Raw genomic sequence first — 57671 nt, 5'->3', positions numbered from 1 at the left:
ATGTAGAGGATTTTCGTCGTATCTTCACCGCCAACCCAACCTCGCCGAACATGTCCTGTAGCGCATCAGGCCGCTCCTTGGCCGTTTCTAAAAAGAGATAATTTTCAGCGTCGATAGCAGAAACCCGATCCGCCTCCGTATCCACCATTGAAAGTTGGAAATTCAATGGGGGCCCAATAATGGCAAGAACATATCTGCATCTAGCTGGCTGCGCCGCGACCGTGATCGTCGCGATGAGTGCGCAGGCTGCTTCAGCAGCGGAACCGGTTGAATTCAAAATTCCCGCACAGTCGATGCAGACCGCACTGACCCTGTTCGCCAAGCAGTCCGGCATGCAGGTCCTCTTCCCCTATGATCAGGTCAATGGTCTTGCGGCAAGGACGGTCAACGGCAAGATGGCGCCTGACGCGGCCCTTGCGCGCCTGATTGCAGGCAGCGGCCTGAAGGTCACCTTGTCGAACGCCAATGTCGTCGCGCTATCCATGCCCGGACGCACAAGCCGCAGCCGTGCCGTGGAAGTTGCAAGTCTGGGTGTAACCGGCCTTCCCTTTGCCATGCAGTCGGCAGGCGCTATTCCTGCCGCTGGCGCGCTGCCGCAGGCCGCCGTAGAGGAAGCACCGGCGAATATCGTCGTCACCGGTTCGCGCGGTCTGGCTCGTACGGTGCAAGACAGCCCGACGCCGATCGACGTCATCAAGGCGGACGAACTGACCAAGACCGGCAAGCCTGGCATTCTCTCGGCGCTCAATACGCTGGTTCCTTCCTTCAATGTGCCCGCGCGCGCGGGCGGCGGCACATCGACCGTCATCTCGACCGGTGGTCTGCGCGGGCTCAACCCGGATCAGACGCTGATCCTGGTCAACGGCAAGCGTCGCCACAAGACCTCGCTCATCAATGCCGTGTCCTCGCTCTATAACGGCTCCGTGCCGGTCGATCTCGACATGATCCCGACGTCGGCCGTCGACCATATCGAAGTGCTGCGCGACGGTGCGGCGGCCCAATATGGCTCCGACGCGATCGCCGGCGTCATCAACATCATCCTGAAGGATGACAATCATGGCGGGTCGGCCAGCTTCTCGGCCGGCCAGAATATGGACCGTTCCGACGGTGAAATCTTCCAAGCCGACGCCAGCATCGGCACAAAGCTGGGCGAGAGCGGCTTTGCCGACTTCTTCATCAGCGCCAAGAAGCAGATGATGTCGAACCGCGCCCGTGCCATCGGTGACTGTACGGCGGTGGGCGACAGCGACTGCCTCTATCTGCCCGTCAATGGCGCGATCGATCCGCGCGAAGCGACCGCCGACCGCATGGTGACCAAGAATTACGGCAACTTCCCGGCCGAGGCGATTACGCTGGGCTATAATGCCGGTTATAATCTGGGCAGCATCGAACTCTATTCCTTCGGCACTTTCGGGCAGCGCGATTCGCAGCTCGACTATACCTTCCGTCGTCCCTCCGCTGCGGAATCGCTGCCGGAAGTCTATCCCAACGGCTTCCGTCCGCGCCGCAACATCAAGGAACAGGATTTCGAATTCGAAGTTGGCGTGAAGGGCGAAATGTCCGGGTGGGACTGGGATCTGAGCAGCGGCTATGGCAAGAACCGCTCGCGTCAGCTCAGCTCGCTGACGCTCAATTCCTCGCTTGGCCCGAGCAGCCCGACCGAATTCTATGTCGGTTCGCTGATTTCCTCGGAATGGAAGACGACGTTCGACATCACCCGTGGCTATGATGTGGGCAGCGGCAATCTTCAGGTGTCGGCCGGCCTTCAGCACCGCCGCGAAACCTATGAAGTGGTCGAGGGGGACGAGGCCAGCTCGGCATTGGGCACCTACAGCTATGTCAACGCTGCGGGTGTGACGGTGACGCCGGAAACGGGTGGTCAGGCGGCCAACGGCTTTACCGCCGAAGATGCCGGCAAGATGGCCCGCAACAACCTGGGCGCCTATGTCGATGTCGCCTATGACCCCAATGAGAAGATCACGATCGGTGGTGCGGTCCGCTTCGAACATTTCGATGATGACTCGGGCGACACGCTGATCGCGAAGCTGAATGGCCGCTATGCCGTGACGCCGTGGCTGTCGCTGCGTGGCGCGGTGAGCACCGGTTTCCGCGCGCCGGGTCTGGCCCAGCAAATCTATGCCACCACCACCGGCCAGTTCCGCATCATCGACGGCGAGCAGGTCCGCTTGCAGATCAAGACGCTGCCGGTCGGTTCGGCCGCTGCCATCGCTTTGGGTGCGCAGCCGTTGACACCGGAAAAGTCCACCAACTTGTCTGCCGGCTTCGTGCTGACCCCGTTCCAGAACTTCACCCTGTCGGTCGATGCCTATCAGATCAAGGTGAAGGATCGTATCGCCATCACCAGCACGCTGACCGGCGCGCCGGTGCGCGAGATTCTGGTCGCCAACGGCCTGTCGCCCTATATCAGCGCGCAATATTACACCAACGCGATCGACACCCGCACCCGCGGTATCGATGTGGTGGCGACCTACAATCACAACATTGGCAGCTTCGCCAAGATGAACTGGAACGTGGGTTACAACTATAACAAGAACATCATCACCCACATCGTCGACAACCCGTCGGAACTGGCGGCACTGGGGGCGGGCTATGTGCTGTTCGACCGCGTGTCGCAGGCGAACCTGACCGAAAATCTGCCGAAGACGAAATTCTATATCGGTAACGTCCTGACGGTCGGCGACTTCTCGCTCAACACCCGCCTCATCCGCTACGGCAAGGTCGCCTCGCTCCAAAACGCGAACACGACGACAGGTCTCTACGACCGCGACCGCTTCTTCGGCGCCAAATGGATGACCGATGCGGAACTGACGTGGAAGGTGAACGAGACGCTGGGCGTGTCAATCGGCGCGAACAACCTGTTCAATGTCTATCCCGACGCGAATGGCATCGCCAGCGCCGCCAACGGATCGGGCTTCTATCCCACGACGATCCCCTACGGCTTCACCGGCGGCTATTATTACGGCCGTCTGACGATTTCTTACTGAGGAAGTGAGCGGATCGTGCGTCAGAAAAACATGTGTGACAAAAGGGGTTCAAAGATGCGTTCGGTATCAGCGGGACTGACGCTGGCTCTGGCCACGCTGGCCGTGGGGGCTTCCGTCCCCATGGGCAGCGGGGTGCAGGCCCAATCGAAGAGCAGCTTCGGCGGCGGCGAGATATTGTGGGACAGCTTTGGCGTCCCTCATGTCTATGGCAAAACGGAAGCGGGCGCCTTCTATGGCTTTGGCTATGCGCAGGCGCATAATCATGGCGACATTCTGCTGCGCATGTACGGGGAATCCCGTGCGAAGGCGGCCGAATATTGGGGCGAAAAATTCGCCAAGCAGGATGAATGGCTGATCGGCAATGATGTGCCGGCACGCGGCCTTGCCTGGTACAAGCAGCAAACGCCGCAGATGCGCTCCAATCTGGACGCCTTCGCGGCGGGCGTGAACGCCTATGCCAAGGCGCATATCGACAAGATCGATCCGGAAGTCCGTCAGGTGCTTCCGCTGACCGGCGTCGACATCATGACCCACGCCCACAAGCTGATGAACTTCCAGTATATCGCGTCCGATCGGCGGGTGCTGGCCGATCCGGAAACTAACGAGGCCGGCGGTTCGAATGCCTGGGCGGTCGCGCCCTCGCGTACCAAAAGCGGCAATGCGATGCTGCTCGCCAACCCGCACCTTCCCTGGGAGCCGGGTCCGCTGACCTATATGGAGGCGCATATCAATGCGCCGGGCATGGCCATTTATGGCGCGACGCAGGTCGGCCTGCCGGTGATGCGCTTCGGCTTCAACAATGATCTGGGTTTCACCAATACGGTGAACACCATGCTGGGGTACAGCAGCTTTGCGCTGACGCTGGCCGATGGCGGCTACAGTTTCGACGGCAAGACGCTGCCGTTCAAGACCGCGCAGAAAAGCTACAAGGTCAAACAGGCCGACGGCTCGCTCAAGACCGTGACCTTCACCCAGCGCTATGCGGTGCAGGGGCCGGTATTCGACCTACCCGGCGGCAAGACGACGATCGCGGTCAAGGTCGCGGGGCTGGATCGCCCCGGCGTGCTCCAGCAATATCTGGACATGGGCAAGGCGCATGACTGGGCGGGCTTTGAAAAGGCGCTGCGCCAGATGCAGGTGCCGATGTTCAATATCGTCTATGCCGATCGCGGCGGCCATATCCTCTACCTCGACAACGGCATCCTGCCCAAACATGCCGAGGGCGACGTGAAGATGTGGTCGAAGCCGGTGGCGGGCGACACGTCGAAGACGCTGTGGACCGATGTGCACAGCTATGACGATATGCCCAAGGTGCTCGATCCGGTGTCTGGCTTCGTCCAGAACGCTAATGATCCGCCATGGCTGTCGACCTGGCCCCGCGTGCTCGATCCCAAGACATTCCCGGCCTATGTCGCCAATGTCGGCCCGGTCAGCCAGCGCGCGCAAATGTCGGTCAAGCTGCTGAGCGAAGGCCCCAAATTCAGCTTCGAGGACTTTGTCGCCAAGAAGCATGAAACGCGTTCGCTGATGGCCGACCGGATGATCCCGGAACTGGAGCGGGCGGCGCAGGGCAATAGCGATCCGGACGTCCGCAAGGCGATCGACCTGCTCAAGGCATGGGACCATCGCGATACGGCCGATGCGCGCGGCGCATTGCTGTTCGAAACCTGGGCATCGATCTTCTCCCCCAACAACTTCACCGACCAGCGCAACTATGCGGTGAAATGGACGATCGACGACCCGCTCCAGACGCCGCGCGGTCTGAAGGACCCGGCCGCCGCCGTCGCGATGCTGAAGCAGGCCGTCGCCAAGACAAAGGAACTTTATGGCGCGGTCGACCGCCCCTATGGCGAAGTGTCCCGCTTCCGCGTGGGGAACACCAGCGTTCCGGGCAATGGCGGCTTCGGCAATACCGGCATTTTCCGCACCATCACCTGGGAGCCGATGAAGAATGGCGAGCGCAAGCCGCGCGCGGGCGAAACCTGGGTCGCGATGATCGAGTTTTCGACCCCGCTCAAGGCGCAGGGCCTGATGAGCTATGGCAGTTCCAGCCAGCCCGGCTCAAAACATATGGGCGATCAGTTGCAACATCTGTCGGAAGGCAAGCTGCGCACCCTGTGGATCGACCGCAAGGATGTAGAAGCCCATGTCGAAGACAGGACGGCCTTCTGATGCGCGGCATGATCCTGACGGCCTGTGCCGCATTGCTGGCGGGCGCTGCTGCGCCCGCCTTCGCCGAACCCTATGACAATAGCGCGCTGACCGGCAGCTATCATTCGGTCCATGCCAAGAGCTTCTGGAGCAACGACCAGTTCCCGAAGAATTTCAGCCTGACGATCGACCTGACGTTCACGGCTTCGGGCATGGACTACAAGTCGGCCAACGACAGCAACAAGGGGCAGGTCCACGGCAACAGCTTTCATGTGGCGCTGGATGACAGCATCACGCCGCTGCCGGGGAAGCCGCGCTATAATCAGGTGCGGATGAAGCAGTTGGGACCGCGCCAGTTCCAGATGCTGGAAAACAAGGATGGCGATGTGATCGTCGGCCAATATTGGCAATTTTCCGAGGATGGGAAGACGCTGACGCGCTGGGGCGTGGGCAAGGCGCCCGATGGCGTGTCCAAGGCGTTTCTTGAAACCTTCGAACGGGTCGAGAAATGACATCCGCATCGGTGAAAGTCACGGTGGCCGTTCTTGCACTGATGGCGGCCGGCGCTGCCACGGCGGCTACGCCCGATGCCCGCAAGGCGCATGAGGGCATGATCGTGCTCGACACCCATTTCGATACGCCCGCCAATCTGGGGCGGCCGGAATGGAACATCATGGACCGCCATGTCGAGGCGATCGACGGCGATCAGGTCGACCTGCCCCGCATGGTCGATGGCGGCGTGGATGGCGGCTTCTTCGCCATCTTCACCGCGTCCGGCCCGCGCACGCCTGAAGGCGACCGCGCGGCGCGCGACTTCGCCATCCGGCGTGGCGTGCAGATCCGCGAGATGATCGCGAAACATGCCGACACATTCTCGCTCGCCATCACCGCCGATGACGCTGAAACGGCGGTGAAGCAGGGCAAGCGCTTCGTGTTCCTGAGCATGGAGAATGGCTATCCGTTCGAGCGTGACATCAGCTTGATGTCCGCCTTCCGCAGTCTGGGCGTCACGATGATGAGCCCGGTGCACACGAAGAATAATGATCTGGCCGACAGTTCGACGGATAAGCCGGAATGGAATGGCTTGTCCCCTGCCGGTAAGGCCTATGTGGCCGAAGCCAATCGGCTTGGCATCCTGATCGACCTGTCGCATGCGTCGGATGAAGTGGTGCGCCAGACGGTGGCCCTGTCGAAGGCGCCCATCATCCTGTCGCATTCGGGCATGCGCGGCGTGTTCGATCATCCGCGCAACATTCCCGATGCGGAAGCGAAGCTGATCGCGGACAAAGGTGGGGTCATCCAGATCAATGCCTTCAACGCCTATATGATCGCGACGCCCAAGATCCCCGAGCGGGAGGCGGCGCTCAAGGAATTGATGGCCGGCTTCATGTCGCGTGCGAACATGAGCGCGCAGGAACGGCGTGACCTGATCGCCAGGCGCAAGGAAATCGACGCCAAATGGCCGGTGCCGCAGGCGACCTTCGACGATCTGATGAAGCATATCCTGCATGCCATCAAGCTGGTGGGGATCGACCATATCGGCATCAGCGGCGACTTTGACGGCGGCGGCGGGATCGAAGGATTCCGCGACATTACCGACTTCCCCAAGGTCACGGCCGCGCTGCTCAAGGCAGGCTACAAGGCCGAGGATATTGCCGGCCTGTGGAGTGGCAACGCCCTGCGCGTGCTGCGCGCGGCGCAGGCGGCCGCGGAGCCCGGCACTGCACCCGCCATCCCCTTCACCAACTGACCCAATCCCGACGATAAAGAGGAACTGCCGTGAATAGCTCCAGCATGATGCGCGCGAAACTGGCCCTGCTGCTCCTGTCGGGCGCGGCGATCGCGGGTGCGCCCGCCATTGCGCAGGCCTCCGAAGCCGGTCAGCATTTCGAGGCGATCCAGCGCGACCTGTTCGATGAACCCGGCTCGCTCTCCAACGCCTGGGCCGATTTCGACAAGGATGGCGACCTCGACTTCGCGGTCACGATGAAGAGCGGCGCGATCCATCTCTATCGCAATGACAACGGGACGTTCGTGCGGGTTGGGGAAGCGATGGGCCTTCCGACCGCAGGCGGTGAGTTCCGCGCGATCAGCTGGGCCGATTATGACGGCGACGGTTGGCTGGACCTGTTCGCCGGCTCCTCGCTGCCCGACAAGCCGAGCGCGCTGTTCCGCAATATCGAGGGCAAAAGGTTCGAGAATGTGGCGGAAAAGGTCGGCCTGACCATGGTCAATCCGGGCCGCGCGTCGCGCCAGAATAACTGGATCGACGTCGATAATGACGGCGATCTCGACCTCTACGCCACCGACCGCATCGGCAAGAACCGTCTCTATCGCAATGATGGCGGCACCTTCAGCCAGATCATGGCCGACACTGACCCGACCGTATTTAAATCGACCGTCGGCGCCTGCTGGCTGGACTATGATCAGGACGGCAAGCTCGACCTGTTCCTGGCCAACCAGTCGGGCAAGACCGACTCGCTCTATCATAATGAGGGTGACCGCTTCGTCGATGTCGCGCCCAAGCTGGGCATGGACATGCCCGGTCGCGGGAAGGAAGATGGCGGCGTCGGCTGTGCCGTGGGCGATTTCGACAATGACGGCCTGCTCGACATCTTCGTGCCCAATTATGGCAAGAATGTCCTGTGGAAGAATGACGGCAAGGGCGGCTTCACCAATGTTGCCGCGCAGATGGGCGTCGATGTCGAAAATCATGCCGTGGGCGCCTCCTGGGGCGACTATGATAATGACGGCTTCCTCGACCTCTATATCACCTCCTACCATGGCAAGACGCCCAATCAGGTGCCGGCTGTCTCGCTCTTCCACAATGAAGGCGGCAAGCGCTTCGTCAATGTGATAGACCAATATCCGATCCTGAACGATGGCGACCATGGCGTGGAATGGGTGGATTATGACGGCGACGGCGCGATCGACCTGACCGTGACGCACGGTTACAGCGCGGTCGGCGGCCATTTCATCTTCCGCAATGTGATGCCCGCCGCGCAGGCCGCGCGCGCGATCAACATCATGCCGCTGGATGCAAAGGGGCTTCCCGCCAAGCCTGGCACCGAAGTCCGCCTGTACGACAGCAAGAAGCGCGTACTGGCAACCCGCATGGTTTCGACCGGCGGCGGTTATGGCGCACAGAGCGTGACGCCGCTGCACTTCGGCCTCAAATCCATGGATATGATCTCGGTCGCCGTTACCTACCTGACGGCCAAGGGGCGCCATGTTCAGTGGGTCAAAAATATTCGTCCTTCCGAATATCGGGGGAAGATCTTGAACGTAAAGTTCAATAACTGATGAAATTATAATATATTGTAATGAATTATTATTGGATCGTCTCTTGTGTTGCAGTCAAGAAATTTACTGACATTTTTGGAATTTTTGCACTGCGATCGCAACGATCGCGCGGCGCAAGTCAATCTCATGTCGCTCCAATATCCAGAATTCATGATAGCATAATCTGCATTTTCTGTATCGCCTGAGCCAAGTTGGTATGAAATGTATCGTCATCGTGGCGGGCAAATTATGTTCAAACGACTTGCAATAAAGAGTGACTGTCCCGGCTATCTGGCGAATATAAGCTGGGTCTATGAGTCTGTTTGGGAATGCGCCTTTGGCGCATCCGCACCGGCCCTCACCCCCACCCGACCGCCCAACAGGGTACCATATGTGGGCGGTCGGGTGGGGGTGAGGGCCGGTGCGGCTACAAAAATGCGCTCTTTCGCGCATTTTTCAAACGGTCTCTATGATCCCGCCTGTATCGCCAGATAGGTGGTGGAAAATTCGCATCGAAAAAGCCCATGGCGTTTGGATATCTTGCCCATATTGCCGTATCAGGCCGCACCGGGACCGCCTTCCCCAGTGACAGACCAGTCTTTCCAGCCATTCCACCGTGAAAAATGCGCACATGCGAGCAGAGCCATGGCCTGTTTGACTATATAGGCCTGCTTCAGGTGTGACGTTGAGTAGCGAGCGATAACCATGGGGGGGACAGACAAGACATCAATCCGGGCCGTCCATATCTGCGGATTGACCGACCCATGGAATTCCGCGCACATCTCCAATCACAGGTGAATTTCGGAGTGTAGTCTTGGATCGATGGCAAGCCATGAAGATATTCGTCCGAGTGGCGGAAAGCGGCGGTTTTGCCGAAGCTGCGCGGCAACTGCATATGAGTCCGCCAGCAGTCACGCGGGCGATCTCCTCGCTGGAGGAGGAGATCGGCGTGCGGCTGCTGACCCGGACGACCCGGTCGGTCAAACTGACCGAGGCGGGCCGTGGCTATCTGGACGATTGTCGCCGCATATTGGCTGATATGGCGGATGCGGACGCAGCAGCATCCGGCGCCCATGGCAATCCCACCGGCACATTGATCGTCACCGGATCGGTGATGTTCGGCCAGATGTATGTGCTGCCGATCCTGCTCGACTATCTGGATCGCTTTCCGGCTGTGACTGGTCGCAGCCTGTTTGTCGATCGGCTGGTGAACATCATCGAGGAAGGCATCGATGTCGCCATCCGCATCGGGCATTTGCCGGATTCAGGGCTGAGCGCCATTCGGGTCGGTTCGGTCCGGCGGGTCATATGCGCTGCGCCGGCTTATTTCGATAACCACGCCGTGCCGCAGACTCCGGCAGAGCTTGTCCATCATCGTATCATCGGCCCGACCGGCGCGTGGGTTTCACCCGAATGGCATTTCGGCCGGGACGGCAAGAGCAGCGTCACGGTCCACCCGCAACTCTTCTGCAACACCAATGAAGCGGCGATCGCCGCCGCCGAGCAGGGCTGGGGGCTGACCCGCGTACTATCCTATCAGGTCGAACCGGCGCTGGCGGCCGGGCGGTTGGTGAAGGTGTTGGACGACCATATGGAAAAGCCGCTGCCGATCCATGTCATCCATGCCGAAGGGCGGCGGGCGGCCGCAAAGGTGCGCAGCTTTGTCGATCTGGCGGTCGATCGGCTGCGGGCCAATCCGCTGTTCCAGCAGCTATGACCATTATTCCATAACAAGGAACAATGACTTCCAGTTTTATCGAATTATCAGGAATAAGGACAAGGATTATCTCTGTCTCCAGAAGCTGATGCGCTTGCTCAGCAGCCCAACAGGGTGGAGGACGTGATGAAGAAACTGGTTATTTCGATGCTGCTGGCGACTGCTGGCATTTCCGCCTCAACTGACGCGATCGCCGCGCCTGCCAGCACTGTCGCGACGCAGGCAGCGCCCGCCACGATCCATTACCGTTACGCCACGATCGACGGCATGAAGATGTTCTATCGCGAAGCCGGCCCCGCCGACGGCCCGGTGGTTTTGCTGCTCCACGGTTTCCCGACATCGTCGCACATGTTCCGCAATCTGATCCCGCTGCTGGCTGATCGCTATCATGTCATCGCGCCGGACTATCCGGGCTTTGGCCAGAGCGACGCCCCCGACCATCGCCAGTTCACCTACAGCTTCGGCCATTATGCCGACATGATCGACACGCTGATGGGCCAACTGGGTGCCAAACGCTATGCCATGTATGTCATGGATTATGGCGCACCCGTCGGCTACCGCCTCGCCCTCAAGCATCCTGAACGGGTCAGCGGCATCATCATCCAGAACGGCAATGCCTATGAAGAAGGACTCGGCGCTTTCTGGAATCCGATCAAGCTCTATTGGAAGAGTGGATCGACAAAGGACCGGGATGCACAGGGCTGGCTCGTCGGCCTTGATGCCACCAAATTCCAATATACCGATGGCGTGCGGGACGTGTCGCGCATCAGCCCCGACAATTGGGTTCAGGATCAGGCGCTGCTCGACCGGCCGGGCAACAAGGATATCCAACTCGACCTTTTCTACGACTACCGCACCAATGTCCCGCTCTACCCGGCGTTTCAGTCCTTCTTCCGCGAACGCAAGCCGCCGGCGCTGATCCTTTGGGGCAAGAATGACACCATCTTCCCCGAGCCCGGTGCGCATCCCTACAAGCGTGACCTGCCCGACGCGGAGATGCATATTCTCGACACTGGCCATTTCGCCCTGGAAGACAAGTTGGATGAAATGGCGCCGCTGATCCGCGGCTTTCTTGATCGCAAGGTGGCGGTGCGCTGAACCTCGACGCGGGGCCATGTCGAAGCATGGCCCCGTATCTGACGGATGACGGGAGACGGACCATGTCCTACGGTTTTCTCGATATCGCCACGACGCCCAGCGTGCGCGCGGCGCAGGCGGAAATGGGCGCGGACGCCCATTGGGCGGCCTTCAGCGGCAATCGCGCCTTTGACCGCTTCACCGACAATGAAGCCCATTTCCTGGCGGCACGCGACAGTTTCTATATGGCGACCGTGTCGGAGGATGGCTGGCCCTATGTCCAGCATCGCGGCGGCCCGGCGGGTTTCCTCAAGATGGTCGATGACCGCACGCTGGCCTTTGCCGATTATCGTGGCAATCGCCAATATATCAGCACTGGCAATCTGGCCGCGACCGACCGGGCCTGTCTGATCCTGATGGATTATCCCCGGCGGGCACGGCTGAAGATATATGCTCATGTCGAGAAGCTGGCGATCGATGCCGATCCGGCGCTCACCGATCTTGTCATGGACAAGGATTACAAGGCGCGGGCCGAACGCATTTTCCGGCTGCGGCTGGAAGCCTTCGACTGGAATTGCCCGCAACATATCACGCCGCGCTTCACGGAGCGCGAAATCGAACAGGCGGTCCGGCCGCTGCATGAACGGTTGGCGCAACTGGAAGCCGAGAACAGGGCGTTGCAGGATCGCCTCGCCAAATCGGGAGACGCATGATGGATAATATCAGACCACCCCTGCCGCCTTTCACTTTGGAGAGCGCGACCGAGAAGGTGCGCCTGGCCGAGGATGGCTGGAACAGCCGCGATCCGGCCAGGGTCGCCATGGCCTATACGCCGCTCAGCCAGTGGCGGAACCGGGCCGAGTTCATCAATGGCCGCTCCGCGATCATCGCCTTCCTCACCCGCAAATGGCAGCGCGAGCTGGATTATCGGCTGATCAAGGAATTATGGGCCTTTGCCGACAACCGCATCGCGGTGCGCTTCGCCTATGAATGGCACGACGACAGCGGCAACTGGTTCCGTTCCTATGGCAACGAGAATTGGGAGTTTGACGAAAGCGGCCTGATGCAGCGGCGGCTCGCCTGCATCAACGATGCGCCGATCAGTGTCGCAGAACGGAAATTCCACTGGACGCAGGGGCGCCGGCCCGATGATCATCCGAGGCTGAGTGCTCTCGGGCTATAGGCAGAATTTGCAGCGATGAAGACGGAAAAGATCGGACTTGCGCTGGCACGGCGCATTGCCTTGGCAGCCCAGGGTTTCGGCAAAAAGCGGCCGGATATGCCCGGCGTCAGTCATCTGCGTCGCACGATCGATCGGGTACAACTGCACCAGATCGATAGTGTGAATGTGCTGGCGCGCGCACATTATTTGCCGGCCTTCTCGCGATTGGGCGCTTATGATCGGGCCGATCTCGACAGGCTGGCATGGGGGGCGGGGCGAGAGCGAAAGTTCTTCGAATATTGGGCGCATGAAGCTTCGCTGTTGCCTTTCGAATTGCAGCCTCTGCTCCGCTGGCGAATGGCCGGCGCAGACCGCGGTGAAACGGGGTGGGCCGGGATGCGTTTGTTCGCCACTGAACGTCGTGCCGAAGCCATGGGCCTGCTGGCGCGTATTCGTGCCGAAGGGCCGATGGCAACATCGGATTTTGAATCGCACAAGGGGCGATCGGGATGGTGGGAATGGAGCGATACAAAGCGCGCATTGGAATGGCTTTTCTGGGCCGGCCATATCACGACGGCGACTCGGCGGCGCAGCTTTGATCGTGTCTATGATGTGCCTGATCGCGTCTTACCGCCCGATGTGCTGGCCATGTCTACGCCCGACGAGACAGAAGCGCATCGCACCCTGATCGAACGGGCTGCGCGCGCGCACGGGATAGCGACAGAGAAGGAATTGCGGGACTATTTCCGCCAGTCGCCTGCGCAGGCACGCGGGGCGATAGACGCGCTGGCGCAGGAGGGCATTCTGATCCCGGTCGCAGTGGAAGGGTTGCGGCACGCCTGGCTGCATCATGAGGCGAGGCAGCCGCGCCGCATCGATGCACGGGCGTTGCTTGCCCCGTTCGACCCGCTCGTCTGGGAGCGCGGCCGGACCGAGCGGCTGTTCGGATTTCGGTATCGCATTGAAATATACGTACCTGCCGAAAAACGGACCCACGGCTATTATGTATTGCCGTTTCTTCTCGGCGATCGCCTGGTCGCGCGTGTCGATCTGAAGGCGGATCGTGCTGCATCGGTCTTGCTGGCGCGTGCGGTGCATCTGGAGCCGGAGGCCCCCACAGACACCTATGATGCCTTGCTTGATGAACTGAATGATATGGCCCGCTGGCTGGGACTGTCTGCCATTCACGTCGGTGCAGCAAAGGGGGATTAGCTGTTATGCGAAGGCTAGTCCCAAAAACCTGCCAAACCCCCGCTGGACCTGCCGACAGAACAGCATCGACCAGATGCGCGTGCTGTGAATGGCGAAGATAGATGAGCGGCATCAATGTCGAATTTATTGCAACGATATTTTGAAATGACGTTGCAAAATATATTTCTAACGATATTGTGCGCCCTGTGAAGGGGCGGGACGCCCCTCGATTTTGGATCGAGGATGAACATGTCGAAACATGCTGCGCTGATTGTCGGTGGAGACATCGCGCCGAAGGCAAGCATCTTAGCGGGGGAGTGCGGATTGGCGCTTAGTTCCTGCAAAAGTTATCCTAGCGAGGATGAACTGATCGAGGCTGCCAACACTATCGGAGCGCAGGCATTGATCTTGCGCATGGGCACGGTCAGCCGTGGCGCGATCGAACGGATTCCAACGCTCAAGGTGATCGCCAAACATGGCGTCGGCTATGATACGATCGATATCGCCGCTGCCACCGATCATGGGGTGATCGTCCTTATCGCTGGTGGTGCCAATGCGCTGTCCGTGGCAGAGCAGGCATTGGCATTGCTGCTCAGCGTCGCGCGCTCCACTGCCTGGCTGGACGGTCGCCTGCGCGCGGGAGCATGGGACAAGTCGACCTATACTGGCGTGGAAATATCCGGCCGTTCCATTGGCCTGATCGGACTGGGTGTAATCGGCCGTACCTTTCTTAATCTTTTGGCGCCGTTCAACATGACGGTGCGCATCTACGATCCCTATCTGGCGGACGATCAGGTGCCGACTGGAGCGGAGCGGGTGGAAACGATCGAGGGGCTATTGGCAACCAGCGACGTGGTCAGCCTTCACTGTCCGTTGACCGATCACAATCGCAATCTGATAGACGCGACCGCGCTTGCCGCGATGAAGCCGGATGCGATCCTCATCAACACAGCGCGAGGTGGCCTAATCGATCAGGATGCGCTCTTTGTTGCGCTGCGTGACGGTGTGATCCGCGGTGCGGGGCTGGACACATTTGCGAAGGAGCCGATATCGGCGGATAGCCCCTTGTGGACGCTGCCCAATATCGTGGGGAGCCCTCATGTCGGGGCCAATACGCTGGAGGCGCGTGATCGCGTCGGCATGTCCTGCGTCGACCAGATCATGGCCTATCTGGATCATGGCGAAATCGACGTGCGCAATCATGTGAATCGTATCGTTAAGGCCGCGGCCTGACGGCGCCTGTGATTCGTGGGGGGCTTTGACACCGACCCGCGGCGAGAAAAGAAGAGGCGCAACCAAGCGCCCGCTCTTGAGTCTGAGGAGAGTGAAGCCATGAGTTCCGATCGCGCCCTTGAAGCGCAGACGATGCGTAAGGTGACCTGGCGCTTGTTGCCGTTTCTGATGCTCTGCTACCTTATGGCATTCATCGATCGTACCAATGTCGGCATGGCCTCGCTCCAGATGAACGCCGATGTGGGGCTGAGCAGCAAGGTGTTCGGCTTTGGCGCCAGCCTGTTCTTCATTGCCTATTTCCTGATGGAAGTACCCAGCAACCTGATGTTGCAGAAGGTCGGTGCCCGGTTCTGGATCGCGCGTATCATGATTACCTGGGGGCTGGTATCGATCACCATGTCGCTCGTCTGGAATGCCCCCTCTTTTTATGTGATGCGTTTCCTGCTGGGCGCAGCGGAGGCTGGCTTCTTCCCTGGCATTATCCTGTACCTGACCTACTGGCTGCCACCCCGATACCGAGGCCGCTTCCTTGCCTTGTTTGCCATCGCCATTCCGGTGTCGAGTTTCATCGGCTCGCCCTTGTCCGGCGTGCTCCTTGCCATGAATGGTCTTGGCGGGCTGCGTGGCTGGCAATGGCTCTTCATATTGGAAGGCGTGCCGACGGTTCTGCTGGGTATTGCTTGCCTGAAGGTGCTGACGGATCGCCCGGCACAGGCGACGTGGCTGAGCACGCAGGAGCGCGACTGGTTGCAGCGCGAACTGGCCGCGACTGCGCAGCAAAAGCCGATGGTCAGCGGTTCGGCCTGGCGCCTGGCCGTCACGCCAGCCTTCTGGGCGATGGTTATCGCCTGTTCGGGCGCGTCGGCAGCCGGCAGCGTGCTCAGCATCTGGCAGCCGCAATTGCTCAAATCCTTCGGCCTGACCGACCTGCAGACTGGCCTTATAAACTCCATCCCATACGGCGTGGCGTCAATCGCCATGGTTTTCTGGGGACGTCATTCGGATCGTACCAATGAACGGCGCTGGCACACCGCCCTGCCGCTCATCCTCATTGCGGTCGGTGCGGTCGGGACTTTTGTGCTGAGCGGGCTGGCGCCGACCGTCCTGCTGCTTACCTTCGTGCTGGTGGGCGCCTATTGTTTCAAGGGGCCGTTCTGGAGCATGGCCTCGACCTGGTTGTCGGGCAGCACTGCGGCTGCGGGCATTGCTGCGATTAATGCGACGTCCAACCTCATCGGCGGTGGCTTGATGATCAATGTCTATGGCTTCATCCATGACGCCACAGGCAGCTATGTTCTGGCGTTGCTGCCTTTGGCTATTCTGACATTGGCCAGTGCGACCGCAGTGGTGATCGTGGGCCGTGGGGTAAAGGCTGGACGGGCTGCAGAGGTGATCCGCGCCTGAGACAAAAAGGGGAGGGGCTTGAGGCTCCTCCCCTTGCCAACCATCGCGACCCCCGGCTCCTATGCGATTACGGTTTTGCCGGAGGCCGCGTGGGCAACATCGTCCCCGGCGCGGCCTTCGATACCGCTTCGTCAATGTCGGCGCTCAGGCACATCCGCCATTCGGCATCGTAACGGACGACACCTTCTCGGCCCACGACATAGGGATTGGGATCGCCGGCCTTACGATTGGCGAGGGCCGTTACCCGAGTCAGTCCGTCGTCGCCAACTGTATGATTGGACAGCACGACATCGGCCTGCATCAGGTCGGTATAATCGGCGAAATGATTGAGCGACCTGCGGAATTCCAGCAATGACGCCACGTCACGCGGGGAACCCTGCCCGCCGAACAGCGATGCCATATGCGGCATCCCTTTGTCGGTGACGGGAAAAAGCAACGATATTGTGCCTGGCGTATGGCCCGGCGTCATCAACACTGTCAGCGTCCGGTCGCCCAGTGTGACTTGTTGTCCGTCGGTGAGGAAGAAATCTTCCCCGGCCTTCACCGGCAACTTGCCCCATTTGGGGTCGCCCTCCCAATCTTCCCGGCTCATTCCAATCCGGGCGCCCGACAGGGCCTTGAGATAAGCGGCGCCGCCGAAATGATCGAGATGATTGTGAGTGATGAGGATGATCCGGATACGCCGGGGATCGAGCCCCAGAGCCCGCATGTTCGCGACGATCACATTTTTGGCGTCCGCTTCGGTGGTCAGCGTATCGAGCAGGATGATGCCGTCCTTTGTATCGATCGCCCAGATATTGTTTTCCGCAGTGCCGATCGAATAGACCTTGTCGAACACCTCAATCGGTTTGGGGGCAGGGGCTTTCAATGGCCGGCGTTCCCTCAACGCCTGGCAGCGATAGTAAAGGGTGACGGGCCAGAGCTGGCCGCCAGCTTCCGCCGCCATATCGGCGTAGGCGCGTGCGCCGGGCGCACTATAGCCGCCGGCCTCGCGCATCTCTTTCACATTATGGATTTCCGGCCGACCGCCATTGGGGTTGGCCGACGTGATCTTCTGCTCCTGCGCCAGTGCTGGGACGAACGCGATCTGCGCTGCCAGCGAGGCGAGAAGCCATGAGGGAGGTCGCATAATCTCTCCTTGGTTTTGTGATGGGTTAGAGGGAAAGGGCGGCAGCTGTCAGGAAGATGATGCGATCATGATGACGCGCTGTGTGACCCGCTGTGCCAGTGAATGGCGTACGGGCCGCCCCGCGATCAGTTTGCGCCAGCTATTGTAACTGATGCCGAACCGATCGTTCAGCGCCTCGTCTGTCTGACCGGTGACCAAGGCCTTCATCATGTCGACAATTGCGGGGTCGAGGCAGGCTTGGCCCCTGAGCGCAGCAGCGCTGTCTCTATCAGTCATCCCACATTTCCATGCTGCCTCTCCCGTCGATCGATTTCTTCGATCCGGCGCCAAGAATAATAGCGATATATAAAAACGCAACGACGTTTCAGAATTATGTTGCAATGAATTTCGAAGCGGATAGAAGCTGCCTTCACATCCACAAATGGATAAATATCGGGAGAGGGTCTGATGGAAATGGTACGGTCGCACGCTCGCATGATGCGGGTTTCATTGCTCGCTGGCGTTGCGATGAGCTTCGTGGTTGGGCCTGTTGCTTATGCGCAATCAACGGAAGCTGACGCTACCCGGGCCATTGCCGATCAGCCGCAGCCGACCGATCAGGGCGTCTCCACGCCGGATCAGTCGACGACAGACATTGTCGTCACCGGATCGCGGATCGGCCGCAGCGGATTTACCACGCCGACCCCCGTTACCGTACTCAACGCCGACCAACTGACCAAGGCTGCGCCGTCGACCATCGCGGATTCGCTACGCACTTTGCCAGCGCTCACCGCGACCAGCGGTCCGCAGCGCGCCAGCGGCACGCAGGGCGGTGGTCAAAGCTTCCTCAATCTGCGCAACTTGGGCGCAACTCGTACCCTGACACTGTTGGACGGTCGTCGCTTCGTCGCTGCCAGCCAGTTCGGCACGGTGGACGTCAACCTGCTGCCTTCGGGCCTGATCCAGCGTGTCGACGTGGTGACCGGTGGTGCTTCGGCGGCTTATGGCTCGGATGCCGTCGCCGGCGTGGTCAACTTCGTCCTCGATACCAAATATGAAGGGCTGAAGGGCGAATTCTCTTCGGGCATTTCCAATGAGGGCGACAATCAGGAACTGCGCGGCACGCTGACCGGCGGCATTTCGCTGGCCGACAATCGTCTGCATCTGCTCGCCAGCGCCGAATATTATCGCAATAAGGGCATATTGGAAGGTGAGCGTGACTGGGCACGGCGTGGGTCCAATCTGATTAATGGCCCGGCTGGCGGCCCCGCGCTGATCGCAGCGGAAGATGTCCGCGCAATTGGCAGCTATGGTGGTATGATCACCAGCGGCAATGGCGGCACGGCTGCGCAGAATGCGCTGTTCCGTGGTCTGCAATTCGGTCCGGGCGGCACTGTCAGCGCCTATGACTTCGGTTCCTACACCACAGCGACCCAGCAGATCGGCGGCGACGGGGTCAACACCGAACTACTTCAGGAAATCAACCGCCCGTTGGAGCGCGCTTCCTTCTTCGGTCGCGCCGAATATGACCTGACCGACAACTGGTCGATCTTCGGCGAAGCCTCCTATGGCACGACCTCGACCCGCTATTCGACGTCGACCAACCGCCATCTGGCGACCAATCCCATCACCATCCGCCGCGATAATGCCTTCCTGCCCGCGCAGGTGCAGGCGATGCTGGCGGCCAACCCCAACGTCACCTCGCTCACCATGCTGCGCTGGTCGGTCGAAGGCGGACTGGCCGACGTCGCTGTTGATACCGATACGGATCGTTATGTCGCAGGCTTCAAGGGCGAACTGGCCGGGCTGAAGATCAACGGCTATTATCAGCATGGCCGCACCAAACAGCGCACCGACGTCATCAATAATGAAATCACCGCCAACTTCACCCGCGCGGTGGATGCTGTGGTCAATCCGGCAAACGGACAGATCGTCTGTCGTTCGACCCTGACCAACCCCAATGACGGGTGCGCGCCCTTCAACGTGTTCGGTCAGGGATCGCCTTCGGACGCAGCGCTCGCCTACACGCGCGGCACCAGCCGTACCGACTCGACCTTCAAGGAAGATGTCGCCGCAATCAACATTTCGGGCACGTTGTTCGAAGGCTGGGCTGGCCCCATTTCCTTCGCGACAGGTGGCGAATATCGCAAGGAACAGGCGGAACTCAGCGTCGATGATATTTCGCATGCGGGTGGTTTCCTCTTCGCCAACCCGCAGCCCTGGTCAGGCAATTACAATGTCAAGGAAGGCTATGTCGAAACGGTCATCCCGCTACTGAAGGACCTGCCCTTCGCGAAGGATGTCGAATTCAACGGCGCCATCCGTTATACGGACTATTCGACCAGCGGCGGTGTCACGACATGGAAGGCAGGGCTTAGCTGGACGCCGTTCGATTCCCTGCGGCTGCGTGCAACCCGTTCGCGCGATATCCGCGCACCCAACCTGTCGGAACTCTTCACCAGCGGCCGTACCCAGTCGGCCACTGTGGTCGATCCGTTCATGGGCAATGTGCGTACGTCGGGCATCTTTATCACCACGACCGGCAATCCCAATCTGCAACCGGAAAAGGCCGACACACTGACTTTGGGGGCGGTCTATCAGCCGTCTTTCGTGCCCGGCTTCAGCATTTCGGCCGACTATTATGATATCAAGATCAACGACGCGATCGGGTCGCTGTCGGCGCAGCAGGGCGTGGACCAGTGCTTCGCCGGCAACCAGTTGGCTTGCGGCTTCATCACCCGCGATGCGGCCGGCAACATCGCGGCTTTGACGGCCTATCCGATCAACCTGTCGACGCTCGAAACCAACGGTGTCGATGTGGAGCTCAGCTACCGCGTGCCTTTTGCCGACGATGCCACATCGCTTTCGGTGCGTTCGGTCATATCCTATGTCGGCAAGCTGGCGACGACCACGCCGGGTTCACCCTCGATTGACCGGGCCGGCGAAGTGGGCATCAATTCCAACCCGCACTGGCGCTTTAACGCGCAGGCCGACTTCACGCGGGGCAATTTCAACTGGTTCAACCAGGTCCGCTTCATTGGCGGTGGTCGCTATGACAATACCAAGGGGCCGGCAGCCGTAGAGCTTCAGACTATCAAGCCGCAGGCCTATTGGGACATGCGTTTCGCCTACAAGTTCCAGGATCTGGGCAAGGGCGCTGAAATGTATCTGAACGTGCAGAACGTCCTCAATCAGGATCCGCCTTATGCCCCCGGCGATGGGTCCATCGCAGTCGCCACCAACACGCAGCTCTACGACACATTCGGCCGCGTCTTCCGGGTCGGCTTCCGTTTCAACTTCTAATCTGACTGGAGTGAAGAATGAGCATTGGTTTTCGCGTCCTGCCCGTCGAACGCCGGGTATCCGCCGAACTGGTCAACCAATATCGTGACCTGCCGGTGGCGAATGTCAGCGACGCGATGAACCGCATGTTTGCCGGTGGGGCTGCGCTTCGCCCCATGCATGGCGCCAATCTGGAGAGCCGCGTTCTGGCAGGCCCGGCCGTGACGGTGAAGGCGCGACCCGGCGACAATCTGATGCTGCATCGCGCCCTCGACATCGCCCAGCCGGGTGATGTCGTGGTGGTGGACGCTGGTGGCGATCTTACCAACGCGCTGATTGGCGAATTGATGGTTGCCCATGCGGAAAGCCGGGGTCTGGCGGGCATCGTCATTTTCGGTGCCATTCGCGATGTTGCGGCGATCCGCGCCGGCACTTTCCCGGTCTTCGCGGCAGGCGTCACGCATCGAGGCCCCTACAAGGACGGTCCGGGCGAAGTAAATGTGCCGATCGCGATCGATGGCATGGTCATCCATCCCGGCGACCTCATAGTCGGGGACGATGATGGTTTGCTGGCGGTTGGGATGGATGATGCGGAAGCGATCTATGCCAAGGCCAGCGCCAAGCATGCCGCCGAAACCGCACAGATGGAAAAGATCAGGCGCGGCGAAAATCCGCGCGCCTGGGTGGAAGAGACGCTCAAGCGCCTCGGCTGCGAAGGCGTTTGATAGCGGTTGATCTGTTCGCTACAGCAGTCTGATTATTGAGGATTGCTATGGCGACGGACGTAAAAGACAGACCGGCATTGGAAGGTGTGGCAGCACTCGAAAGAGGGCTGCTGCTCCTCACCTGCTTTAAACAGGGTGATGGAGTGGTGGGATTGGCCGAACTGGCCGAACGCACGGGCCTCGTCAAAAGCACGATCCTGCGACTCGCTGTGTCGCTGGAACGCTATAATCTGATAGTACGAATGCCCGATGGGCAATATCAATTGGGCAGCGAGGTTGCCCGGCTGAATTCGGTCTTCCGCGAAAGCAACGACCTTGAACGGCATATCCAACCGATCCTGGCAAAGCTGGCAGTTGAAACGGAAGAGACCGCAACCTTCTATGTCCGTCAGGGCGACGTGCGCCTCTGCCTGTTCCGGGTGAATTCTCCCAGCAGTCTGCGCCTGGATGTGCAACCGGGTACGCAGCGCCCGCTTGACGGTTCCGCTTCCGCCCAATTGCTCCAGCTTTTCGAACAATGGCCTGACGTGAAGCCGGATTTGCCGCCGCTGCCGATCTATACCTCCGGCGTTACGACACCACATGTTGCATCCATGTCCGTGCCGGTGATTGGGCATGGCGATCGTCTGATCGGCGCGCTAAGTCTGGCCGGCCCGGAAGTGCGATTGAGCGAAGGCCGTGCACGGCTGCCGCTGCCGCTGCTGCAGGCAGGGCTGGCTCTTTGCCGGTCGCTCGGTGGTGATGCGGAAGCGATCTATCGCGTGCCGATTGCTCTGGCGACCTGACCAAGGTTGGAAGAACAGCAAACAGACTCTTATGTCCTGCGAAGACAGCATCGCATATTAACCCGGCACCGGCATAGGACAGTGAAACCGATGGTTTCGCCATAATATGTTCAGCCTTCTACACCAGCCTCCGAAAGCCAGCGTTGAATTAGATGTCCCTCAATATGGGATTCCTCAAACTTCGCTACTGCCTGAACTCCTCATGGAGAAAGACATCCAATTACCCTATTCCATGACGTTGATCCGATAATGAATAGATTTGGAGCATCTCGACCCAAGTAGCGTTCGGTGAAAAGGGCAAGGGCTTTTGAAAGGTCCGCATAAGAGCATCCCATGCGCTGACGTCAGGATTGGCAGCATCTCGCGCCGCCTTTATCGCCGGATCGACCGCCAGCGATGCATCCTGTTCCAGGATCATGAACATACGGTCGCCGACCAGCCAGATTTGCAGGTCGACCACGCCATCGGCGCGGATCGCATCCGTTACCGCTTGAGGCGGGCCGCCCGGCTTGTGCCATTCGCGGTAGCGCGCGATCGATTCCGGGTCATTCACCAGATCCACCGCGAAGCAGCGCCGAACAATCTTTCCCATTCTTCCTCTCCCGGTTGACGAGTCCCTCTTCTCTAGATATTCATCATATGTCTTACAAGATGGAGAGGCTGAATCATGGCCCGGCTTTATGGCGGCGAGGTGTCGAAACGGCATGTCGCCGAACGATCTGGCGCGCTGTCCCAATTTGCGGGCGTGCGGCTGATGACTTTAGGGGATGGCGTCGAGCGCGGCGTGCGGATGCTGCATTTCCGTACCGGGTCGGGCCTGTCCTTTACCGTGCTGGTGGATCGGGCGATGGACATTGCCGAATGCGATCATGCCGGACGCGCCATCGGCTGGCATTCGCCGTCGGGTTTCCGCCATCCCGGACTGCATGACTATGAGGGCGAGGGAGGGCTGGGCTGGTTCCGGTCCATGTCGGGCCTCAACATCACCTGTGGCCTCGACCATATATTGTTCATGCATGACGATGCGGCCGGCCATTATCATTATGGGCCGCGCCAGAGCGTTTCCTCTTCGTTGCATGGACGGGTCGGGACCATTCCGGCGCAACTCACCGGCTATGGCGAGCAATGGGATGGCGATCGCTGCACTTTCTGGGCGGAAGGGATCGTGCGCCAGTCGACCGTGTTCGGCGAGGATTTGCACCTGATCCGCCGGATCGAGGCTGATCTGGGCGGGGACGAGATCCGGCTGACCGACCGCGTGGTCAATCACGGCTTCTACCGCACGCCGCACATGTTCTGCTATCATATCAATGTCGGCCATCCGGTGGTGGCGGAGGGCGCACGCTATGTCGCGCCGATCCGCGAGGTGCTGTGGGCGGCTCATGCCGATGCATATCAGGCGCAAGGGGTGGGCTATCGCACCCTGCCGGCGCCGATCGTCAATTTCCATGAACAGGTGTGGCAGCATGACATGGCGCCCGACGCGGACGGTCGGGTCGAGGTGGCGATCGTCAATGAGGCGCTGGGTTTCGGTTTCTCGGTCGTTACCCGCAAGGATCAGTTTCCGGCTATGTTCGAATGGCAAAACCTCCATGCCGGTCATTATGCCGTGGGGATCGAGCCGTCGACCAACCATGTGCTGGGCAAGGATTTCGCCCGCGAGCGCGGTGAACTGATCGAACTGGAGCATGGCGAGGAACGGCGATACGATACGATCCTGCGCGTGCTGCCCGATGCGACGGCGGTGTCAGGCGCGGTGGCGCGCATCGAGGGTGTGCAGCGCCAGCCCGACGAGGACTATCCAGCCCCCTCCGGCAATTATCCGCTGATCGGAAGCGTGGCATGAAGGGCCGCACGATCCTCTATACCGGCGCGGCTGGCGGGCTGGGGCTGGAGACGACGCTGCTGCTGATAGAACGCGGCGCGACGGTGATCGCGGTCGATAATGATCCGGCGAAAGTGGCGCGCCTGACCGAGGCTGCCGCAGGCAAGGGGCCGGGACGGCTGGAGGTGTCGACGGCTGACCTGTCCGACCTGACCGGGTTTCGCGCTACGCTGGATGCGCTGATCGCTGCGCATGGCGGGTTCGATATCGTCATCAATAATGCGGCGATCTATCCGTCCAAACCGTTCGAAGATTTCTCGGTCGAGGAGCATCAGCTGGTCCAGCGGATCAATGTCGATGCCGGGATCGTCGCGGTGCAGGCGGCGCTGCTGGGGATGCGCGCCAAGGGCTTTGGCCGGATCATCAATATTTCAAGCATCACCATTTCAGGCGGCTGGGCGAACCTGTCCCCCTATGTCGCGTCCAAGGGCGCGCTGGTCGGCCTCACCCGTGCCTGGGCGCGGGAATTCGGCCCCGAGGGCATAACCGTCAATGCGATCGCGCCGGGCGCTTTCCCGACCGATGCGGAGAAAATCCATCCCGACCCGGAAGGCTATAACCAGATGGTACTGGATGCCCAGTCGGTCAAGCGCCGGGGCGTCGCCGCCGACATTGCCCATGCCATCGCCTTTTTCGCCGCTGACGAGGCGGGTTTCATCACTGGCCAGACGCTGCATGTGAATGGCGGCTGGGTCATGGCCTGAAGGACCAGATATGACGATACTCAAGGATATTCGCGTTCTCGACTGTTCGATCGCCATGGCCGGCCCGTTCGCGGCGCAGCGACTGGGCGACATGGGCGCCGACGTCATCAAGGTAGAGCCGACCAGCGGCGAATGGCAGCGCCATGCCTCGGCCGGGGGGGCGACCGGCAATCGGATCAACGTCTCCTTCCTCTCGCTCAACCGCAACAAGCGGTCGCTGGCGATCGACCTCAAATCGCCGGAGGGCAAGGCGGTGCTGCTCGATCTGGTGAAGGAGGCGGACGTCTTTCTCCAGAACTACCGGCCCGGCGTGGCGGAGCGGCTGGGCGTCGATTATACGACCCTGTCGGCGATCAACCCGAGCCTCATCTATGTCTCCATGTCGGGCTATGGCGAGGATGGGCCCTATCGCGCCTATCCGGGGCAGGATCTGCTGTTGCAGGGCATGTCGGGGGCGATGCTGTCCGCCGGGGCGGAGGGCATGCCGCCATCGCCCGCCGGGCAATATCTGGTCGACGCCGTGACGGCCTATACCGCCTTCGAAGGGGCGCTGGCCGCGCTGTTCCACCGTGAGCGGACGGGGGAGGGGCAGCTGGTGCAGGTCAATATGCTCGACGCCATCACCACCATCCAGATGCAGGAATTGTCCGTCTTCACCGTCGGCGGCAAGGCGCAAACGCGTTCGGCCGAGCCGCATGCCCATAGCTATATCCGCGCGCCCTATGGCGTGTTCGCGACGGCGGACGGCTATATGACGCTGGCCATGGCCTCGCTCAGGACGCTGGGGCAGGTGCTGGACGACCCCTTCTTCGCCGAACTGGATGAGGAACGGGATGGCTGGACCCAGCGCGACGCCATCTTCGCGCGGGTGAAGGCGCATCTGATCGGGCAGTCGACGGCCCATTGGCTGGAGACATTCCGCGCTGCCGACATCTGGTGCGGTCCGGTCTATGGCTATGCCGACCTGATCGACGATCCGCAGATCCGGCATAATGGCACTTTCGTCGAATATGATCATGCGACCGAAGGGCGGGTGAAGGTGCCGGGCTTCCCGATCCGCTTTTCCAAGACGCCGTCCGCCATCACCCGTGGTGCGCCGCTGGTGGGCGAACATAGCCGGGATGTGCTGGCGGAGATCGGTCGCAGTGCGGACGATATCGCACAACTGATTGAATCCGGCGTGGTGCGCCAGCACGCATGAGCCTGCCCAGCTATCGCGGTCTGACATGGGACCATCCGCGCGGCTATCGCGCGCTGGAGGCAGCGGCGCAGGACATTGCGCCGGGGCAGGGGCTGTCTATCCTCTGGGACCGGCATTCATTGGAGGGGTTCGAAGCCGCGCCGATCGCGGACCTGGCTGCGCGTTATGACCTGATCGTGCTGGATCATCCGCATGTCGGGGAGGCCGTGGCGCAGGATTGCCTGTTGCCGATGGAGAGCCTGTTCGACGCGGCGATATTGCAGGAGTTGGACGCGGCGGCGATCGGCCGGTCGCTCGCCAGCTATCATTATGGCGGGTCGCATTGGGCGCTACCTCTTGATGCGGCGACGCAGGTCATGGCCTATGCGCGTGATCGTATCGATACGCCGCCGCAAAGCTGGGATGCGGTAATCGATCTGGCGGCGCGGGAGCCGGTCGCCCTGTCGCTTGCCGGGCCGCATGCGATCCTGTCTTTCCAGTCGATCGTGGCGGCCTTGGGGGGCGGGCGCCCGGCGGAGGGCTTTGTCGATCGGCCGGTCGGGCGCGAAGCCTTTGCGATCATGGCGGCGCTGACCGGACAAGCAAGCCGTGCCTTCGTCCATGCCAATCCCATCGCCCTGCTGGAGGCGATGGCGGCGGGCGAGGATATTGCGCTGGTCCCGCTCATCTATGGCTATGTCAATTATGCGGCGGCTGGCCGGGTGGCCTTTGCCGATGCGCCGCGTGGGGCGGCCGGCATCGGGTCCATTCTCGGCGGGACCGGCATCGCGGTGTCGAAGCGCTGTACCGTAACGCCAGCGCTCAAGGCGCATCTGCTGTGGCTACTGAGGGCGGAGGCACAATGCGGCTTCATCCCCGCGCATGACGGCCAGCCTTCGTTGCGGTCCGCATGGAGCGATCCGCAGGTCGATGTCCATTGGGGCGGCTTCTACAGCGGCACCCGCGCCACGCTGGAAGCCGCCAGTCTGCGTCCGCGGCATGACGGCGCCATCCCCTTCCAGACCGAAGCGTCGGCGCGGCTGCGTGCCGGCCTGATTGACGGCGATCCGGCCGACACCGTGCTGGACGCCATAGAGGCGATCTTCCACCGCCATCATCGCAAAGGAACCGAGCTATGAGCGCCAATCTGCGCTTCGCCATCGCCGATCATATCGCGACCATCACGCTGGACCGTCCGGAAAAGCTCAATGCCATGACGCCAGACATGGCGGCGGCGCTGGTGGAGGCCGTCAGCCAGTGCAATGTATCCGATGCGGTGCGCGTGGTGATCGTGACCGGATCGGGGGAGAAGGCTTTTTCCGCCGGGTCCGACATTTCCACGCTGGACGCCTATGCGACCCCATGGGATTTCCGCAACCGGCAGGATTATTGCGATGCCCTGCGCGCCTGCCGCAAGCCGGTGATCGCGGCGGTCAATGGCTATGCGCTGGGCGGCGGGCTGGAAACCGCGATGGCCTGCGACATTCGCATCGCATCGACTCATGCGCGCTTCGCTGCACCGGAAATCAAGCTGGGCTGGATCGGCGGCGGCGGCATGGCGGTGGGACTCGCCCATTCGATCGGCATGTCGAACGCAGCGCTGATGCTCTATACCGGTGACATGGTGAGCGCCGAGCAGGCCCTGGCATGGGGACTGGTGAGTGAGGTGACGCCGCCCGACCAGTTGATGCTGCGCGCGCAGGCGATCGCCGCCACCATCGCGCAGCGCGCGCCGATCGCCGCCGAGACCGCCAAGCTGAACCTGCGTGCCGCGCACCAGATGCCCTATGACAAGGCGATCGATTACGAGCGCGACTTGCAGGCGATCTGTTTCGGCACCGCGGATGCCGCCGAAGGGCGCGCCGCCTTTGCCGAGCGCCGCGCACCCGACTTCCAGCGGCGCTGAGGCATGGACATGACCCCTGCCGTCATCCTGCCGGCCGATCCCGCTGCGCTGCTGTTCGGCCGCATCTGGCGGCCCGATCGGGCTGGCCCGTCGCTGGTGCGGGTCGATGGAGATCGGCTGACCGATATTTCCGCCACCTTCCCGACCGCGCGCGACTTGTGCGAAAGTGCCTCCCCGGCGCAGGCGCTGCGCGGCGCGAAGGGCGAGGATGCCGGTGCCCTTGCCGACATCCTCGCCAACACACCGGCCGACCGGCGCGATGCTGCGCAACCCTGGCTCCTGTCCCCCATCGACCTGCACGCGGTGAAGGCGGCAGGCGTTACCTTCGTCACATCCATGCTGGAACGGGTGATCGAAGAGAAAGCGCGCGGCAATCCCGAGGCGGCGGCACAGATACGGCAGCAGGTCCGTGCGCTGGTGGGCGATGATCTGCGCAGTTTGCGGCCCGGATCGGAGGAGGCCGCCTTACTCAAGCAGGCGCTGATCGAAGCAGGGGCGTGGAGCCAGTATCTGGAAGTCGGGATCGGCCCGGATGCCGAAATCTTCACCAAGGCGCAGCCCATGGCCACGGTCGGCGCGGGCAGCGCCATCGGCGTGCACCCCACTTCGGTCTGGAACAATCCGGAACCGGAAGTGGTGCTGGTGATCGCTTCCGACGGGCGGATCATCGGCGCGACGCTGGGCAATGATGTCAATCTGCGCGATGTCGAGGGGCGATCGGCGCTGCTGCTGGGCAAGGCGAAGGATAATGTCGGCGCTGCGGCTGTCGGCCCCTTCGTGCGGCTGTTCGATGACGGGTTCGATCTGGCGGCCGTGGAACGCATCACTGTGCGCCTGTCGGTGCATGGCGCCGATGGCTTCGTGATGGAGGGGCGATCGGCCATGGCGGAAATCAGCCGCCCGCCCGCAGAGCTTGCGGCGCAGGCGGTGAATGCGCATCATTGCTATCCCGATGGTCTGGTCCTCTACCTCGGCACGTTGTTTGCGCCGACGCAGGATCGGGGCGCAGCGGGGCGGGGCTTTACCCATGCGGAAGGAGATGAGGTGCGGATTGCTTGTGACGAACTGGGCATGCTGGTGAATCGGGTGACGGCGACTGACCGGGTCGAGCCATGGACCTTTGGCGTCGGCGCCCTGATGCGCAATCTGGCCGCGCGGGGCCTGTTGTGAGCGCACGGCCCCGTATCCTGCTGACCCGGCGCTGGCCTGAAGCTGTCGAGCGGAGGCTCGCCGTATCCTATGATGTGACCTTCAACGAAAGCGACCGGCCGATGGATGCGGCGGCGCTAGCGCAGGCGATGCGCGATCATGATGCGCTTTGCCCGACGGTGACGGACAAGGTGACGCGCGATGTGCTGCTGGCCGACAGTCGGCAGGTTCGGATCATCGCCAATTATGGCGCGGGCTATGAACATATCGACCTGACGGCCGCGCGCGAGGCAGGGCTGGCCGTCACCAACACACCCGATGTGCTGACCGAGGCGACGGCGGATATCGCGCTGACCTTGATGCTTATGGCGATGCGCCGCGCCGGTGAGGGCGAGCGTGAATTGCGGGCCGGTGACTGGAGCGGCTGGCGGCCGACGCATTTGCTCGGCCAGTCGCTGGACGGCAAATTGCTGGGGCTGGTCGGCTTCGGCCGGATCGCGCGGGCGGTGGCGAGGCGGGCAGAGGCATTCGGGATGCGCATCGCTTATCATGGCCGTCGACCGGCGGACGACATGCCGACCGACGCCTATTTCGCGGATTTGGGGGCCTTGGCCGAACAGGCGGATATATTGTCGCTGCACGCACCCGGCGGCGCGGACACGCGGCACATGATCGACGCGGCGCTGCTGGCGCGGATGCCGGGTCATGCGGTGCTGGTGAATACCGGGCGCGGATCGCTGATCGATGAAGGCGCGCTCGCGCAGGCGCTGGCGGACAGGCAGATAGCAGCGGCGGGCCTGGACGTTTACGAAGGCGAGCCGCAGGTGCATCCCGCGCTGATCAGCCTGCCCAATGTCGTGCTGTTGCCGCATCTGGGCAGCGCGACGATCGAGGCGCGCACCGCCATGGGTATGAAGGTCGCCGACAATCTCGATCGTTTCTTTGCCGGTGAGCCGCTGCTTGACCCCGTCGCTTGACCGGATCGCGGCGGCGACGCGGGGCTGGCTGGCTGGCACTGACCGCCCGCTGATCCTGGGCCTTTGCGGCGCGCAGGGATCGGGCAAGTCGACGCTGGCGACGGGCTTGCAGGTGCTGATGGAACAGGAAGGCCATCGCACGGCCATCCTGTCACTGGACGACCTCTATCTGGGGCGGCAGGCGCGCGGGCAACTGGCGGCGGCCGTGCATCCGCTGTTCCGCACCCGTGGTGTTCCTGGCACCCATGATGTCGCACGGGGCATCGCTTTGCTGGAGGCCGCCAAGGCGGGATCGCCGCTCCTGTTGCCGCGTTTCGACAAGGGACAGGATGAACCTCTACCGCAAGGAGAGGCTGTTGCCGCGCCGGTCGACCTGCTGATCTTCGAAGGCTGGTGCGTTGGTGCGCGACCACAGACCAAGGCCGACCTCGTGCAGCCGGTCAATGCGCTGGAGCGGGACGAAGATCCGGACGAAATATGGCGGCGTCATGTCAACCGCCGGTTGCGTGGTCCCTATGCGGAATTGTTCGTCTGGATCGACCGGCTGGTGCTGCTCGCCGCGCCCGACTTTTCGGTCGTGCGCGGCTGGCGTGGCCAGCAGGAAGAGGCCCTGCTGGCGCGGGGTGCGGACCGGGCGATGGACGCCGCACAACTGGATCGCTTCGTACAACATTATGAGCGGCTGACCCGTCATATATTGACAGAGATGCCTGCGCGCGCCGACCTGCTCCTGCCGCTGGACGAAGGCCGCCATTTGAGGAGCGCTGCTTGATTATCTCTTCTCCGCTCGATTATCGCGAAGCCGCGCGCCGGCGTTTGCCCCGCTTCCTGTTCGATTATGTCGATGGCGGTGCCTTTGGCGAAGAGACGATGGCGGCGAACCGGGCCGATCTGGCCGATATCCGACTGACGCAAAGGGTGTTGCGCGACATATCGTCGCTCAGTCTGGAAACAAAGCTGTTCGGCGAAACGATGGCGCTGCCCCTGATGCTTGCGCCGATCGGGCTGGGCGGCATGATGCGGCAGCGGGGCGAGTTACAGGTGGCGCGCGCTGCCCGTCAGGTCGGCATCCCCTATATCCTGTCGACCGTCAGCGTCTGTTCCCTGACCGAGGTAGTCGAACATATCGGCCAGCCCATCTGGTTCCAGCTCTATGTCCTCAAGGATCGCGGTTTCATGCGCCACGCGCTGGAGCGGGCGCAGGCGCTGGGCGTGACCAAGCTGGTGTTCACCGTCGATATGCCATTGCCGGGCGCGCGCTACCGTGATGCCCATTCGGGGATGAGCGGGCCGAATGCGCCGTTGCGCCGAATGTTGCAGGCGGTTGGCCGCCCGGGCTGGTCGTGGGACGTAGGTTTGCTGGGCAGGCCGCATGATCTGGGCAATGTGTCGGCCTATCGCGGCAGGCCCACTGATCTGGCCGATTATATCGGCTGGCTTGGTGCGAATTTCGACCCGTCGATCACCTGGTCCGACCTCGAATGGATCAGGGATGCGTGGAAAGGCGAGATGATCGTCAAGGGCATACTCGATCCCGATGATGCGCGCGATGCGGTGCGTTTCGGCGCGGATGGGGTGGTGGTGTCCAACCATGGCGGGCGGCAACTGGATGGCGCGCTGTCCACGGCCCGCGCCTTGCCGGCGATTGCTGATGCCGTGGGAGGTGATCTGACCGTGCTGGTCGATGGCGGGGTGCGGACCGGGCTGGACGTGGTGCGGATGCTGGCGCTGGGAGCGCGCGGCGTGCTGCTGGGCCGGGCCTATATTTACGCGCTGGCGGCCGGAGGCGAGGTGGGCGTTGCCCGGTTGCTGGATCTGATCGCGCAAGGGATGCAAGTCTCGATGGCGCTGAGCGGCGTGAAGACTATCAGCGAAATCGATAGCCGCATTCTGGCCTGAAGGGGGCTCTAAGAGTCTGTTTGGAAATGCGCCTTTGGCGCATCCGCACCGGCCCTCACTCCCACCCGACCGCCCAACAGGGTACCATATGTGGGCGGTCGGGTGGGGGTGAGGGCCGGTGCGGCTACAAAAATGCGCTCTTTCGCGCATTTTTCAAACGGTCTCTAACAGAATGTCTTGAGGCGCGCGAAGAGGCGCGGCGGCTGATCATTGCGTCGTTGCACGGAATGGGGGAGAGAGGACCACCATGCCGGACCGCATCCTGTCGATGGGGGCATAGCCGGTTCCAAAAAGGGTTCGCCATGAAATTCACCAGAACTGCCATCCTGTCCCTGTTCGCCGCGACCGCCTTCGCGGCGCCCGGTTTTGGTGCGGATCGACCCGCAGGCTATCTGACGCCAGGGGAATTTGACGTGACGTCGGTGCTGGAGCCGGCGCCGCGGCGTGGCGATCCGCGGTTCGACACCGATCGCAAGATTTTCCGCGCGACCCGCAAGCTGGAGGGAACGCCGCGCTGGACGCTGGCGACTAATGATGTGGACTATAGCGTTCCGGCCCTGCTGCATGATTATAGCTGTGCGGTCGGCGCGACCCTGACGCCTGACAATGCGCCCCGGCTGGTGGCGGTGCTGGAACGGGCAGGGAGCGACACCAGTGCGCAGACCAATATCGCCAAGAATATCTATCAGCGCGAACGGCCCTTCACCTTCGACCGTGGCCCCGTCTGCCAGCCGACGTCCGAGCTGTTCGACAAGAAGCGCAACAAGATGAGCTTCGACTATCCGTCTGGGCACACGACGCGGGGCTGGACATGGGCGCTGGTGCTGACCGCAATCGCGCCGGATCGGGCGCAGCAGATTCTTCAGCGGGGCCGCGCCTATGGCGATAGCCGGTTCGTTTGCGGCGCGCATAATGAGAGTGCGGTGGAAGCCGGGATGCAGTCGGCCTCGGCAACCATGGCGCTGGTGTCGACCAAGCCGGCTTATCAGGTGGACCTTGCCGCGGCGCGCGCGGAACTGGCCGCGCTTCGATCGGCCAATAGCGCGCCGCCGCAGGGGTGCGAGGCGGAAGCGGCGCTGATCGCACAGCGTGTCATGCCCGCACTGGACCGGAAGGCGAAGTAACGCCGTTCGACCTGTAAAGGCATCACCGATGTAGACAGTAAAAGACGATCCTAAAGACTTGGCTTGCTCCCCTCATTATGTAATACGTCATACAAGATAATGAGGGGATCGCAGCATGAGCGGCGTGATCGAGCGCGCGGCATTCAGCCGTCGCGCCATGACTTTGGGATTGGGTGCGGCCTTCGCCATGGCATCCGCGCCGGTGCGGGCGACGGGATCGCTGAGCGGCTTTTACAATGTCCGCGATCATGGCGCGAAAGGCGATGGCGTCGCGATCGATTCCGACGCGATCAATCGCGCGATCGAGACGGCAAGCGCGGCGGGCGGGGGGACGGTGGTGGTGCCGCCGGGCCATTATCTCTGCTTCTCGATCCGGCTGAAAAGCTACATCACCCTGCTGCTGATGCCCGGCAGCCTGATCGAGGCGGCGGACCCCCGACGGCACAAGGGCCGCTACGACTTGCCCGAGGGCGTCTATGACGAACAATATGTCGACTTCGGTGTCGCACATTTCCACAATGCGCTGATCTATGGCGACGGCGTCAACGACGTCGCGATCGTCGGGCGCGGGCTGATCCATGGGCTGGGGCTGGACCGGGAAGGGCCGGCGCCGCGCTGGCACGGCATAGAAGGATGGAAGTCACCCAAGGAGCAGGGCCTGTCCGCCGATGCCGCGCGCCGGGCGATCCCGCGCGAGATGGCCTATGAAGGGCGCGGCAACAAGGCGGTGGCTCTGCGCCGCTGCCGCAATGTGCTGCTGCGTGACTTCACCATCCTGCAAGGCGGGCATTTCGCCTGCTATGTGCTCGGATCGACCAATGTGACGATCGACAATCTGACGGTCGATACCGATAGGGACGGCATCGACATCGATTGTTGTCGCGATGTGCGGATCAGCAATTGCCTGGTCAACGCGCCCAAGGATGACGCGATCGTCCTGAAGAGCAGCTTCGCCTTGCAGGAGCCGGTTTTCTGCGAGGATGTGACCGTCATCGGTTGCAAGACCAGCGGCTATGATCTGGGGTCGGTGGTAGGCGGACGCTATCGCCCGTCGCCCTATAAATCGGTCGATGATGTGGGTGTGCTGGGGCGGATCAAGCTGGGCACCGATTCCGCGACGGGCTTTCGCAACATCCTGATATCCGGCTGCACCTGTGAGCATACGCGGGGGCTGCAACTGGGCGCGATCGACGGCGGGGTGCTGGAGGATGTGACCTTCAGCGACATCAATCTGCGCAACCCGGTCAATCATCCGATCTTCGTGCGATTGGCGGCGCGCAACCGGGCGCCGCGTGGCAATGGTCCGTCCAGGGTGCGGCGGGTGCGCTTTTCCGACATCAATGTGTCGGGTGCGCCCGGCCCCTATGCGTGTGGCATCATCGGCAATCCGGGCGAGCCGATCGAGGATGTGAGTTTCTCCAACGTCCATGTCCGCTCGGCCGGCGGCGGGAGCGAGGCGGACGCGCGCCGCGCGATCCCGGAACGGCCTGCGTCCAGCCTGGAGCCTAGCTTCATGGGCGCCTTCCCGGCCCATGGCCTCTATGTGCGCCATGCTCGCAATATAAGCCTGCGCGACATCAGTTTCGATGTCGAGGCGGCCGATGCGCGCCCTGCCATCCTGTTCGCGGATGTGCAGGGAGCGATGGTGGATGGCCTGCGTTCGCGCCAGCCCCGCGACAATGCGATCCGGTCGACCGCGAGCAGTGGCATCCAGATCGGCGATATCCAGACTTTGAGTTGAAGGAATGACGATGCGTTATGGTTTCGCGCTTGCCCTGCTGGTGCCCGGCGTTGCTCAGGCTGCTACCGAAACGCCGCTCGCCAGTGGCTGGCGCTTTATCAAAGCGGATGCCGCCGGAGCGGAAGTGCCCGGCTTCGACGATGGCGGATGGGCACCGGTCAGCGTCCCGCATACATACAATGCCGAGGATAGCGGCATCGGCGGCGCCAAGGCGCGGGGCGAGCCGGAGGGCGTCTATTATCGCGGCCCGGCCTGGTATCGGCTGGAAATCGAACACAGGCCACAGCCGGGCAAGCGATATCTGCTGCATTTCGGCGGCGCGACGCTGAAGGCCGACATCTGGCTGAATGGGCGAAAGCTGGGCACGCATCAGGGCGGCTATGGCGCATTCCGTGTAGATGCGACCGATGCGTTGAAGCCGGGGCGTAATCTGCTGGCGGTGCGCGTCGACAATAGCCGCGACACGCATATCGCGCCGCTGAATGGCGACTTCAATATTTTTGGCGGCCTCTATCGCAGCGTGTCGCTGATCGAGAGCGATGCGGTGGCGATCGACCGGCTCGATCATGCCGGGCCAGGGGTGCAGGTCCGCACCAGCGCGCTGGAGCCGCGCCGCGCGACCATTGATGTTGCCGTGGCATTGCGGAATGATCGTGCCGGGGCGGCCCGCTTCACCCTAAGCAGCCGGATTGTGGATGCGCGTGGGAAAATCGTGGCGCGCGCCGTTTCGCCGGTCACGCTCGCGCCCGGCGCGCGCGAGGCGGTGACGCGCAGCATCGCCCTGTCCACCCCGCAACTCTGGGCGGGGCGCAAGTCGCCCTATCTCTATCATGTCGTAACCGAATTGGTTGAGGGTGGCCGCATCATCGACAGCCAGACCGTGCCGCTGGGCGTGCGCACCATCTCGGTGAAGCCGGACGGCACCGTGCTGCTGAACGGCGCACCCTATCCGATGCGGGGCGTCAATCTCCAGCATCCCACCCGCTTCGGGCGCGGGCCGATCGTCACCGCTGCGGAGATTGACGAGGATCTGGGCATTTTCGCCGATATGGGCGCGACCGCGATCCGCCTTGCCCATATGCAGCATCCCCAGCGCGTCTATGAACGGGCGGACGAACTGGGCCTGCTGCTGCTGACTGAAGTGCCGTTGATCGATGATCATGATCCGTCGGATGCGTTTCGCGACAATCTGGTCGATCAGATGCGCGAACTGATCGGGCAGACGGGCAATCATCCCTCGGTCGCGCTGTGGGGCATCGGCAATGAAATCCGCAAGTCGGACGCAGCCTCCAACCGCATTCTTGCCGAGTTGCAGGCGACCGCCAAGGCGCTCGATCCGACCCGGCCGACCACCTATGCCCATTGCTGTCTGGAGGATAGCGATCCGATCGCCCAGCATAGCGATACCGTGTCCTATAACCGCTATTTCGGCTGGTACTGGACCAAGTCGGAAGATATCGGGCCATGGGCCGACGAACTGCATGCCAAGCTGCCCGGTCGCCCGATCGGGGTCAGCGAATATGGCGCGGGCGCGAGCATCCTGCATCAGGAAGACCCGGTGATGAAGCGGCCGGAATCCAACGGTTACTGGCATCCCGAACAATATCAGACCGATTTCCACATCAAGCATTGGCGCGAGATGAAGCAGCGGCCCTTCCTCTGGTCGACCTTCGTCTGGGTCGGGATCGACTTCCCGTCCTTCAAGCGGAATGAGGGGGATCGGCCTGCGATCAACGACAAGGGGTTGGTGACGGAGGATCGCAAGGTCCGCAAGGATGCCTATTATTGGTATCAGGCCAATTGGTCGGACGTGCCGATGCTGCATATCGCCAGTCGCCGCGATGTGATGAAGCGGACGCAGCGGGTGAAGGTGCAGGTCTTTAGCAATCAGCCGACGGTCGAATTGCGCCTTAATGACGGGGCGTGGACTCGCGTGCCGGTGGAGGATCATATCGCAGCCTGGGATATCGATCTGGCCAAGGGCGACAATCGGGTCGAGGCAAGGGCGCAGGCGGACGGCAAGGCGTTGACCGATGTGGTGCGCTGGACCTGGGCGACGCGGCCCTGACAAAAAAAAGGCCGCCCGAAGGGATCGGGCGGCCAGCGGGGGGGATAGGGTTTTCAGCGCGCGACGGTGAAGCTGTAGTCGCCCGATCCGGCTTCCAGTATGAAGCGGTCGCCGCGCGGGCCGATCGGGCGAAGGCCGGGCGCGGCGTCGATCGTTCGGCCGCCCTCACGGATGGCATCGACGGAGGCGGCGGGTAGCCATATTTCGGCGCGGCTGTTGGCCGGTACGCTGATCTGTGCCGCAAAGCCATCGGTCCGGTTGCGCCAGTCGGTGCGGATCGGTCCCAGCACGCTGTCATAGCTGGCGCCGCCGCGCTCCAGCCGTGTGTCCAGCACCGGGTTGAAGCGCCATGTCAGGAAGCCGGCCGAGGTCGGGTCGATCCCGGCGACACGGCGGAAGATGAAGCCCGCCACCGCGCCGAGCGCATAATGATTATAGCTGTTCATCGCGGAATCGACCATGTCGGCATTCCACCGTTCCCAGATCGTTGTCGCGCCTTTGGCGATCATATAGCCCCAGGAGGGGAAGGCGGTGCGCAACAGCAGGTCGTAGACCAGCGCCTCCTGCCCCTGATCCGCCAGCGCGTCGAGGCTGTAGGGCGTGCCGAGAAAGCCGGTGGAGATGAGCGTGCCGCGTCTGCGGATGTCGGCGGCTAGTTTGGCCGTCGCCGTTGCGCGGAGCGGTTCGGGGATGAGGCCGAAGCGCAGGGCGAGGATGTAGCCGCAATGCGATCCGTTGCCGACGCTGCCATCCGCCCGCACGAAGGCTTTGGCGAAGGCTGTGGCGAGGTCGCGCGACAATTGGCGGTAGCGCTCGCCTTCCGGTTGGCGCTTCGATCCGAACGCCATGTCGGCCATCGCGTCGGCCGCATATTTCCACATGGCCGTGGCGATCAGATCCTTGGGGGTCGTCTCGTCACTCGGTTTCTTGGCGTCGAGTGCGACCCAGTCGCCATAGTCATAGCCGCGCAGATTGCGCCAGATATGGTCGGGGTTGTTCTCGTACAGGAAGCGCATATAGCGCGTCATCGACGCCCAGTTGCGGTCCACGATCGCGGTGTCGCCATAGCGCTGCCACACCGTCCAGGGCAGGATGATGCCCGCGTCCGCCCAGCCCGGCGAGGCGCCCAGCGACAGGTCGCGCCAGCCGGTCGGCGCATAATCGGGGAACTCGCCGCGCGGCCCCTGCGCGTCACGCAGGTCGCCCATGAAGCGATGGGTGAAGGGTCCGACATCCATGGTGAAGGCGGCGGCGTCCCAGAAGACCTGCGCATCGCCGGTCCAGCCCAGCCGCTCGTCGCGCTGTGGGCAGTCGGTCGGCACGCCAAAGAAGTTGGAGCGCTGGCTCCAGCGGCTATTCTGCCACAGGCCCTGGATGATGCGGTTTTCGACCAGCGGCTTGCCACTTTCGGGCAGAGCGCTCGACAGGACGATGCCGGTGACTTCGTCGGTGGTCGGCGCGCGGCCAAGGCCGCTCACTTCGACATAGCGGAAGCCGAAATAGGTGAAATGCGGTTGATAGCTTTCGCCTGCCGGATCGCCCCGGAAGGTGTAGAGGCATGATGCGCGGGCGGCGCGCAGGTTGGCAGCGTCGATGGTGCCGTCGGGATGCAGGATTTCGGCGAAGCGCAGCGACACGGTCTGGCCCGCCGCGCCCTTGGCCTTCAGTTCCGCCCAGCCTGCGAAATTCTGGCCGAAATCGATGACGTGGCGATCGCCGTCGAAGCTGCGGATGCTGACCGCCTGACGTCGCTCGATCGCGCGGATCGGCGGGGCGACATGGGCGCGCAGGCGGCAGGGCGGCGTCCGGCCGATGCGTGCGGGCGTCCATCCCGTCGCGCGGAAGTCGGGGCTGGACCAGCCGGGCTGTTCGCGCCGCGCGTCATAATCCTCGCCATAATAGATTTCCGCCTGGGTGATCGGCGTGTCGGTCTGGAGTTGCCATTTGTCGTCCGTGGCGACGATCGACAGGCTACCGTCGTCATGTTCGACCTCCAGTTGCGCGAACAGGCGCAGCGGCGGCGGGCCAAAGGCATAGCGGCCGGCGGGGGCGTGATAGCTGCCATACCAGCCTTCGCCCAGCAGCGCACCGATCGCATTCGCGCCGGGGCGGAGCAGGGCGGTAACGTCGTAGGTGCGCAGCAGCGCCGTCTGACGGAAGTCGCTGCTTTCGGGGGCAAGCTGTGTGTCGCCGACGCGCTGGCCGTTGATCTGCGCGATATAGGCGCCCAGCGCGGTCATGCGCAGCCGCGCCTGACGGACGGGGCGCTTCAGGCTGAAGTCGCGGCGCAGCATATAGGCGCCTGCGCGCGGCCATGCTTGCGGCTGGCTGGCGGAGCGCTCTGCCTTCGCCCATGCCGCGTCGTTGAAGGCGACTGCCTGCCAGCCTTCAGGCGGGTGCGTTGCCGTCCGCATCCCTTCGCTGGTGATGCGGCGGTCGCCCGCGCGGATCATCAGCGCGGCAGCGATTTCGTGCATGCGCGGTTCGTCGAATCCGGCTGGGTCAGTGACCTCGATCGCCACGACATGGCGGCCGGCGGACAGACTGTGTTGCGTCTGCGCGATCGGCTCCGCGCCGAAGCGGTGCGGGCCGGGGGCAGGGAGGGCGACGGGTTCGCCGTCGAGCCAGACACGCGGCGCCCGGAAATTGCCGATGGAAAAGAGCGTGACGTCACCCGCCTTCTCCAGATCGAAGGACAGGCGGAACTGGCGCGGGGATTTGTCGGCGGGCCGGTCCCCGCGCATCCAGTGCAACCCGGCTGCGCGGTCGGCGCGCTCCAGATCAGTCTGCGCCTCGATCCATTGCGCCTGCCAGTCAGCGGGGTCGAGCAAACCCATCTCGAAACTGGCGATCGGACTGGTCGCGCGCACGCCGCGATCGTCACGCACCAGCACGCGCCACCAGACACGCTGGCGCGATTGAAGCGGCGCGCCGAGCCAGCCCATGTCCATGCTCTTGTCGGTCAGCACTTCGCCCGCATGCCACAGGTCGGGCGTGCCCGCCTCCAGCAGCGCGCGGCTGCTCGCAGCCTGCACTTCGCAACGGGTCTGGCGAACGGCGCGGTCGCGGCTCTCCAGCCGCCAGGACAGGCGTATATCCTGCTGATCGAGGCCGATCGGATCGACCAGACCTTCTGCGCGCAGATCGGTGATGCGCAGGTCGCCGCCCTCCTGCGCCTTTGCGGCAAAGGCGGGCAGGCCGGCGAGCGCGCCTGCGCCCTTGAGCAGCGTGCGGCGTTTGATCGAGCTCATGGCCGCACCCCCGCTTCATCGATCACCTTTTGCGCCTCGGCCGGCCAGTCGCGATTGGGCAGCAACATATTGTCGCGTGCGACGTTTCCGATCTCCTCCAGCCAGCGGCCGCCGGTGGTGGCGGAGTTGTGCCAGTTGCCGGTCGCGCTATTGTCGGTCGAGATGCGACGCTGATACATTTTCCCGGCGGTGTTGATATTCAGCCATTTGCCGCGTGTCTCGATCACATTGCCGGTCACGCGAAAATGTTTGGAGCCTTCGTCCAGATAGAGGCCGATCTTGTCGCCAATGTCGAAAATATGGTTGCCGCGCACGATCGCGTTCGGATTGGCGGACAGATTGTAGATCGCGCCGCCATCCATGAACCAGCTTTTCACACCATGGATGCGGTTGCCCTCGACCAGCGTGTCGCGCAGCGTCGTGGCCGTGGTATATTTGACGTTGTGGACATAGCCCTTGGCATTCTCGTCATAATTGGGATTGCCGCCGGCGTCATTATAGCCCCAGCCCCAACCCACGGCGATCCCGTCATAGGGCGCATCACTGATGTCGTTATGGACGATGCGCGCGCCGCTGACATAGGTGGTCAGGATCGCGGCATTATCCTTATAATCCTGCGATACGGTGGCGACGATATTGTCCTCGATCGCAATGTCGCGATTGATGAGTGCCGCATTGTCAGGATGATGCGCCTCCACCCGGATGCCGCCCGCCATGATCGCGCTGCCCGACAGGACCGAAAAGCGGTTGCGCGCAACGCGGATATTGCTGGTGGCGAGGCCCACGCCCGACAGATTGGCATTGGCGTCATTGCCGATGCCAAGGCCGATCTGTCCCAGTTGCGAGAATTGATTCTTTTCGAAGACGATATCGCGCGCGGCGGAAAGCTGCACAGCGGCGGGCATCTGATTCCATTTCTGGCGCATCGATTCAAATTCGACGCAGCCCCAGCCGCATGTTGTCCACGCATCGGCCGGGCGGATGGGTGAGGTTTCGAACAGGAAGGAACCGCTCTGCTGATTGGCATAGCCGGTGGGACGCGATGGGCCGAGCCAGCTGCTGTGGGAGAAGCGCAGCCCTTCGAACCGCAGCCGTTCGACCGGGGCGTCAGGCGTGCCGCTGATCGACACCAATGTTTCGAGGCGCGGCAGGACGACGCGGCGCTGCGCGATATCCTCGTCCAGACCCATGCGCAGATAGAGCTTGCCCGCCTTCGGATCGATCACCCACTGATAGGGCTTGCCATGCCATTCGTTGGTCTTGCCGATAAATTCCAGCGCATTGACCAGAAACAGCCGGCTGTCGTCCGGAAAGATGGGTTTGGTGATCGTGTCATAGCCCCAGCTATTATTGTCCCATGCCGGTTGCGTCATGGTGACGCGATTGCCGGCGATCGCCTTTACCGGGGAAACGCGGTCGGTGAAGAAGCCGGTCGCCTGCAATTCCAGCCGTTCGGGATGCTGGAGTGTGGACAGCCATTGCAGGTCGGGATTACTGATGTCGAAGCCGGCGGCGTTGAAGGCGACGTCCGCAGCGCGGATCTCGATCCATGGCCGCTCCGCCAATGCATCATCGACCCAGAGCTGGCGCGCATCGATCCCTTTGGGCACGTCCGCGACATAGAGGCGACGGTCGGCATCATAGGGTTTGAAGCCGCTCACCACCAGTCCGCCGGACAGGACCGGATGGGCGCCCTCCGCCGCGCGCCAAGTGACAGCATGGCCGTTGAGGCCGCCGTCGGCACGGCGGAAGAGGAGAGGGGCGTCGAGGCTGTAGGTGCCGTCGGCCAGAATGACGGCGACGTCGCGCTTCGCATTATTCTGCCGCACCAGCGCCTGCGCGCGGGTGAGTGACCGCACGGGCCGGGCCTTCGTGCCGGGCGCCTTGTCATCGCCCGCGGGCGACACATGGACCGTCACTGGCCCCTCCTGCGCGAGGGCCATTGTCGGCGCCATAGCCGCCAATGCCATGCACCAGCTCAGTTTCATCCATCCTCTCCTTTTCGCGCGCTCTTGCCGGCGCTGATGCGGCTTAGTTGACCCAGCCGCCATCGATCACATTGACCGTGCCCGTGGTGAAGGCGGACTCGTCCGATGCCAGATAGACGGCCAGCGCGGCCAGTTCCTCGACCCGGCCGAAGCGGCCCATCGCCTGGCGCGCGGTGAACTCCGCATAGGCCTTCTCGAAATCGCCGGTGTCGTGGAGCCGCTGGATCAGCGAAGGCGTCTCGACCGTGCCGGGGCAGATGGCGTTGCAGCGTATGCCCTTGGTCACGAAATCGACCGCGACCGATTTTGTCAGGCCGATCACCGCCGCCTTGGTCGCGCCATAGGCGAAGCGGTTGGGCACCGCCTTGATGCTGGAGCAGATGGACGACATGTTGATGATCGATCCGCCGCCGCGCGCGATCATGCCTGGCAGCACGGCGCGGATCATGCGATATTGGGCAGTGACGTTCAGGCTGTTGGAAAAACTCCACTCATCCTCGTCACAGTCAAGGATGGTGCCCGCATGCACCCGGCCGGCGCAATTATAGAGAATGTCGAGATCGGGATGATCCGCCGCAATGGCCTGCACTGCGGCGGGATCGGTGACGTCCAGCGCCTTCGCTTCCGCCCCGTCCAGTCCGGTCAGGGCGTCGGCGCGCACGTCGGTCGCGATGACGCGCGCGCCTTCCCGGACGAAAGCCTCGACGGTGGCGCGGCCTATACCCTGCCCCGCCGCCGTCACCAATGCCGTCTTGCCTGAGAGGCGCCCCATCTTCCTGCTCCATATTTGATAATATGTATGATGTTTAAGCAGGATGACGGGAGCCTGTCAATTGGCGGCGATGAAGCTCTGCTGCTGTTCGCCCAGCTTCTCGATGCCCAGCGCGACGACGTCGCCCGCCTTGAGATACCAGGGCTCGGGCTTCTGCCCCAGGCCGACGCCGGGCGGCGTGCCGGTGGTGATGATGTCGCCGGGCAGCAGCGTCATGAACTGGCTGACATAGGCGACGATCTGTTCGACGGTGAAGATCATCGTCTTCGTGCTGCCGTCCTGCTTGCGCTCACCATTGACGTTCAGCCACATGGACAGGGCCTGCGGATCGCCCACTTCGTCACTGGTCACCAGCCAGGGACCGACGGGTCCGAAGGTCGGGAAGCCCTTGCCCTTGTCCCACGTCGCGCCGCGTTCGGTCTGCCATGCGCGTTCCGACACATCGTTGATCACGCAATAGCCCGCGACATGGGACAGGGCGTCGGCTTCGCTGACATTATGCGCGGCGCTGCCGATGATGACACCCAGTTCGACTTCCCAGTCGGTCTTGAGCGAGTCCCTGGGCACGATCACCGGGTCGTTCGGCCCCTGAATGCAACTGACCCATTTGTTGAAGACAACCGGTTCCGCCGGGATGGGCAGGTTGGATTCGGCTGCATGATCGGCATAGTTGAGGCCGATCGCGACGAACTGGCGCGTGCCGGTGACGGGCGGGCCATAGCGGACCGGGCCTTCGACCACGGGCAGGCTGTCGACGTCGATCGCGGCGAGGCGGGCAAGGCCTTCCGGTCCAATCGCCGCGCCATCCAGATCGGCAATATGGGCGGACAGGTCACGCAGGCGACCGTCGGCATCGACCAGGGCCGGGCGCTCCTGACCGGCTTCCCCGATGCGGCACAATTTCATTATAGACGTCCTTTCTTATGGCATGTGACGGAGCGGCATGGACAGCCGTCGTTCATGTTGTATGATGTCGTATGTTTGTTGGAATGACAAGGTAAGAGGATGATGCGAGAGGCAAAGGCGAACATGCACGAGGACGGCGCATGACGCGACCCCCGATTTTGGCCCCGATTTCGGCCCGGATTTTGACCCGCATTCTGGATGCCCATCAGCATTTCTGGCGGATCGGTGGTCCGGGGCAGGTCTGGCCCGATGCGGACTGGCCTTTGCTATATCGCGATTTCCTGCCCGATGACCTCCGCGTGGCGACGCAGGGGCTGGATATGGCGGGTACGATATTGGTCCAGTCGCAGCCCGACGATCGCGATACCGACTGGATGCTCGATCTGGTGGCGGACGATCCGCTGGTGCTGGGCGTGGTCGGCTGGGTCGCATTGGAGGCCGCGGATGCGCCCGCGCGGATTGCCCGGCTGGCGGCGCGGCCCAAATTTGTCGGGCTGCGGCCGATGCTTCAGGGGATCGAGGACAGCGACTGGATTTTGCGCGATACTCTCTCCCCGGCGATCGGGGCGATGATCGACCATGGCCTGCGGTTCGACGCGCTGATCCAGCCGCGCCATCTGCCGGTCATTGCGCGCCTTGCCGAACGCTGGCCGGACCTGCCGATCGTGATCGACCATGGCGCAAAGCCCTTCGCTGCCGACCTGATCCTCGATCCCTGGCGGGAGCAGATGGCGGTGCTCGCCCGCTATCCCAATATCTGGTGCAAATTGTCGGGCCTGCGCACCGAACAGGCGCAGGGACAGTCGGCGCAGGCGCTGGCGCCCTATGTCGCGCATATCCTGTCCTGCTTTGGCGATCGGGTGATGTGGGGCAGCGACTGGCCGGTGCTGCTGCATGTGGGTGACAGCTATGGCGACTGGGTAAACGATGCGCTGCGGCTGGCGGGCGATCTGGATGCGGATGGCCGTGCGCGCCTGTTCGAGGGGGCGGCGCGCGCCTTTTATGGTCTGGAGGCGGTGGCATGACGCTAAATTTCGACAAGCTGGGCTTTGGCGCGGCGGCGATCGGCAATCTCTATCGCGCTATCCCCGACGCAGATGCACGAGCCGTTGTCGAGGCGGCCTGGGATGCCGGGCTACGCTATTTCGATACGGCGCCCCATTATGGTTTCGGCCTCAGCGAAAAGCGGCTGGGCGCAGCGCTGGCCGATCTCGTTCCGCAGGGCCAGGCGATCTTGTCCACCAAGGTCGGGCGGCGGCTCGATTCCGTGCCGGACGCCGACCTGTCGCAGCAGCGGCAGGGGTTCGTGTCGCCGGAGCCTTATCAGAGCGTCTTCGATTATAGCTATGACGCGGTGATGCGCTCCTATGAAGCGAGTCGACAGCGCTTGCGAAGGGATCGCATCGATATCCTCTACGTCCATGATATCGGCCGCTTTGCCCATGGCGATGCCCATGCGGCGCGGATACGCGAATTAATGGACGGCGGTTTTCGGGCGCTCATCGAATTGCGCGCGGCGGGCGCGGTCGGCGCGATCGGGCTGGGCGTCAACGAAATCGCCGTGTGCGAGGAGGTGATGGCCCGCGCCGATATCGACCTGATCCTGCTGGCGGGACGCTATACCTTGCTGGAACAAGGGCCGCTCGACAGCCTGCTGCCACTGTGCGTGAAGAAGGACGTGCGCATCATATTGGGGGGACCGTTCAACTCGGGCATATTGGCGCAGGGCGTCCGCCATGGCGGCGCGGTCCATTATGATTATGGGCCAGCGCCGGCCGATATCGTCGCGCGTGTCGGGCGGATGGAGGATATCTGCGCCGATTTCGGCATCGCGCTTGGTGCGGCGGCGCTGCAATTTCCGCTCGCTCATCCGGCGGTCGCGACGGTGATACCGGGCATCGGATCGGTGCGGCATCTGCAATCCGCGCTGGACCTGATGGGGCAGGCGATTCCGGCGGCTTTCTGGCAGGCGCTGAAGGACGAAGCGTTGATCGATCCGCGTGCGCCGGTCCCCTCAGCCTAGCAGGGCGCTGCTCAGTAATATCCGGCGTACCAGTTCGGCCTGTCCGCGCACGCCCATCCTGGCATAGATGCGTTTCGAATAGTTGCGCGCAGTTTCCTGAGTCAGGCCCAGCAGTGCTGCGGCTTCGGCGATCGACAGGCCGTCGCTGATCGCCAGCGCCAGTTCCGCTTCTCGCCGGGACAGGTCGAACAGGTCGGCCAGCAGCGCGGCGCGGCCTTCGCCCGGTTGCGGGAACAGGTGGCAGAGTGCCAGCAATACCGGCGTCGCCAGCGCGATGGCGGGACTGTCTGGCAGGGGAACCAGCACCGCGTCGAGATGCGGCGTGTCGAGCAGCGTCACGACGCGGGGCGCAACATAGGGGTTATTCGCTGCCTCTGCCGCCATGTGCAGCAGCATCTGCCGCGTTTCCACCCTGTCGGTACGCAATCTTTCATCGGTGGTGATCGGCAGCAGCGCGGCCATCGTCTCGTCGCGCGCAATGATGCGGGCTTCTCGATCGAAGGCGATCCAGCCGATACTGCCCCGCGCCAGCGCATGCTGGGCCATGGTCGCCTGAATGCGCAGACCTTCCGTCTGGACGAAATTGCGCAGCGCGACCGCGACATGCGGCGCGACCGCGATCAGCAGGGCGCCATCGCTGGCCGAAAAGCCATGATCATTGCGCGCCAGGCTAAGCCAGGCGCTAGCGCCTTCCTGATCCCTGATGCGAATGACTCGGCGGTCGCTGACGCCCAGTTGTTCGTTGAAATGCTGATGGGCGGTTCGCATCGCCGTATCATGCAGAACAAGTTCGGCCGCCCCGTAGACGCGGCCGGGTCGCAAGGTTCGGTAAGGCAGGCGCTCCGCTGCATAGTGACGGGCCAAGCCGAGTTTCCCTGCCTCGTCCCGCAAATTGCGGCCGGACGATATTTCCGTCGCCTGATCCATGGGGGCATCATTCCGGCCCAGGATCAGAGCGGCATGGTCCGCGCCAGTACGACGTTGCAGGCGTGCCAGAAAGGATTGCCACCGGCTCTGATCATGCACACCGGCATAGAGCGGCATGAGCAGGTCTGTTTCGTCGGCGCTGGTGAGTTGCATGACCCTCCCATATGGGAGGTTCGCGGGAATGTCATGCCTGTATCAATGTCCATACCGGACGACCGAGAGAAAGGGATTCGTTGATGGCGACCGCCGCAAATAGTCTGACGCATCTGGAACGGCTGGAAGCAGAAGCCATCCACATCATGCGTGAAGTTGTGGCGGAAGCGGAAAAGCCGGTGATGCTCTATTCCGTGGGCAAGGACAGCGCGGTGATGCTGCATCTTGCGCGCAAGGCCTTCTATCCTTCGCCGCCGCCCTTTCCTCTGCTGCATGTCGATACGACATGGAAGTTCAAGGCCATGTACGAATTGCGCGACAAGATGGCGCGCGATAGCGGCATGGAATTGCTGGTCTATCAAAACCCGGAAGCCAAGGAGCGGGGGATCAACCCGTTCGACCATGGCGCGCTGCATACCGACATGTGGAAGACGGAAGGGCTGAAGCAGGCGCTCAACCTGTACGGCTTCGACGCGGCTTTCGGTGGCGCACGGCGGGACGAGGAAAAGAGCCGCGCCAAGGAGCGCATCTTCTCCTTCCGAACAGCCTCGCATGGCTGGGACCCGAAGAACCAGCGCCCGGAATTGTGGAACCTCTATAACGCCCGCAAGAACAAGGGTGAGAGCATCCGCGTCTTCCCGATCAGCAACTGGACCGAGTTGGATATCTGGCAATATATCCATCTGAACGACGTGCCGATCGTGCCGCTCTATTTCGCGGACCAGCGCCCGACGGTGGAGCGCGATGGCATGTTGCTGATGGTCGATGACGAGCGCTTCCCGCTGCAACCCGGCGAAGAGCCGGTGATGCGTTCGATCCGTTTCCGCACGCTGGGCTGCTATCCGCTCACCGGCGCTGTCGAGAGCGAGGCAAAGACGCTGCCCGAAGTGATTCAGGAAACGCTGCTGACAACCACCAGCGAGCGGCAGGGGCGCGCGATCGACAAGGATGCGGGCGGCGCCGGCATGGAGAAGAAGAAGCAGGAAGGCTATTTTTGACGCGCCACGGAATGCACAGCATTCCGAAGCGTCAACCCCGGCGAAAGCCGGGGCCTCGTGCCTCCGGGCCGAACCTTTCCTCCAGATCAACGAGATACCAGCCTTTGCTGGGATGACGGGACAGATAACATGACCGAAGTCATTGCAGACCCCATCTACAAGACCGACGCCCTGATCGCGGAAGATATCGATCAGTATCTCAAGGTGCATGAGCATAAGACGATGCTGCGCTTCATCACCTGCGGGTCGGTGGATGACGGCAAGTCGACGCTGATCGGCCGCCTTCTCTATGACAGCAAGATGATCTTCGAGGATCAGCTTGCCGCGCTGGAAGCCGACAGCAAGCGCGTCGGCACGCAGGGGCAGGAAATCGACTTCGCTCTGCTGGTCGACGGTTTGGCCGCCGAGCGTGAACAGGGCATCACCATCGATGTCGCCTATCGCTTCTTCGCCACCGAAAAGCGCAAGTTCATCGTCGCCGACACGCCCGGTCACGAACAATATACCCGCAATATGGTGACGGGCGCCTCGACGGCCGATCTGGCCGTCATCCTGATCGACGCGCGCAAGGGCGTGCTGACCCAGACCCGCCGCCACAGCTATGTGGCGCATCTGATCGGCATCAAGAATATCGTGCTGGCGATCAACAAGATGGATCTGGTCGGCTATGATCAGGCCGTCTACGATGAAATTCTGAAGGATTACAGCGCCTTCGCCCAGTCGATCGGCATTCAGGCCTTCACCCCGATCCCGATTTCCGGTTTCAAGGGCGACAATATCACCGGTCCGTCGGACAATACGCCCTGGTATCAGGGACCGGCGCTGATCGAACATCTGGAAACGGTCGAGGTCAACAGCGCGACCGATGCGGAAAAGCCCTTCCGCATGGCGGTGCAGTGGGTCAATCGCCCCAATCTCGATTTTCGCGGCTTCTCCGGCCAGATTGCGACCGGCACGGTGAAGCCCGGTGACGCCGTGCGTGTCCTGCCTTCGGGCAAGACCAGTGTGGTGACGCGCGTGGTCACGCTGGATGGCGATCTGGATCAGGCGGTCGCTGGCCAGTCGGTGACGATCTGCTTCGCCGATGAAGTCGATTGCTCGCGCGGGGACGTGATCGCGGCTGCTGACAGCCCGCCGCAGGTCGCCGACCAGTTCGAAGCGACGATCGTCTGGATGGCGGACGAGGAAATGCTGCCCGGCCGTGCTTATTGGCTCAAGGTCGGCACGCAGACCGTTTCCGCGACGGTGCAGCAGCCCAAATATCAAGTCAACGTCAACACGATGGAGCATCTGGCGGCCAAGACGCTGGACCTCAACGCCATTGGTGTCGCAAACTTGTCGACCGACAAGCCGATCGTGTTCGAACCCTATGCGCAGAACCGGACGCTGGGCGGCTTCATCCTGATCGACAAGATCACCAACGCGACGGTGGCGGCGGGGATGCTGCACTTCTCGCTCCGTCGGGCGCAGAATGTCCATTGGCAGGCAACCGATGTCAGCCGGGAATTCCATGCCGCCCTCAAGAACCAGAAGCCGGCGGTGCTGTGGTTCACCGGTCTGTCGGGTGCCGGCAAGTCGACCATCGCCAATCTGGTCGAGAAGAAACTGGCCCGGATGAACCGGCACACCTTCCTGCTGGACGGGGACAATGTGCGCCATGGCCTGAACAAGGATCTGGGCTTCACCGACGCCGACCGGGTGGAGAATATCCGCCGCGTGGGTGAGGTTGCCAAGCTGATGACCGATGCGGGCCTGATCGTGATCACGGCCTTCATCTCGCCCTTCCGGTCGGAGCGCGACATGGTGCGGCAGATGATGCAGCCCGGCGAGTTCATTGAAGTGCATATCGATACGCCGTTGGCGGAGGCGGAGGCGCGCGACGTCAAGGGCCTGTACAAGAAGGCGCGGTCGGGGGAACTGAAGAACTTCACCGGCATCGACAGCCCCTATGAGCCGCCGCACGATCCGGAAATCCGCGTGGACACCACCGCGATGACCGCCGAGGAAGCGGCCGACGCCATCGTCGCCCGGTTGATCCCATGAGCGTGCCCGTCGACGTCAAGGCGATGAGCGACGCCGATCTCGCCGCCCATCTGGCGGAAATTGCGGGCCGCATCCTGGTGGATGTGCGCGAAAGCGGCATCTTCAGCCCCAAGGCATTGGGCAAGGCGGGCGACCAGACCGCCAACCAATTCCTGTGCCATGCCCTGCGCGAAGTGCGGGGCGAGGATGGGCTGCTGTCCGAGGAAGAGAAGGACAATGCTGACCGACTGGCCAAAAGCCGGGTGTGGATCGTCGATCCTGTCGACGGCACGCGCGAATATGGCGAAGCGCGGTCCGACTGGGCGGTGCATGTCGGCATGGCGATCGATGGCGAAGCGGTGGTTGGCGCGGTGGCTCTGCCCGGGCTGGCAGGCGGGATCGTACTGCGGTCCGACCAGCCCCATGACGTGCCGCCGCCGCCCGCGCCGCTGCGCATGGTGGTCAGTCGCACGCGCCCGGCCAAGGAAGCCCTTGCTGTCGCGCAGGCGCTGGGCGCGGAACTTGTTCCGATGGGCAGCGCCGGGGCGAAGGCGATGGCGGTCATATTGGGGCAGGCCGACATTTATTTGCATAGTGGCGGTCAGTATGAATGGGACAGCATGGCGCCCGTTGCCGTGGCGCTGGCCCATGGTCTGCATTGTTCGCGGATCGATGGGTCGCCTCTCATCTATAATCAGAGCGACGTCTATCTGCCCGACCTGCTGATCTGCCGGAAAGAGCATGCGGCGACCGTCCTGTCGCTGATCGCCGAGCAGGTAGCGGCCTGATGGGCACAGGAGGGGCAAGTTGCCCCTCCTTAGGATGGATCGCTCCCCGTCAGAATGATATCTCGAAACGCCTGTGATGTCGGGGACAGGTCGTCGCGATGGATGAGCCAGAGGCGGCTCGTAACCGGCGCGGCAAGGGGACGATAGACCAGATTGTCGACATGCAGGCGGGTCAGCGAATGGGCCAATATGGTCGCGCCGAAACCGGCGGCGACCAGCCCCAGCAGCGTGGCCAGGCTGCCGGCTTCCTGGACGACATGCGGTTCAAAGCCGGCTTCCCGACATAAAGCGAAGAAATGTTCGTTGAAGCCAGCGCCGTTGGCCGCGCTGTAGAAGACCATCGGCTCGCCCTGAAGATCGATGATGGCCGGATCATTGGCCTGGGCTGCGAAAGGATGATCCTGCCGGACCGCCAGCCGCATGTCCTCCTCTTCCAGCATCATCGCGGCGAGCCCGTCAGGCAGGTTCGGCCGGTCGAAGCTGCGGATGATGCCGATGTCGAGCCGTCGGCGCGCCACTTCTTCGATCTGGTCGTCCCGGCCAAGTTCGCGCAGCGTGAGTTCGACATCGGGATAGGCCTGCCGAAAATCATAAAGGGTTCGCGCGACGCGGGGCACGAACGGCCCCGATGACGTGAAACCGACCGCCAGTCGGCCGATCGCACCTTGTTGCGCCAATCGGGCGGTTCGAATCGCGTGTTCGGCCCGTTCGAGTGTCGCCCGCGCTTCCGGGGCGAACATCCGCCCCACCTCGGTCAGGGTCACGCGACGACTGGTGCGTTCGAACAGGCGCACGCCCAATTCCTCCTCCAATGCGCGAATTTGCTGACTGAGCGGTGGCTGGGAGATGCCCAGCCTTTGCGCGGCGCGGCCGAAATGCATCTCTTCGGACACGCAGAGGAAATAACGCAGATGACGCAGGTCCATGAATCAATTCGTCCAGGATATCGATGAAGCCATATTATATATTAGACGCGGAAGATTCTAGGTTGCATGGCGAAACCAGATGTGGCGGCGACCCGTCGCTGTGCCGAAGGCCGCGCGCGATCTGCCCCCGAACGCCGCTGCCTGCCGGCCGCGGGTCGTCGTCACATTCTATTCTCGTAAAGCCGTAATAAGCGGCTTTATCCGCCGGGGTGGTTGCGATACCGTGGCGCATCCCTTCTGGAGAGGCGTCAGTTCTTACAGCATCGGCGGTCAGGCCGTTGTGACCCGGAGTCGTGGATGATCGGTATTGTCAAAGTTGCCCTGAATCGTCCTTTGACGTTTATCGTTATGGCGATTTTGATCGCCATCGTGGGGTTGCTTGCGGCTGTTCGCACGCCGGTCGACATGTTCCCCAACATTCGCATTCCCGTGATTGCGGTGTCTTTCCAATATGCGGGCCTGTCGCCGGAGGATATGTCCGGACGTATCGTCAGCCCTTATGAGCGCGTGCTGACGACGACGGTCAACGATATCGAGCATATCGAAAGCCAGTCGATCCAGGGCTTTGGCATCATCAAAATCTATTTCCAGCCCGGCGCCGACATCCGTACGGCCACCGCGCAGGTGACGTCCATCTCGCAGACCGTGCTGCGCCAGATGCCGCCGGGCATCACGCCCCCGCTGATCCTGAACTATAGCGCGTCGACCGTGCCGATCCTGCAACTTGCCTTGTCCGGCAAGGGGTTATCGGAACAGCAATTGTTCGATCTGGGCCAGAATCAGGTGCGTCCGCCGCTGATCACTATTCCCGGTCTGGCCATGCCGTTCCCGTCGGGCGGCAAGCAGCGTCAGGTGCAGATCGACCTCAATCCCATGGCGCTCCAGTCGAAGGGGCTGTCGGCGCAGGATGTCGGTAACGCTATCGCCGCGCAGAATCAGATCAACCCCGCCGGATTCGTGAAGGTCGGAGCGACCCAATATAGCGTCCGCCTGAATAATGCGCCGACCTCGATCGAAGCGCTGAACGATCTGCCGGTGAAGGTGGTGAACGGCGCGACCATTTATATGCGCGACGTGGCCTATGTCCGTGACGGCAGCGGCCCGCAGACCAATATCGTCCATGTGGAAGGCAGTCGTTCGGCGCTGCTGACCGTGCTCAAAAACGGCTCGACCTCCACCCTGTCGATCGTGGACGGCGTGAAGGCGGCGCTGCCCAAGATCAGCGCGACGCTGCCGGACAGCCTGAAAATCCTGCCGATCGGCGACCAGTCGATCTTCGTGAAGGGCGCGGTCGAAGGCGTGATCCATGAGGGCGCGATCGCGGCGGCACTGACGTCGCTGATGATCCTGCTGTTTCTGGGAAGCTGGCGCTCCACGGTCATCATCGCCCTGTCTATCCCTCTGGCGATCCTGGCGGCGATCGCCGCGCTGGCGCTGTTCGGCCAGACGCTGAACGTGATGACGCTGGGCGGTCTGGCGCTGGCGGTGGGCATCCTGGTCGACGACGCCACGGTGACGATCGAAAATATCAACTGGCATCTGGAACAGGGCAAGGGCGTCGTCGAGTCGATCCTGGACGGTGCGGCGCAGATCGTGACGCCGGCCTTCGTCTCGCTGCTGTGCATCTGCATCGTCTTCGTGCCGATGTTCTTCCTGCCAGGCGTTGCGGGCTATCTGTTCGTGCCGATGGCGCTGTCGGTCGTGTTCGCGATGATCGCGTCTTTCATCCTGTCGCGTACCTTGGTGCCGACGATGGCGATGTATCTGCTCAAGCCCCATGTCGAACATGGCGACGCCCATCTGGCTGGCACGGCCGGGTCGCATAATATCCTTGTCCGTTTCCAGCGCGGGTTCGAGCGCCATTTCGAAAAGATCCGCACCGGCTATATCGGGCTGCTCCACCGCGCTCTGGGCGCGCGCAAGCCGTTCCTGATCGGGTTCATGGCGATCGTCCTTTTGTCCTTCGGCTTGCTACCGATGCTGGGGAGCAATTTCTTTCCTTCGGTCGATTCCGGTCAGATCGCCATGCATATCCGCGTGCCCGCCGGTTCGCGGATCGAGGATACGGCGGCCCGCTTCGACCGGATCGGCCGAGAGGTGCGCACCCTGGTCCCGGCTGCCGAGCTGGGTTCGATCACCGACAATATCGGTCTGCCGGTCAGCGCCATCAACACCATCTATAATAATAGCGGCACGGTCGGCCCGCAGGATGGCGACATGCTGATTTCGCTCAACAAGGGCCATCGTCCGACCGACGAACTGGTCAACCTGTTGCGGCGGGAACTGCCGCGCCGCTTCACCGGTACGACATTCTCCTTCCTGCCGGCGGATATCACCAGTCAGATTCTGAACTTCGGTGCACCCGCGCCGATCGACGTCCAGGTCGCGGGCAAGAATGCCGAGGCCAACCGGGTCTATGCGCAAAAGCTGCTGGCCAAGATGGCGATCATTCCCGGTCTGGCCGATGCGCGCATTCAGCAGCCCGGTCGGTCGCCCCAGTTGGACGTCGATGTCGACCGGTCGCGTGTCGGCCAATATGGCCTGACCGAACGGGATGTCACCACCAGTCTTGCCAGCCAGCTGGCCGGTACGTCGCAGACGGCGCCCGTTTTCTTCGTCAATCCGGAAAATGGCATCCAATATCCGGTGGTTGCGCAGGCGCCCGAATATCTGGTCGGATCGATCAGCGACCTGTCCAATGTGCCGGTATCGGGCGCGAACGCCACATCGGTCCAGCCGCTGGGTGGTCTGGCGTCGATCGTTCGTTCCAACACTTTCCCGGTGGTATCACATTATAATCTGGCGCCGGTGCTCGACGTCTTCGCCACCACCAGCGGGCGTGACCTGGGCGCGGTCGCCGCCGATGTCGACGCAGCGATCCAGTCTTTGTCGAAGGAGCTGCCCAAGGGCGCGACGGTCACCATCCGTGGCCAATATGCGACGATGAACACCGCCTTTTCCGGTCTGGGCTTCGGTCTGGTCGGGGCGGTCGTGCTGATCTACCTGCTGATCGTGGTCAATTTCCAGAGCTGGGTCGATCCGTTCGTCATCATCACCGCGCTCCCCGCCGCGCTCGCCGGCATCATCTGGATATTGTTCATAACCGGCACCACTTTGTCGGTGCCAGCCCTGACCGGTGCGATCATGTGCATGGGCGTGGCAACCGCCAACTCGATTCTTGTCGTCAGCTTCGCGCGCGAACGGCTCGCCGAACTGGGTGACGGGACCAAGGCGGCGCTGGAGGCCGGCATGGTCCGCTTCCGCCCCGTTCTGATGACGGCGCTGGCCATGATCATCGGCATGGGTCCGATGGCGCTGGGGCTGGGCGAGGGCGGCGAACAAAATGCCCCGCTGGGCCGCGCGGTCATCGGCGGCCTGATCTGCGCGACCATCGCCACTCTCTTCTTCGTTCCCACCGTCTTCGCCCTTGTCCACCGGAAACATGGCCAGAAGGCCCCCAAAACGGAAATGCAGCCAAGCCATGTCTGAGCATGAAGCCACTATCGAGAACCCGGCCGCCGCAGGGCCGGATAGCCGCACCCTGAAGCGCGTAGGCATCGGCGCCGCTATTCTGGCCGTTGCGGTCGTCGGCGTGGGTGTCGCCTCCCGGATCAGCGCGACCGAGGAATTGCGCCAGACCGCTGCCGACTCTGCTTTGCCCAATGTGACGATCGTGTCGCCCAAGGCGGATGCGGAGGGCAATGTGCTGGTGCTGCCGGGCAATGTCCAGGCATTCAACAGCGCCGCCATCAATGCCCGGACCAATGGCTATGTCCGCCGCTGGCTGGCCGATATCGGCGACCGGGTGAGCGCCGGACAGCCGCTCGCCATTCTCGATGCGCCCGATGTCGACCAACAACTGGCGGCGGCACAGGCCGATTATCAGACTGCCCTCGCCAATCAGCGGCTGGCTGCAACCACGTCGAAGCGTTGGTCGGCGATGCTGAAGGAAGATGCGGTTTCGCAGCAGGAAGTGGACGAGAAGGCTGGCGATCTGGCCGCGCGGGTGGCCGTGTCCAATGCCGCGCTTGCCAATGTGAAGCGGTTGAAGGCGTTGCAGGGCTTTACCCGTCTGTCCGCGCCGTTCGATGGCGTCGTGACCAGCCGGTCGGCGCAGATCGGTGCGCTGGTCGTTGCTGGCAATGCCAGCGCCCAGCCGCTCTTCACCGTATCCGACATCCACCGCGTGCGCATCTATGTGCGCGTGCCGCAGGGCTATTCGGCTGCCGTGAAGCCGGGCAACACCGCCACGCTGACGCTGCCTGAATATCCGGGGCGCAGCTTTACCGCGACCATGACCAGCAGCGCCAATGCGGTCGATCCGCAATCGGGCGCGGTGCTGGTGCAGTTGCAGGCCCCCAATCCCGATGGCGCATTGAAGCCCGGCGCCTTCGCGCAGGTCAAGTTCCAGGTCGGGGCGGGCCAGGGCAATGCGCTGACCCTGCCGGGCAGCGCCATCCTCTATGGCAATGACGGGCCGACAGTCGCCATAGTCAGCAGTGACGGCCGCGTGACCGTGAAGCCTGTAACGATCGCACGGGATGAAGGGTCGACCGTCCAGATTTCGACCGGCATCACGGCGCAGGACCGGATCGTCGACACGCCGCCCGACGCGATCCGCACCGGTGACAAGGTGCAGGTCCAGACCGCCGCCGCCGGGAAGGGCGCTGCGCATGGGCGTTGATCGCCGCTTTATTGCTCTGTCGCCGATGCTGTTGGCCGCCTGTTCGATGGCGCCCGACTATCATCCGCCCGAAGCCGCGGCGCCCGCTGCGTTCAAGGAAGTAGCCGGCTGGACCGCCGCCCAGCCGATGGACGCCGCCCCGCGTGGCGCCTGGTGGGAAGCCTTTGGCGACCCCGTCCTCAATGATCTGGAGGCTCGCGCGGAAAAGGCCAGCCCGACTTTGGCTGCTGCACTGGCCCGCTATGATCAGGCGCGGGCGGCCGCCCGGATCGAGGGGGCGGACCTGCTGCCCACGGTCGGCGCCGGTGCCGATGCGGGGCGTCGTCGCGTGTCGGGCAACCGGTTTCAGGGCAATGGCAGCGCCGTCACTTATAATGACTATGTGGTCGGCGCATCGCTCGACTATGAAATCGATCTGTGGGGGCGCATCCGCAATAGCGTGAAGGCCGCCGGTGCGGAGGCGCAGGCGAGCGAGCAGGATCTGGCTTCTGCCCGTCTCAGCCTTCAGGCAGCGGTGGCCGACGCCTATGCCCGCCTGCGCGGCTTCGATGCGCAGGCCGCGTTGCTGCGGCAGAGCGTCGTGGCGTTCGACCGCGCCTATGGCCTGACCGCGACCCGGCATAAGGGCGGCATCGCATCGGGCATGGACGTCAACCGATCGAAGACGGCGCTCAGCAATGCGCGGGCGCAAATCTCCGCTGTCGCGAATGAACGGGCCGCGACCGAGCATGAGATCGCTGCGCTGGTTGGCGCCGTCGCATCCGATTTCTCGATCGCGCCGCAGGATGATCTTCTTCCCATACCTGCGGTGCCGACCGGCACGCCGTCCGAATTGTTGCAGCGCCGCCCGGACATCGCAGCGGCCGAACGGCGCATCTATGCGGCCAATGCCCGCATCGGCGTGGCGAAGGCTGCCTATTTCCCTTCGCTGACGCTGGGGCTGACCGGTGGCTGGGAAACGACGCGCGGCGACCTGTTGCGTAGTCCGAACAGCTTCTGGGGCTTGGGGCCGCTTTCGGCATTGGTAACGTTGTTCGACGGCGGACGGCGCAACGCGCAGGTGAAGATGTCACGGGCGGAATATGACGAGTTATCGGCCAGCTACCGGGACGCGGTGCTGAGCGCCTTCCGTCAGGCCGAGGACGCGATCGCGGCCGGGCGTCATCTCGCCGCCCAGTCGGTGGATCAGCGCGACGCGGCGCAGGCTGCCGAGCGGACCAGCAAGATCGCCTATAGCCGCTATCGCGATGGCGCATCCGATTATCTGGAGGTCGTGACGGCCCAGACCGACGCGCTGGAGGCGCAGCGTGCGCTGCTGGCCGTGGATACCAACCGGATGCGCGCCAGTATCGCCCTGATCAAGGCGCTGGGTGGCGCGGCCAGCTAGAGTCGGATGACATCAGATTGATCCGTATCCGGAATTGATGAGATATTTGCGGCATTCTGCGGGACTGAAAGCATCGAGCAGCGATCCGATG

The 57671-nt window shown here is 62.6% G+C and carries 44 protein-coding genes; 35 read left to right on the top strand and 9 right to left on the bottom strand.

Annotated features, from left to right (window positions below; all coding sequences use genetic code 11):
- Positions 1 to 179 precede the first annotated feature (179 nt).
- The 12 genes from BMX92_RS20310 to BMX92_RS20255 all read left to right on the top strand — a co-directional run bounded on the left by BMX92_RS20310 (position 180) and on the right by BMX92_RS20255 (position 16222).
- Complete coding sequence (locus BMX92_RS20310; RefSeq protein ID WP_093019921.1) at positions 180 to 3005, top strand: TonB-dependent receptor; 2826 nt, start codon at positions 180 to 182, stop codon at positions 3003 to 3005.
- 54 nt (positions 3006 to 3059) lie between these two features.
- Positions 3060 to 5177, top strand: coding sequence for an acylase (locus tag BMX92_RS20305; RefSeq protein WP_093019919.1), 2118 nt, complete (start codon positions 3060 to 3062; stop codon positions 5175 to 5177).
- A complete protein-coding gene (locus BMX92_RS20300) occupies positions 5177 to 5668 on the top strand; it encodes a hypothetical protein (RefSeq protein WP_093019917.1) in 492 nt (163 codons plus the stop codon). Before BMX92_RS20305 ends, BMX92_RS20300 begins: the two co-directional genes overlap by 1 nt.
- The gene (locus BMX92_RS20295) at positions 5665 to 6906 is read left to right on the top strand and encodes a dipeptidase (RefSeq protein WP_093019915.1); all 1242 of its coding nucleotides are present in this window, start codon (positions 5665 to 5667) and stop codon (positions 6904 to 6906) included. The genes BMX92_RS20300 and BMX92_RS20295 overlap by 4 nt, the downstream gene beginning before the upstream one ends.
- A gap of 29 nt (positions 6907 to 6935) precedes the next feature.
- Positions 6936 to 8459, top strand: coding sequence for an FG-GAP repeat domain-containing protein (locus BMX92_RS20290; protein WP_093019913.1), 1524 nt, complete (start codon positions 6936 to 6938; stop codon positions 8457 to 8459).
- Positions 8460 to 9270: 811 nt separating this feature from the next.
- Entirely contained in the window at positions 9271 to 10155 is an 885-nt protein-coding gene (locus tag BMX92_RS20285) for a LysR family transcriptional regulator (RefSeq protein WP_256213528.1), read from the top strand.
- 126 nt (positions 10156 to 10281) lie between these two features.
- On the top strand, positions 10282 to 11253 hold the full coding sequence (locus tag BMX92_RS20280; protein WP_177185164.1) for an alpha/beta fold hydrolase: 972 nt from the start codon (positions 10282 to 10284) through the stop codon (positions 11251 to 11253).
- Between the two features lie 62 nt (positions 11254 to 11315).
- The gene (locus BMX92_RS20275) at positions 11316 to 11945 is read left to right on the top strand and encodes a pyridoxamine 5'-phosphate oxidase family protein (RefSeq protein WP_093019909.1); all 630 of its coding nucleotides are present in this window, start codon (positions 11316 to 11318) and stop codon (positions 11943 to 11945) included.
- Positions 11945 to 12415, top strand: a complete 471-nt coding sequence (locus BMX92_RS20270; RefSeq protein ID WP_093019907.1) for a nuclear transport factor 2 family protein — start codon at positions 11945 to 11947, stop codon at positions 12413 to 12415. The genes BMX92_RS20275 and BMX92_RS20270 overlap by 1 nt, the downstream gene beginning before the upstream one ends.
- A 15-nt stretch (positions 12416 to 12430) precedes the next feature.
- Positions 12431 to 13606: a winged helix-turn-helix domain-containing protein gene (locus tag BMX92_RS20265; protein WP_093019906.1), complete on the top strand. Its 1176-nt coding sequence runs from the start codon at positions 12431 to 12433 to the stop codon at positions 13604 to 13606.
- Positions 13607 to 13909: 303 nt separating this feature from the next.
- The gene (locus BMX92_RS20260; protein ID WP_256213527.1) at positions 13910 to 14818 is read left to right on the top strand and encodes a hydroxyacid dehydrogenase; all 909 of its coding nucleotides are present in this window, start codon (positions 13910 to 13912) and stop codon (positions 14816 to 14818) included.
- A gap of 15 nt (positions 14819 to 14833) precedes the next feature.
- Positions 14834 to 16222 (top strand): MFS transporter, encoded by a 1389-nt coding sequence (locus tag BMX92_RS20255; protein WP_256213526.1) that lies wholly within the window; start codon positions 14834 to 14836, stop codon positions 16220 to 16222.
- A gap of 67 nt (positions 16223 to 16289) precedes the next feature.
- Here BMX92_RS20255 and BMX92_RS20250 read toward each other — a convergent pair whose 3' ends face one another.
- Together BMX92_RS20250 and BMX92_RS20245 are read right to left on the bottom strand one after the other, a co-directional pair.
- Positions 16290 to 17351, bottom strand: a complete 1062-nt coding sequence (locus tag BMX92_RS20250; RefSeq protein WP_093019902.1) for an MBL fold metallo-hydrolase — start codon at positions 17349 to 17351, stop codon at positions 16290 to 16292.
- Between the two features lie 48 nt (positions 17352 to 17399).
- The gene (locus BMX92_RS20245) at positions 17400 to 17627 is read right to left on the bottom strand and encodes a hypothetical protein (protein ID WP_093019900.1); all 228 of its coding nucleotides are present in this window, start codon (positions 17625 to 17627) and stop codon (positions 17400 to 17402) included.
- Positions 17628 to 17858: 231 nt separating this feature from the next.
- On the opposite strand from BMX92_RS20245, the gene BMX92_RS20240 reads away from it, so the two are divergent.
- From BMX92_RS20240 to BMX92_RS20230, 3 genes are read left to right on the top strand one after another with little or no spacing between them, the layout of a single operon-like run.
- Positions 17859 to 20633 (top strand): TonB-dependent receptor plug domain-containing protein, encoded by a 2775-nt coding sequence (locus BMX92_RS20240; protein ID WP_256213525.1) that lies wholly within the window; start codon positions 17859 to 17861, stop codon positions 20631 to 20633.
- 17 nt (positions 20634 to 20650) lie between these two features.
- Positions 20651 to 21337, top strand: coding sequence for an RraA family protein (locus tag BMX92_RS20235; protein ID WP_093019898.1), 687 nt, complete (start codon positions 20651 to 20653; stop codon positions 21335 to 21337).
- Positions 21338 to 21384: 47 nt separating this feature from the next.
- Positions 21385 to 22122: an IclR family transcriptional regulator gene (locus tag BMX92_RS20230; RefSeq protein ID WP_093019896.1), complete on the top strand. Its 738-nt coding sequence runs from the start codon at positions 21385 to 21387 to the stop codon at positions 22120 to 22122.
- A gap of 220 nt (positions 22123 to 22342) precedes the next feature.
- Here BMX92_RS20230 and BMX92_RS20225 read toward each other — a convergent pair whose 3' ends face one another.
- On the bottom strand, positions 22343 to 22714 hold the full coding sequence (locus BMX92_RS20225) for an L-rhamnose mutarotase (RefSeq protein WP_093019894.1): 372 nt from the start codon (positions 22712 to 22714) through the stop codon (positions 22343 to 22345).
- Positions 22715 to 22789: 75 nt separating this feature from the next.
- Between BMX92_RS20225 and BMX92_RS20220 the strand changes: the two genes are divergently transcribed.
- The 12 genes from BMX92_RS20220 (at position 22790) to BMX92_RS20165 (ending at position 36755) form a co-directional block, all read left to right on the top strand.
- On the top strand, positions 22790 to 23968 hold the full coding sequence (locus BMX92_RS20220; protein ID WP_093019892.1) for an aldose 1-epimerase family protein: 1179 nt from the start codon (positions 22790 to 22792) through the stop codon (positions 23966 to 23968).
- A complete protein-coding gene (locus BMX92_RS20215; protein ID WP_093019890.1) occupies positions 23965 to 24711 on the top strand; it encodes an SDR family NAD(P)-dependent oxidoreductase in 747 nt (248 codons plus the stop codon). Before BMX92_RS20220 ends, BMX92_RS20215 begins: the two co-directional genes overlap by 4 nt.
- Positions 24712 to 24721: 10 nt before the next feature.
- Positions 24722 to 25912 (top strand): CaiB/BaiF CoA transferase family protein, encoded by a 1191-nt coding sequence (locus tag BMX92_RS20210; RefSeq protein WP_093019888.1) that lies wholly within the window; start codon positions 24722 to 24724, stop codon positions 25910 to 25912.
- Positions 25909 to 27030 (top strand): extracellular solute-binding protein, encoded by a 1122-nt coding sequence (locus BMX92_RS20205; protein ID WP_093019886.1) that lies wholly within the window; start codon positions 25909 to 25911, stop codon positions 27028 to 27030. Before BMX92_RS20210 ends, BMX92_RS20205 begins: the two co-directional genes overlap by 4 nt.
- Entirely contained in the window at positions 27027 to 27797 is a 771-nt protein-coding gene (locus tag BMX92_RS20200) for an enoyl-CoA hydratase/isomerase family protein (protein WP_093019884.1), read from the top strand. The genes BMX92_RS20205 and BMX92_RS20200 overlap by 4 nt, the downstream gene beginning before the upstream one ends.
- 3 nt (positions 27798 to 27800) lie before the next feature.
- Positions 27801 to 28967: a fumarylacetoacetate hydrolase family protein gene (locus tag BMX92_RS20195; protein WP_093019882.1), complete on the top strand. Its 1167-nt coding sequence runs from the start codon at positions 27801 to 27803 to the stop codon at positions 28965 to 28967.
- Positions 28964 to 29923 carry a 2-hydroxyacid dehydrogenase gene (locus BMX92_RS20190; protein ID WP_177185163.1) on the top strand — a complete coding sequence of 320 codons (960 nt, stop codon included), beginning with the start codon at positions 28964 to 28966 and terminating at the stop codon, positions 29921 to 29923. The genes BMX92_RS20195 and BMX92_RS20190 overlap by 4 nt, the downstream gene beginning before the upstream one ends.
- On the top strand, positions 29907 to 30695 hold the full coding sequence (locus BMX92_RS20185) for a kinase (RefSeq protein ID WP_093019878.1): 789 nt from the start codon (positions 29907 to 29909) through the stop codon (positions 30693 to 30695). The genes BMX92_RS20190 and BMX92_RS20185 overlap by 17 nt, the downstream gene beginning before the upstream one ends.
- Positions 30692 to 31822 (top strand): FMN-dependent L-lactate dehydrogenase LldD, encoded by a 1131-nt coding sequence (lldD, locus tag BMX92_RS20180; RefSeq protein ID WP_093019876.1) that lies wholly within the window; start codon positions 30692 to 30694, stop codon positions 31820 to 31822. Before BMX92_RS20185 ends, lldD begins: the two co-directional genes overlap by 4 nt.
- A gap of 302 nt (positions 31823 to 32124) precedes the next feature.
- Positions 32125 to 32946: an acid phosphatase gene (locus BMX92_RS20175; protein WP_093019874.1), complete on the top strand. Its 822-nt coding sequence runs from the start codon at positions 32125 to 32127 to the stop codon at positions 32944 to 32946.
- Between the two features lie 115 nt (positions 32947 to 33061).
- On the top strand, positions 33062 to 34687 hold the full coding sequence (locus BMX92_RS20170; RefSeq protein ID WP_256213524.1) for a rhamnogalacturonidase: 1626 nt from the start codon (positions 33062 to 33064) through the stop codon (positions 34685 to 34687).
- 10 nt (positions 34688 to 34697) lie between these two features.
- Positions 34698 to 36755, top strand: a complete 2058-nt coding sequence (locus BMX92_RS20165; protein ID WP_256213523.1) for a glycoside hydrolase family 2 protein — start codon at positions 34698 to 34700, stop codon at positions 36753 to 36755.
- Between the two features lie 53 nt (positions 36756 to 36808).
- Here the strand turns inward: BMX92_RS20165 and BMX92_RS20160 are convergent, their stop codons facing one another.
- The 4 genes from BMX92_RS20160 to BMX92_RS20145 are packed head-to-tail and all read right to left on the bottom strand — an operon-like array spanning position 36809 to position 43672.
- Positions 36809 to 40006, bottom strand: a complete 3198-nt coding sequence (locus BMX92_RS20160; protein WP_093019870.1) for an alpha-L-rhamnosidase — start codon at positions 40004 to 40006, stop codon at positions 36809 to 36811.
- Positions 40003 to 41994, bottom strand: a complete 1992-nt coding sequence (locus BMX92_RS20155) for a right-handed parallel beta-helix repeat-containing protein (protein WP_093019868.1) — start codon at positions 41992 to 41994, stop codon at positions 40003 to 40005. Before BMX92_RS20155 ends, BMX92_RS20160 begins: the two co-directional genes overlap by 4 nt.
- A 43-nt stretch (positions 41995 to 42037) precedes the next feature.
- The gene (locus BMX92_RS20150) at positions 42038 to 42766 is read right to left on the bottom strand and encodes an SDR family oxidoreductase (RefSeq protein WP_093019866.1); all 729 of its coding nucleotides are present in this window, start codon (positions 42764 to 42766) and stop codon (positions 42038 to 42040) included.
- Positions 42767 to 42823: 57 nt separating this feature from the next.
- Complete coding sequence (locus BMX92_RS20145) at positions 42824 to 43672, bottom strand: fumarylacetoacetate hydrolase family protein (protein ID WP_093019864.1); 849 nt, start codon at positions 43670 to 43672, stop codon at positions 42824 to 42826.
- Between the two features lie 140 nt (positions 43673 to 43812).
- On the opposite strand from BMX92_RS20145, the gene BMX92_RS20140 reads away from it, so the two are divergent.
- Together BMX92_RS20140 and BMX92_RS20135 are read left to right on the top strand one after the other, a co-directional pair.
- Positions 43813 to 44697 carry an amidohydrolase family protein gene (locus BMX92_RS20140; protein WP_093019862.1) on the top strand — a complete coding sequence of 295 codons (885 nt, stop codon included), beginning with the start codon at positions 43813 to 43815 and terminating at the stop codon, positions 44695 to 44697.
- Positions 44694 to 45695 carry an aldo/keto reductase gene (locus BMX92_RS20135; RefSeq protein ID WP_093019860.1) on the top strand — a complete coding sequence of 334 codons (1002 nt, stop codon included), beginning with the start codon at positions 44694 to 44696 and terminating at the stop codon, positions 45693 to 45695. Before BMX92_RS20140 ends, BMX92_RS20135 begins: the two co-directional genes overlap by 4 nt.
- Here BMX92_RS20135 and BMX92_RS20130 read toward each other — a convergent pair.
- Entirely contained in the window at positions 45687 to 46775 is a 1089-nt protein-coding gene (locus BMX92_RS20130; protein ID WP_093019858.1) for a helix-turn-helix transcriptional regulator, read from the bottom strand. The two genes, BMX92_RS20135 and BMX92_RS20130, sit on opposite strands and share 9 nt — an antisense overlap.
- An 83-nt stretch (positions 46776 to 46858) precedes the next feature.
- On the opposite strand from BMX92_RS20130, the gene cysD reads away from it, so the two are divergent.
- The 3 genes from cysD to BMX92_RS20115 all read left to right on the top strand — a co-directional run bounded on the left by cysD (position 46859) and on the right by BMX92_RS20115 (position 50583).
- The gene (gene cysD / locus BMX92_RS20125) at positions 46859 to 47773 is read left to right on the top strand and encodes a sulfate adenylyltransferase subunit CysD (protein ID WP_093019856.1); all 915 of its coding nucleotides are present in this window, start codon (positions 46859 to 46861) and stop codon (positions 47771 to 47773) included.
- A gap of 129 nt (positions 47774 to 47902) precedes the next feature.
- A complete protein-coding gene (gene cysN / locus BMX92_RS20120; RefSeq protein ID WP_093019854.1) occupies positions 47903 to 49816 on the top strand; it encodes a sulfate adenylyltransferase subunit CysN in 1914 nt (637 codons plus the stop codon).
- Between the two features lie 23 nt (positions 49817 to 49839).
- Entirely contained in the window at positions 49840 to 50583 is a 744-nt protein-coding gene (locus BMX92_RS20115) for a 3'(2'),5'-bisphosphate nucleotidase CysQ (RefSeq protein WP_093019940.1), read from the top strand.
- 29 nt (positions 50584 to 50612) lie between these two features.
- On the opposite strand, the gene BMX92_RS20110 is transcribed toward BMX92_RS20115, so the two are convergent.
- The gene (locus BMX92_RS20110) at positions 50613 to 51509 is read right to left on the bottom strand and encodes a LysR substrate-binding domain-containing protein (RefSeq protein WP_093019852.1); all 897 of its coding nucleotides are present in this window, start codon (positions 51507 to 51509) and stop codon (positions 50613 to 50615) included.
- Positions 51510 to 51806: 297 nt separating this feature from the next.
- On the opposite strand from BMX92_RS20110, the gene BMX92_RS20105 reads away from it, so the two are divergent.
- From BMX92_RS20105 to BMX92_RS20095, 3 genes are read left to right on the top strand one after another with little or no spacing between them, the layout of a single operon-like run.
- A complete protein-coding gene (locus tag BMX92_RS20105; RefSeq protein WP_093019850.1) occupies positions 51807 to 54998 on the top strand; it encodes an efflux RND transporter permease subunit in 3192 nt (1063 codons plus the stop codon).
- Positions 54991 to 56193: an efflux RND transporter periplasmic adaptor subunit gene (locus tag BMX92_RS20100; protein ID WP_093019848.1), complete on the top strand. Its 1203-nt coding sequence runs from the start codon at positions 54991 to 54993 to the stop codon at positions 56191 to 56193. Before BMX92_RS20105 ends, BMX92_RS20100 begins: the two co-directional genes overlap by 8 nt.
- Entirely contained in the window at positions 56183 to 57580 is a 1398-nt protein-coding gene (locus BMX92_RS20095; RefSeq protein ID WP_093019846.1) for an efflux transporter outer membrane subunit, read from the top strand. The genes BMX92_RS20100 and BMX92_RS20095 overlap by 11 nt, the downstream gene beginning before the upstream one ends.
- The last annotated feature ends 91 nt before the right edge of the window (positions 57581 to 57671 follow it).

The sequence above is a fragment of the Sphingobium sp. YR768 genome (assembly GCF_900111125.1).
Classification (GTDB): domain Bacteria; phylum Pseudomonadota; class Alphaproteobacteria; order Sphingomonadales; family Sphingomonadaceae; genus Sphingobium.
The sequence above is the reverse complement of the archived record's forward strand: the minus strand, read 5'-3'. Positions and strand labels throughout refer to the sequence as shown.

What these genes read in the sequence shown, in the direction of transcription:
- BMX92_RS20310 (WP_093019921.1), top strand. Translation starts at nt 180, where the DNA reads ATGGCAAGAACATATCTGCATCTAGCTGGCTGCGCCGCGACCGTGATC.
- BMX92_RS20305 (WP_093019919.1), top strand. Translation starts at nt 3,060, where the DNA reads ATGCGTTCGGTATCAGCGGGACTGACGCTGGCTCTGGCCACGCTGGCC.
- BMX92_RS20300 (WP_093019917.1), top strand. Translation starts at nt 5,177, where the DNA reads ATGCGCGGCATGATCCTGACGGCCTGTGCCGCATTGCTGGCGGGCGCT.
- BMX92_RS20295 (WP_093019915.1), top strand. Translation starts at nt 5,665, where the DNA reads ATGACATCCGCATCGGTGAAAGTCACGGTGGCCGTTCTTGCACTGATG.
- BMX92_RS20285 (WP_256213528.1), top strand. Translation starts at nt 9,271, where the DNA reads ATGAAGATATTCGTCCGAGTGGCGGAAAGCGGCGGTTTTGCCGAAGCT.
- BMX92_RS20280 (WP_177185164.1), top strand. Translation starts at nt 10,282, where the DNA reads ATGAAGAAACTGGTTATTTCGATGCTGCTGGCGACTGCTGGCATTTCC.
- BMX92_RS20275 (WP_093019909.1), top strand. Translation starts at nt 11,316, where the DNA reads ATGTCCTACGGTTTTCTCGATATCGCCACGACGCCCAGCGTGCGCGCG.
- BMX92_RS20270 (WP_093019907.1), top strand. Translation starts at nt 11,945, where the DNA reads ATGGATAATATCAGACCACCCCTGCCGCCTTTCACTTTGGAGAGCGCG.
- BMX92_RS20265 (WP_093019906.1), top strand. Translation starts at nt 12,431, where the DNA reads ATGAAGACGGAAAAGATCGGACTTGCGCTGGCACGGCGCATTGCCTTG.
- BMX92_RS20250 (WP_093019902.1), bottom strand. Translation starts at nt 17,351, where the DNA reads ATGCGACCTCCCTCATGGCTTCTCGCCTCGCTGGCAGCGCAGATCGCG.
- BMX92_RS20245 (WP_093019900.1), bottom strand. Translation starts at nt 17,627, where the DNA reads ATGACTGATAGAGACAGCGCTGCTGCGCTCAGGGGCCAAGCCTGCCTC.
- BMX92_RS20240 (WP_256213525.1), top strand. Translation starts at nt 17,859, where the DNA reads ATGAGCTTCGTGGTTGGGCCTGTTGCTTATGCGCAATCAACGGAAGCT.
- BMX92_RS20235 (WP_093019898.1), top strand. Translation starts at nt 20,651, where the DNA reads ATGAGCATTGGTTTTCGCGTCCTGCCCGTCGAACGCCGGGTATCCGCC.
- BMX92_RS20230 (WP_093019896.1), top strand. Translation starts at nt 21,385, where the DNA reads ATGGCGACGGACGTAAAAGACAGACCGGCATTGGAAGGTGTGGCAGCA.
- BMX92_RS20225 (WP_093019894.1), bottom strand. Translation starts at nt 22,714, where the DNA reads ATGGGAAAGATTGTTCGGCGCTGCTTCGCGGTGGATCTGGTGAATGAC.
- BMX92_RS20220 (WP_093019892.1), top strand. Translation starts at nt 22,790, where the DNA reads ATGGCCCGGCTTTATGGCGGCGAGGTGTCGAAACGGCATGTCGCCGAA.
- BMX92_RS20215 (WP_093019890.1), top strand. Translation starts at nt 23,965, where the DNA reads ATGAAGGGCCGCACGATCCTCTATACCGGCGCGGCTGGCGGGCTGGGG.
- BMX92_RS20210 (WP_093019888.1), top strand. Translation starts at nt 24,722, where the DNA reads ATGACGATACTCAAGGATATTCGCGTTCTCGACTGTTCGATCGCCATG.
- BMX92_RS20205 (WP_093019886.1), top strand. Translation starts at nt 25,909, where the DNA reads ATGAGCCTGCCCAGCTATCGCGGTCTGACATGGGACCATCCGCGCGGC.
- BMX92_RS20200 (WP_093019884.1), top strand. Translation starts at nt 27,027, where the DNA reads ATGAGCGCCAATCTGCGCTTCGCCATCGCCGATCATATCGCGACCATC.
- BMX92_RS20195 (WP_093019882.1), top strand. Translation starts at nt 27,801, where the DNA reads ATGGACATGACCCCTGCCGTCATCCTGCCGGCCGATCCCGCTGCGCTG.
- BMX92_RS20175 (WP_093019874.1), top strand. Translation starts at nt 32,125, where the DNA reads ATGAAATTCACCAGAACTGCCATCCTGTCCCTGTTCGCCGCGACCGCC.
- BMX92_RS20170 (WP_256213524.1), top strand. Translation starts at nt 33,062, where the DNA reads ATGAGCGGCGTGATCGAGCGCGCGGCATTCAGCCGTCGCGCCATGACT.
- BMX92_RS20165 (WP_256213523.1), top strand. Translation starts at nt 34,698, where the DNA reads ATGCGTTATGGTTTCGCGCTTGCCCTGCTGGTGCCCGGCGTTGCTCAG.
- BMX92_RS20160 (WP_093019870.1), bottom strand. Translation starts at nt 40,006, where the DNA reads ATGAGCTCGATCAAACGCCGCACGCTGCTCAAGGGCGCAGGCGCGCTC.
- BMX92_RS20155 (WP_093019868.1), bottom strand. Translation starts at nt 41,994, where the DNA reads ATGAAACTGAGCTGGTGCATGGCATTGGCGGCTATGGCGCCGACAATG.
- BMX92_RS20150 (WP_093019866.1), bottom strand. Translation starts at nt 42,766, where the DNA reads ATGGGGCGCCTCTCAGGCAAGACGGCATTGGTGACGGCGGCGGGGCAG.
- BMX92_RS20145 (WP_093019864.1), bottom strand. Translation starts at nt 43,672, where the DNA reads ATGAAATTGTGCCGCATCGGGGAAGCCGGTCAGGAGCGCCCGGCCCTG.
- BMX92_RS20140 (WP_093019862.1), top strand. Translation starts at nt 43,813, where the DNA reads ATGACGCGACCCCCGATTTTGGCCCCGATTTCGGCCCGGATTTTGACC.
- BMX92_RS20135 (WP_093019860.1), top strand. Translation starts at nt 44,694, where the DNA reads ATGACGCTAAATTTCGACAAGCTGGGCTTTGGCGCGGCGGCGATCGGC.
- BMX92_RS20130 (WP_093019858.1), bottom strand. Translation starts at nt 46,775, where the DNA reads ATGCAACTCACCAGCGCCGACGAAACAGACCTGCTCATGCCGCTCTAT.
- cysD (WP_093019856.1), top strand. Translation starts at nt 46,859, where the DNA reads ATGGCGACCGCCGCAAATAGTCTGACGCATCTGGAACGGCTGGAAGCA.
- cysN (WP_093019854.1), top strand. Translation starts at nt 47,903, where the DNA reads ATGACCGAAGTCATTGCAGACCCCATCTACAAGACCGACGCCCTGATC.
- BMX92_RS20115 (WP_093019940.1), top strand. Translation starts at nt 49,840, where the DNA reads ATGAGCGACGCCGATCTCGCCGCCCATCTGGCGGAAATTGCGGGCCGC.
- BMX92_RS20110 (WP_093019852.1), bottom strand. Translation starts at nt 51,509, where the DNA reads ATGGACCTGCGTCATCTGCGTTATTTCCTCTGCGTGTCCGAAGAGATG.
- BMX92_RS20105 (WP_093019850.1), top strand. Translation starts at nt 51,807, where the DNA reads ATGATCGGTATTGTCAAAGTTGCCCTGAATCGTCCTTTGACGTTTATC.
- BMX92_RS20100 (WP_093019848.1), top strand. Translation starts at nt 54,991, where the DNA reads ATGTCTGAGCATGAAGCCACTATCGAGAACCCGGCCGCCGCAGGGCCG.
- BMX92_RS20095 (WP_093019846.1), top strand. Translation starts at nt 56,183, where the DNA reads ATGGGCGTTGATCGCCGCTTTATTGCTCTGTCGCCGATGCTGTTGGCC.